Here is a 56,393-nt window from a genome sequence, read left to right on the forward strand (position 1 = left end):
CCCGGCCTCGCCGCGATCGCGGAGAGGTTCGGCGGCGGCGTCCTGGCTGCCGACGGCAGCCTGGACCGTCCGGCCCTCGGGGCCCTGGTGTTCTCGGACCCGGGGGCTCGCCGTGACCTCGAGGCGATCACCCACCCCGCCGTCCGGGAGCTCTCTCGCCGGCGCATGGCCGAGGCGGTGGCCGACGACCCCGCCCGAGTCGTCGTCTACGACGTCCCCCTGCTCGTCGAGACGCGGGGAGCAGGGGAGTTCGACGTCGTCGTCGTGGTCCACGCCCCTGCCGAGGACCGCGTCGCCCGGCTCGTGCAGCTCCGCGGGATGCCCGAGCAGGAGGCGCGGCGCCGGGTGGCGGCGCAGGCGGGCGACGACGAGAGGCTCGCCGTCGCCGACCTGGTCGTCGACTCCTCGGGGTCGCTGGAGCAGACCCTGCAGCAGGCCGACGCCGTGCTCGACCGGCTCCGTTCGCTGTCAGCGGCGAAGGCGGGGGCCGCCCCCGGGCCGTCTGTCGGTGGCGACTCGTAGACTCGGAGGCATGGAACCGACCCGAAGTGTCCGCCCGTTCGAGGTCGTCAGCGAGTACGAACCGAGCGGCGACCAGCCCGCGGCCATCGCCGAGCTGGCGGGTCGCATCAACGCCGGTGAGACCGACGTCGTCCTGCTCGGCGCGACCGGCACGGGCAAGTCCGCCACCACCGCGTGGCTCGTCGAGCAGGTGCAGCGTCCGACGCTCGTGCTCGCCCACAACAAGACCCTCGCGGCCCAGCTCGCCAACGAGTTCCGCGAGATGTTCCCGCACAACGCGGTCGAGTACTTCGTCTCGTACTACGACTACTACCAGCCCGAGGCCTACGTCCCGCAGACCGACACCTTCATCGAGAAGGACAGCTCGATCAACGCCGAGGTCGAGCGGCTCCGCCACTCGACCACGAACTCCCTGCTCAGCCGCCGCGACGTCATCGTCGTCAGCACCGTGTCGTGCATCTACGGCCTCGGCACCCCGGAGGGCTACCTCGAGGCCATGATCGCGCTCCAGGTGGGCCAGCGCATCGACCGTGAGACGCTGATCCGCCGCTTCGTCTCGATGCAGTACCAGCGCAACGACATCGACTTCTCGCGGGGCAACTTCCGCGTGCGCGGCGACACCATCGAGATCATCCCGATGTACGAGGAGCTCGCCATCCGCATCGAGATGTTCGGCGACGAGATCGAGGCGCTGTACGCCCTGCACCCGCTCACCGGTGACGTCGTCAAGACCCTCGACGCCGTCTCGGTGTTCCCCGGCTCGCACTACGTCGCGGGCACCGACGTCATGCACCGAGCGATCGGCACCATCAAGGAGGAGCTGGCGGGTCGGCTCGCCGAGCTCGACCAGCAGGGCAAGCTGCTCGAGTCCCAGCGCCTGCGGATGCGGACGACGTTCGACCTCGAGATGATGGAGCAGATCGGCTTCTGCAACGGCATCGAGAACTACTCTGCGCACATCGACGGTCGCGGTCCGGGGGAGGCGCCACACTGCCTCCTCGACTACTTCCCGGACGACCTCCTGGTCGTCATCGACGAGTCGCACGTCACCGTGCCGCAGATCGGTGCCATGTACGAGGGCGACGCCTCGCGCAAGCGCACGCTGGTCGACCACGGCTTCCGCCTGCCCAGCGCGCTCGACAACCGGCCCCTGAAGTTCGAGGAGTTCCTCGACCGGGTCGGCCAGAAGGTCTACCTCTCCGCGACGCCGGGCAAGTACGAGCTCGGCATCACCGACAGCGTCGTCGAGCAGATCATCCGCCCGACCGGCCTCATCGACCCCGAGATCGTCGTCAAGCCGTCCGAGGGCCAGATCGACGACCTCCTGGAGGAGATCCGCACCCGGACGGAGCGCGACGAGCGCGTCCTCGTCACCACGCTGACGAAGAAGATGGCAGAGGAGCTCACCGACTTCCTCACCGAGGCCGGGGTCCGGGTCCGGTACCTCCACTCCGACGTCGACACCCTGCGTCGCGTCGAGCTCCTCACCGAGCTGCGTCAGGGCGTCTACGACGTCCTCGTCGGCATCAACCTGCTCCGTGAGGGGCTCGACCTGCCCGAGGTCTCCCTGGTCGCGATCCTCGACGCCGACAAAGAGGGGTTCCTCCGGTCGTCGACCTCGCTGATCCAGACCATCGGCCGTGCAGCCCGCAACGTCTCCGGCCAGGTGCACATGTACGCCGACGTCATGACCGCCTCCATGAAGCAGGCCCTCGAAGAGACCGATCGACGTCGCGACAAGCAGATCGCTTACAACACCGAGCACGGCATCGACCCGCAGCCGCTCCGCAAGAAGATCGCGGACATCACGGCGGCGCTGGCTCGGGAGGGCGCCGACACGGCGGCCCTCCTCGCCGGGCGCGACGGCAAGAAGCGGTCTCCCACCCCGAACCTCAGGCGCGAGGGCAAGGGCGCGGCGGCGGCCAACGGCATCGAGTCGATCATCGCCGACCTCAACGAGCAGATGCTCCAGGCCGCGGCCGAGCTGAAGTTCGAGCTGGCCGGGCGGCTCCGCGACGAGGTCGCCGACCTCAAGAAGGACCTGCGACAGATGGAGGCGGCGGGCCATGTCCGCTGACCGCCTCCGAGTCGTCGTCACGGGTGCGACCGCGGGGCTGGGCTACTTCGCCGCCGAGCGCCTGGCCGCCCAGGGGCACCGGGTCGTCCTCGCCGCCCGTGACCCGGAACGCGCCGTCCGCGCGGCGGACGCCGTCCGTGAGCGCGTCGCGGGGGCGGACGTCGAGACGGTCGACCTCGACCTCGCCGACCTCTCCTCCGTGCGCTCGGGGGCGGACGCCCTCGCCGCAGGCGGCCCCGTGGACGTCCTGCTCGCCAACGCGGGCGTCGTGGGCCAGCGGCGACGCCAGACGACGGCCGACGGCTTCGAGCTGCAGTTCGGCACGAACCACCTCGGCCACTTCGCCCTCGTCTCGCACCTGATGCCCGCGCTCGACGCAGCTCAGGCCGGCCGCGTCGTCCACCTCGGCAGCATCAGCCACCGGTGGGTGCGACTCGACCTCGACGACCCGATGATGGTGTCGAGCTACTCGAGCTACGTGGCCTACGCGCGGTCGAAGCTCGCCGTCATGTCGTTCGGCTTCGAGCTCGACCGTCGGCTCCGTGCCGCGGGGTCGAGCGTCACGAGCGTCGTGGCGCACCCGGGCTTCGCCTGGGAGAGCCTCAGCGATCCCCGCCCGCCCGTCGTCGAGCCCCGCCGCCCGCCGGCCGTGGTCACCTCCATGATGCACACCTTCTCGCAGGGCAAGGAGGTGGGGGCCGAGCCGCTCGTCCACGCCGCCACGGCCCCCGACGTCGTCGGAGGGGAATACTGGGGTCCGGCCGGCTGGTTCCAGCTGACCGGGGCGCCGGCCAGGGTCCCCGCGAAGCGGCACGCCCGCGACCCCCAGGCGGCCGAGCGGCTCTGGGCCGTCTCCGCCGGCCTCACCAAGACCCACCCCGCCCTGTGACGCAGGGCACGTCCTCCCACGGAGCAGGCCGACCGGCAGTGTCGGTGGTCTCCGTAGAATGGTAAGAGTGTCAATCTCTCCCGTAGATGGTTCCTCCGTGCTCAGCGTGCGCGGCGCCCGAGTCCACAACCTCGACAACGTCGACCTCGAGATCCCGAGAGACAGCCTCGTGGTCTTCACCGGCCTCTCCGGCTCAGGCAAGTCGTCGCTCGCGTTCGACACGATCTTCGCCGAGGGCCAGCGCCGCTACGTCGAGTCCCTCTCGGCGTACGCCCGGCAGTTCCTCGGCCAGGTCGACCGCCCCGACGTCGACTTCATCGAGGGCCTCAGCCCCGCGGTGTCCATCGACCAGAAGTCGACGAACCGCAACCCGAGGTCCACGGTCGGCACGATCACCGAGATCTACGACTACATGCGCCTGCTCTGGGCCCGGATCGGCATCGCGCACTGCGCGGTCTGCGGCGAGAAGATCAGCCGGCAGACCGTCCAGCAGATCGCCGACCAGCTGATGACCCTCGAGACGGGCACGCGCTTCCAGGTCCTGAGCCCCGTCGTCTCGAAGAAGAAGGGCGAGTTCGTCGACCTCTTCGCCGAGCTCGCGGCCGCGGGCTACTCCCGCGCGATCGTCGACGGAGAGCAGGTCCAGCTGTCCGCGCCCCCCGCCCTCAAGAAGCAGGTCAAGCACGACATCTCCGTCGTGGTCGACCGGCTCGTCGCCTCGCCCGAGGGCCTGACGCGCCTCACCGACTCGCTCGAGACGGCCCTCCGCCTCACCGACGGCCTGGTCACGGTCGACTTCGTCGACACCGACGCGGGCGCGGCGGGCAAGTACCGCACCTTCTCGGAGAAGCTCTCCTGCCCGAACGGCCACCCCGTGCAGCTGACCGAGGTGGAGCCGCGCACCTTCTCGTTCAACGCTCCCTTCGGGGCCTGCCCGGAGTGCTCGGGCATCGGCACCCGCATGTCGGTCGACACCGACCTCGTGCTGGGCGACCCCGAGCTGAGCCTGGCCGAGGGCGTCATCCTGCCCTGGACCAACTCGGGCAAGGGCCTCTACAACTACTTCCAGAAGCTCCTCGAGGGCCTGGCGATCGACCTCGACTTCAGCCTGCGCACGCCCTGGAAGGACCTGCCCGAGCGCATCCGCGAGGCCGTGCTCCAGGGCAACGACTTCGAGGTCACCGTGAAGTGGAAGAACCGCTTCGGCCGTGAGATGAAGTACTCGACGGGCTTCGAGGGCGTGATGCCCTACATCGAGCGCAAGTACGCCGAGGCGGAGACGGACAGCCAGCGCCAGCGCTACTCCGAGTACCTCCGCGAGATCCCGTGCACCGTCTGTGGCGGCAAGCGCCTCAAGCCGGAGGTGCTGGCGGTCACCGTGGCCGACCAGAGCATCGCCGACGTCGCCGACCTCAGCCTCGCCGACGCCTTCGCCTTCATGAACGGCCTCACCCTGACTCCGCGCGAGGCACGGATCGCGGCCCAGGTGCTCCGCGAGATCCGCGTGCGGCTCGAGTTCCTCCTCGAGGTCGGCCTCACGTACCTCTCCCTCGCCCGCTCGGCGGGCTCCCTCTCGGGCGGCGAGGCGCAGCGCATCCGGCTCGCGACGCAGATCGGCTCAGGCCTCACCGGCGTGCTCTACGTCCTCGACGAGCCCAGCATCGGCCTCCACCAGCGCGACAACCGGCGGCTCATCGACACGCTCGTCAAGCTGAAGGACCTCGGCAACACGCTCATCGTCGTCGAGCACGACGAAGACACCATCAAGACCGCCGACTGGGTGGTCGACATCGGTCCGGGCGCCGGGGTCAACGGCGGCCACGTGGTTCACTCCGGCAGCTACGAGGACCTCCTCGAGAACCGCGAGTCCTACACCGGCGACTACCTCTCCGGCCGCCGCTCGATCGAGACGCCGACGAGCCGTCGCCCCGTCGACCCCGACCGGGTCATCACGGTCGTGGGCGCCAAGGCGAACAACCTTAAGAACGTGACCGTCGAGTTCCCGCTCGGCGCGTTCGTCGCGGTCACCGGCGTCAGCGGCTCCGGCAAGTCGACGCTCGTCAACGACATCCTCTACAAGGTCATGGCCAACAGGCTCAACGGCGCCCGCCAGATCCCCGGCAAGCACCTCCGGGTCACGGGCCTCGAGGCCCTCGACAAGGTCGTGCACGTCGACCAGGCGCCCATCGGTCGCACCCCCCGGTCGAACCCGGCCACCTACACGGGCGTCTTCGACCGCATCCGCAACCTCTTCGCCGAGACGGTCGAGGCCAAGACGCGGGGCTACCTGCCGGGCCGCTTCAGCTTCAACGTCAAGGGCGGCCGCTGCGAGAACTGCGCCGGCGACGGCACGATCAAGATCGAGATGAACTTCCTGCCCGACGTGTACGTCGCGTGCGAGGTCTGCGGCGGTGCCCGCTACAACCGCGACACGCTCGCCGTCCACTACAAGGGCAAGAACATCTCCGAGGTGCTCGACATGCCGATCAGCGAGGCGGCGGTCTTCTTCGAGCCCATCTCGGCGATCTCGCGCTACATGAAGACCCTCGTCGACGTCGGCCTCGGCTACGTCCGCCTCGGCCAGAGCGCGACGACCCTCAGCGGCGGCGAGGCGCAGCGCGTGAAGCTCGCCACCGAGCTGCAGAAGCGCTCCAACGGCCGCAGCGTCTACGTGCTCGACGAGCCGACGACCGGCCTCCACTTCGAGGACGTCCGCAAGCTGCTCCTCGTGCTCAACGGCCTGGTCGAGAAGGGCAACACCGTCATCACGATCGAGCACAACCTCGACGTGATCAAGTCGGCCGACTGGCTCATCGACATGGGCCCCGAGGGCGGGGCGGGCGGCGGCTCCGTGCTGGCCACCGGCACGCCGGAGCACCTCGCGACGGTGCCGGAGAGCCACACGGGGGTGTTCCTCGCCGAGATCCTCGAGCAGGGCCACGCCGCACCCGGCCCCGCCGCCGCCAAGCGGCGCCAGGGAGCGGCCGCACGTCGCCGGGAGGCCGTCGAGGCCCGATGAGCAACACCGTCTCCTGGCGCCCCCCGGCGGGCGAGATCCCGACCGACCCCGGGGTCTACCGGTGGCGGGACGAGCGCGGCCGCGTCCTGTACGTGGGCAAGGCCAAGAACCTCCGTGCTCGTCTCAGCAACTACTTCGCTCCGCTGCCGACCCTGCACGAGCGCACCCGGCGCATGGTGCTCACCGCGCGGTCGGTGGAGTGGACGGTCGTCGGCAGCGACATCGAGGCGCTGCAGCTCGAGTACACGTGGATCAAGGAGTTCGACCCGCCCTTCAACGTCAAGTTCCGCGACGACAAGACGTACCCGTTCATGGCGGTGACCCTGGGCGACGAGGCGCCGCGGGTCATGGTGACGCGCAACCCCAAGATCAGGGGCGCGAAGTACTTCGGCCCCTACCCCAAGATCTGGGCCGTCCACGACACCATCGACCAGATGATCAAGGTCTTCCCGATCCGCACCTGCTCCGACAGCAGCTACAAGAAGGCGATGCAGACCGGCAAGCCCTGCTTCCCGGGCCAGATCGGGCGCTGCGGCGGGCCGTGCTCGCACCGGGTCTCGATCGAGGAGCACCGCGTCATCGTCGACGAGTTCGTCAAGTTCATGGGCAGCTACGACAAGCGCGTCATCGCCGACAAGCAGAAGGCCATGAAGACCGCGGCCCTCGAGCAGCGCTACGAGGACGCCGCCCGGTACCGCGACCAGGTGCAGGCCCTCGAGGCCGTGCTCGACAAGTCCGCCGTCGTTCTCCGCGACTCCGCCGACCTCGACCTGTACGCCCTGGCAGAGGACGAGCTCGCCGCCGCCGTCCAGCTCTTCACCGTCCGCGGCGGCCGCATCCGGGGCTCGCGGGGCTGGGTCGTCGACAAGGAGATCGACATCTCCTCCGGCGACCTCGTCGAGCAGGTCCTCCAAGGCAGCTACCCGGCCGGGGCCGAGGTGCCCCGCGAGATCGTCGTCAGCGCCGTGCCCGACGACGTCGAGGCCCTCGAGGCCGTGCTCGGCGACGTCCGAGGCCGAGGGCGCGTGCAGGTGCGGTCGGCCCAGCGGGGGGAGAAGGCCGCGCTCATGCAGACGGCCATGCTCAACGCGCAGCAGTCGCTGATGCTGTACAAGACGCGACGGAGCGCCGACTTCGCCACGAGGTCGACCGCCCTGGCGGACATCCAGGAGGCGCTGGGCATGACCGAGGCGCCGCTGCGGATGGAGTGCTACGACGTCTCGCACCTCTCGGGCACCAACATCGTCGCGTCGATGGTGGTCTTCGAGGACGGCCTCCCGCGGAAGGACCAGTACCGCCGCTTCAGCATCCCGCAGTCCACCGACGACACCGAGTCGATCTACCAGACGCTCAGCCGCCGGCTGGCCCGCCTCGACGACGAGCTCGCCCCGGTGGAGGAGGTCGGCGAGCAGCGCAAGCGCTTCGCCTACCGTCCGAACCTCCTCATCGTCGACGGTGGCCAGCCCCAGGTGGCCGCCGCTCGCCGTGCCCTGGACGACGCCGGCGTGACCGACATCGCCCTCTGCGGCATCGCGAAGCGGCTCGAGGAGATCTGGCTGCCCGACGACGACTTCCCCGTCATCCTGCCCCGCAACTCCGACGCCCTGTTCCTCATCCAGCGCATCCGAGACGAGGCGCACCGGTTCGCCATCACGTTCCAGCGCCAGCGCCGGAAGCGCGATGTTGCGACGCAGCTCGCGGAGATCCCCGGCCTCGGGCCCGCCCGCGTGGCGGGGCTGCTCAAGCACTTCGGCTCCGTCAAGCGACTCAAGCAGGCCGACGTGGACGAGATCTCGTCCATCCGGGGGATCGGTCCGACCCTCGCGGCGGCCGTCGTCGCGCGGCTCGGGTCGACGAGCGACGCCGAGGTCGCCGAGGCCGACGAGGCACGCCCCGAGCCGGACCAGGCCACCTCGGCCGTCTAGGATCACACCCACCCCGTGCCGACACGATCGAAGGTCACCTCCCCATGAGCGACGCGTCAGAACAGCAAGAGGTCCTCATCGTCTCCGGCATGTCCGGGGCCGGTCGCTCGACCGTCGGCAACGCCCTGGAGGACCTGGGCTGGTACGTCGTCGACAACCTGCCCGCCCAGATGCTCCGACCGCTGCTCGACCTCGCCGAGCGTGCGGGGGACTCCCTCCCGAAGATCGCCGCCGTCGTCGACGTCCGGGGCGGGCGCCTCTTCTCCGAGGCCCAGGAGGCGGTGCGCACGCTCCGCGAGAGCATGCCCAGCAAGGTGCGGGTCCTCTTCCTCGACGCGACCGACGCCGTGCTCGTGCGTCGGTTCGAGCAGGTCCGCCGGCCGCACCCGCTCCAGGGCGACGGCACGCTGCTGGACGGGATCCTCGCCGAGCGGGCCCGGATGGAGGAGCTGCGGGAGACGAGCGACGTGATCATCGACACGTCCGAGCTCAACATCCACCAGCTCGCGACGGCCGTGACGGAGCGCTTCGCCGAGTCCGAGCGACCCGGCGTGCAGGTGACCGTCCTCAGCTTCGGCTTCAAGTACGGCCTGCCCGCGGACGCCGACAGCGTGGGCGACGCGCGATTCCTCCCCAACCCGTTCTGGGTGCCCGAGCTCCGCTCGCAGAACGGTCTCGACGAGCCGGTCACGAGCTACGTGATGGCGCAGGACGGCGCCCGCGAGTTCGTCGACTCCTTCGCGGCGGCCCTCCGCCCGGTGCTCGCCGGCTATCAGCGCGAGAACAAGAGACACGCTACGATCGCCATTGGCTGCACGGGCGGCAAGCACCGATCGGTCACCCTCGTGGGCGAACTGGCTGCGATCCTGCGTGACCTCCCCGGCGTCGCCGTCAGCGTGAAGCACCGCGACCTCGGTCGTGAGTGAGCCGGCGTCCGCACCGACGGGCACCGGCCGTCCGTCCGACCTGACGGCGTCGCCACCAGCCCGACACCCCTCGACGACCGAGCCCCGGAGGCACGCCCCCGTGGCCTCGTCGACCATCGACAGAGACAAGGACCCGCACCTGTGGCACAGACCGCCGACGTCAAAGAAGAGCTCGCCAAGGTCGAGGTGACCCGCACGACCGTGCGCGCCGCCGAGGTGGCGACGATCCTGCGGTTCGCCGGCGGGCTGCACGTCATCTCGGGGCGCATCGCGGTGGAGGCCGAGCTCGACAGCCCTGCCATCGCCCGTCGGGTCCGCAAGGACCTCGCCGAGCTCTACGGCGCCCGGAGCGACGTCTCGATGATCGGGGCCTCCGGTGCCCGGCGCACGGCGCACTACCTCGTGCGCGTCCACGAGGCGGGCGAGACGCTCGCCCGGCAGACCGGCCTGATGGACCAGCGTCGTCGTCCCGTCCGCGGGCTGCCGAACCGGCTGACGACGGGGTCGCGCGACGACCTGGCCGCGATCTGGCGCGGAGCCTTCCTCGCCCAGGGGTCGTTGACCGACCCCGGGCGCTCCGCCTCGCTCGAGGTGGTCTGCCCCGGCAACGAGGCCGCGATGGCCCTCGTCGGCGCGGCGGGTCGGCTCGGCGTGCCCGCGAAGGCCCGCGAGGTCCGGGGGGTGCACCGCGTCCTCGTCCGTGACGGCGAGGCGATCAGCGCCATGCTCGCCGTCATGGGAGCCCACAAGAGCGTGGGGGAGTGGGAGGAGATGCGCCAGCGCCGCGAGGTGCGTGCCACCGCCAACCGCCTGGTCAACTTCGACGACGCCAACCTGCGGCGCTCCGCCGAGGCCGCCGTGGCCGCCTGCGCCCGTGTTGAGCGCGCCATGCAGCTCCTCGGCGACGACATCCCCGAGCACCTCGCCTACGCGGGCCGCCTGCGCCTCGCCCACCGCGACGCCAGCCTCGACGAGCTCGGCCACCACGCCGACCCGCCGATGACGAAGGACGCCGTCGCCGGCCGCATCCGTCGCCTCCTGGCCATGGCCGACAAGAAGGCCTCCGACCTCGGGGTCGCCGGCACGGAGGCCAGCCTGCCCTCCGACCTCGACCTCCGCTAGGGGCACGGCCGGGGCACGTCTCATCACGACGCACACGCACCCCCGGCTGGTACTGTGACAAACGGTCCGGCTCCCCGACCGCACTGGTCTGAGAGCCCTCCGAGGGCCTGGTCGCCCGCCCCCTCCACGCGTCCCCGTGACGCCTGATCAACAGGAGTTCCCTTGACCGTCAAGATCGGCATCAACGGCTTCGGTCGCATCGGCCGCAACTACTTCCGCGCAGCGCTCGCCAAGGGCGCCGACATCGAGATCGTCGCCGTCAACGACCTCACCGACAACGCGGCCCTCGCGCACCTCCTCAAGTTCGACTCGATCACGGGCCGCCTCGACGCCACGGTCGAGCTCGACGGCGACTCGATCGTCGTCGACGGCAAGCCGATCAAGGTCCTCGCCGAGCGCGACCCCGCGAACCTCCCCTGGGGCGAGCTGGGCGTCGACATCGTCATCGAGTCGACCGGTTTCTTCACCAAGGCAGAAGACGCGCGCAAGCACATCACCGCCGGTGCCAAGAAGGTCCTGATCTCCGCGCCCGCCACGGGCGACGACGCGACCATCGTGCTGGGCGTCAACGAGGGCATCTACGACCCCGCCTCGCACCACATCATCTCGAACGCCTCCTGCACCACGAACAGCCTGGCGCCGCTGATGAAGGTGTTCCTCGACAACTTCGGCGTCGAGCGCGGCCTGATGACGACTGTGCACGCGTACACCGCCGACCAGAACCTCCAGGACGGCCCCCACAAGGACCCGCGTCGCGCCCGCGCCGCGGCCGTCAACATCGTCCCCACCTCGACGGGTGCGGCCAAGGCCATCGGCCTGGTCATCCCCGAGCTCGCCGGCAAGCTCGACGGCTACGCGCTGCGGGTCCCGGTGCCGACCGGCTCGATCACCGACGTCACCCTCGAGACCTCGACCCCCGTCACGGTCGAGCAGATCAACGCCGCCTACAAGGCCGCTGCCGAGGGCGAGCTGAAGGGCATCCTGGCCTACTCGGAGGACCCGCTGGTCTCCAGCGACATCACCACCGACCCGCACTCGTCGATCTACGACTCGGGCCTGACGAAGGTCATCGGCAACATGGTGAAGATCACGTCGTGGTACGACAACGAGTGGGGCTACTCGAACCGCCTCGTCGACCTCACCGAGTACGTGGCCGACCGCCTCTAGCCGGTCAGCGAACACCCCCAGCACGAACCCCCCGGAGGCGGTCAGGCACGAGCCTGACCGCCTCCGTCGCAGAGAAGAGAACGAGAATGACCCTCCGTACCCTCGATCAGCTCGGAGACCTGGGCGGGAGGCGCGTCATCGTCCGGTGCGACCTCAACGTCCCCCTCGCGGACGGCGAGATCACCGACGACGGCCGCGTCCGCGCGTCGCTGCAGACCCTGAACCAGCTCCTCGACCAGGGAGCACGAGTCGTCGTCATCTCCCACCTGGGCCGACCCGACGGTCAGCCGGTCGAGAAGTACAGCCTCCGGCCCGTGGCCCAGCGGCTCAGCGAGCTGCTCGGCAAGAGCGTCGGCTTCGTCGCCCAGACGGTCGGCGACGACGCCACCGCCGCGGTCGACCAGCTCGAGGACGGTCAGGTGACCGTCCTCGAGAACCTCCGCTTCAGCGCCGCCGAGACGTCGAAGGACGCGGGGGAGCGCCGCGCGTTCGCGGAGCAGCTCGCTCAGCTGGGCGACGTCTTCGTCTCCGACGGCTTCGGCGTCGTGCACCGCGAGCAGGCCAGCGTCTACGAGCTCCCGCAGCTGCTGCCGAGCGCCGCGGGCACGCTCATCTCCGCCGAGCTCGAGGTCCTGGAGCGCCTGACCGAGAAGCCCGAACGCCCCTACGCCGTCGTCCTCGGAGGCTCGAAGGTCAGCGACAAGCTCGGCGTGATCGAGCACCTCCTGCCCCGCGTCGACTCGCTCCTCATCGGTGGAGGCATGCTCTTCACCTTCCTGGCCGCCCAGGGGCACCCGGTCGGCAAGAGCCTCCTGGAGGCCGACCAGCTCGACCGCGTCCGCGGCTACGTCGCCGAGGCGCAGGAGCGCGGGGTCCGCCTCGTGCTGCCCACCGACGTCGTCGTCGCCTCGGCCTTCGCCGCCGACGCCGAGCACACCACGGTCGCCGTGGACGGCATCGAGTCGTCCGAGCTCGGCCCGGAGGCCCTCGGGCTCGACATCGGGCCCGACACCGCGGCGGCCTTCGCGGAGATCATCTCCTCGTCGTCGACGGTCTTCTGGAACGGCCCCATGGGCGTCTTCGAGTTCGACGCCTTCGCCACGGGCACCCGCGTCGTCGCGCAGGCGCTGACGGAGGTGGACGGGCTGGCCGTCGTCGGCGGAGGCGACTCCGCCTCCGCGGTGCGCTCCCTCGGCTTCACGGACGACCAGTTCGGACACATCTCCACCGGTGGTGGAGCCAGCCTCGAGTTCCTCGAGGGCAAGAAGCTCCCCGGACTGGAGGTCCTCGGATGGTGACCACGCGCACGCCCCTCATCGCCGGCAACTGGAAGATGAACCTCGATCACCTGCAGGCGATCGCCTTCGTCCAGAAGCTCGCCTGGAGCCTCAAGGACGCCAAGCACGACTTCTCCTCGGTCGAGGCGGTCGTCTTCCCGCCCGCGACAGACCTCCGCAGCGTGCAGACGCTGCTCGACGCCGACAAGCTCGAGCTGGGCCTCGGCGCCCAGGACCTCTCGAGCCACGACTCCGGCGCCTACACCGGCGAGATCTCCGGGGCGTTCCTGCGGGCCCTCGACGTGCAGTACGTGCTCGTGGGGCACTCGGAGCGTCGCACCCTCCACGCCGAGGGCGACGACGTCGTCGCGAGCAAGGTCGCGGCGGCCCACCGCCACGGCCTCGTGCCGATGATCTGCGTCGGCGAGACCGCGGCCGACCTGGAGGAGCACGGTCCGAGCGCGGTCCCCGTGGCCCAGCTCCGCGCCTCTCTGGCGGAGGTCCCCGCCGACGCCGAGATCGTCGTCGCCTACGAGCCGGTCTGGGCCATCGGCTCCGGTCAGGCTGCGACGCCCGAGCAGGCGCAGCAGGTCTGCGCCGCCCTGCGCCAGGCGCTCGTCGAGATCGCCGGCCCCGACCGGGCCGCCTCGACGCGCGTCCTCTACGGCGGCTCCGTGAAGTCGACCAACATCGCGTCGTTCCTGCGGGAGCCCGACGTCGACGGCGCCCTGGTCGGCGGAGCCAGCCTCGACGTCTCGGAGTTCACGAGCATCGTCCGCTTCCGCTCGCACGTCGGCGTCTGACGGGACGTCGGGTTCGGCAGCCCGCCCGCGCGGGCGAGCCGCCGGACCCGACGCTCCGGTTATACTCGTCTACGGTCTCACCGCATCGAAAGGCGTTCCGTGGAAATTCTCCAGGTCATCCTGCAGGTGTTGCTCGGCATCACGAGCCTCCTGCTGACCCTGCTCATCCTGCTGCACCGCGGTCGCGGCGGCGGTCTCTCCGACATGTTCGGCGGCGGTGTCACGAGCAACCTCGGGGCGTCCGGCGTCGCCGAGCGCAACCTGAACAGGATCACCGTGTTCCTCGGCCTGGTGTGGATCACCTGCATCGTCGTCCTCGGCCTCATCACCAAGTTCTCGGCGGTGAGCTGATGGCCTCCGGCGGCAGCGCGATCCGTGGCTCCCGCGTCGGTGCGGGCCCCATGGGCGAACAGGACCGCGGCTTCCACGCCGAGCGAGTCACCATCTCCTACTGGGACGCCCTCGGCAACGAGGTCGTCCGTCACTTCGCGGCCAACGTGCCCGACGACGAGATCCCCGAGACCGTCGACTCGCCGTCCACGGGCCTCCCCGCCGGTCGCGACAAGGAGAACCCGCCGACCGTCGCCAAGCTCGAGCCCTACAAGACGCACCTCGCCTACGTGAAGGAGCGTCGCACCGAGGAGGAAGCCGCTCAGCTCCTCGAGGAGGCGCTGCAGCAGCTGCGCGTCCGCCGCGGCAAGGCCTGACCCACCAGCGATACCACGACGAAGCCCCCTGTCCGGTCGGACAGGGGGCTTCGTCGTGGTCCGCGCCTCCCCGGCGGCGGGCGCCACGCCCCGACGAGGAGCGGACGCGACGACGCCCCGCCCCCCGCGAGGAGGGACGGGGCGTCGGCCGTGTTCCGTGTCAGTACGTGGAGGCGATGAGGTTCTCGGGCACCTCGGCGGCGGCGTCGCGGTCGACGAAGAAGACCGTGCGCTTCCGGCCCTTGACCCCGGCGACGGGCACCTGGTCTGCGCCGGCGCCGGCGAGGGCGAGCCCCAGCGACGAGGCCTTCTCGGCCCCGGCGAGGATCATCCAGACGCGCTGCGACTCGTTGATGACCGGCAGGCTCAGCGTGAGCCGCACGGGCGGGGGCTTGGGGGAATCCTCGACGACCAGGACCGTGGGCTCCGTCATCCGCACCTGGGGTGCGTCGGGGAAGAGCGACGCGACGTGGCCGTCGGGGCCGACGCCGAGCAGGGTGATGTCGAAGCGCGGAGCGAGGTCGTCAGCCTGAGCGTGCTCGTGCAGCTCTCGGCGGTACAGCTCCGCGGCGGCCTCGACGTCGGCTGCGTCGCCGACGGCGGCGAACCGGTGCACGTTCTCGGGCAGCAGCCCGATGTGGTCGAGCAGGTCGATGCCGGCCTGGTGGTCGTTGCGGTCGGGGTGCCCCGCCTCGACCCACCGCTCGTCGGCCCACCAGATCGAGACCTTCGACCAGTCGACGCTGTCGCGGGCCGGCGACGCGTTGATGGCGGCGAGCACGAGGGTGCTCACCGAACCTCCGCTGACCACGACCGAGGCGTAGTTCTGCTCTTCGATCACGTCGATGATCTTGGTGATGAACCGCGCGGCCACCGAGGCGCCCAGCGATTCCTTGTCAGGGTGAACCAGCACCCGGCGTTCGTTCGTCACAGTGTCAGTCTGCCCTAGTTGCTCTCGACGGGGACGTCCAGCAGACGGACCCCGTTCCTCACGACGTTCCCGAAGAGGTCGTCGGCGTCGAGTCTACGGAGTTCCTCGGCGAGGCAGTCACGGAGCGACCGGCGTGGCAGCGAGAGGTCGTGCGTCGGCTGGCCGGGCTGTGTCAGCGTCGCCACGTCGACGACGGAGCGCTCCAGCTCGATGACGCCGGAGTCGCGGACGAGACGCACGCCGTGGATGCCGCTCGAGCCGGTGGCGCCGATCGTCTCGTCGCCCTCGACGGTCACCTGGAGCTGCAGGCGCAGCCACGCCGCGAGCAGCACGGTCGAGGGGGAGTCGGGCGCGCCGCTCACCTGGACTCCGATGACGGGCTCGTAGGGCGGCTGGTCCAGCACGGCGGCGAGCTGAGCGCGCCACAGCGTGAGCCGCGTCCAGGCGAAGTCCGTGTCGCCGGGGGCGTAGGAGCCGCCGAGGTCGATGATCGACCGTCGAGGGTCGGGCTGGCTGGCCGCGTCGGTGATGCGCCGCTGCGCGATGCGCCCCAGCGCCGACTCCGACACGACGTCCGGGTGCTCACGGGGCCACCACACCACGACGGGCGCGTCGGGCAGGAGGAGGCCCGTCACGAGGCCCTCCTCGTCGCTCGCGGTGTCGCCGTAGGCGCGCAGGAGGATGACCTCGCTGGCCCCGGCGTCGCCGCCCACGCGGATCTGCGCGTCGAGGCGCGCGTCGTCGGTGGTCTCCTCGCGGGACGTGGAGATGACGATGACGCGCATCGGGTGCTCGCGGGAGGCCTCGTTGGCCGCCTCGATGGCCTCTTCCTCCTCGCCGAGGTGGGTCGAGATGATGAGGGTCAGCACACGGCCGAGAGCGACCGCACCGCCCTCCTCGCGGATCTTGACCAGCTTCTTCTGGACGCGGCTGATGGTGCTGTCGGGCAGGTCGACGATCACGGACGCCTCCAGGTTCGGCCGTCACGGGCCATCAGGTCATCGGCGGACTGGGGGCCCCAGGTGCCGGGGCGGTACTGCTCGGGCTGGCCCTGGGTCGCCCAGAACTCCTCGATCGGGTCGAGGATGCGCCAGGAGAGCTCGACCTCCTCGTGACGGGGGAAGAGCGGGGGATCGCCGAGCAGCACGTCGAGGATGAGTCGCTCGTACGCTTCGGGGCTCGCCTCGGTGAACGCGTGGCCGTAGCCGAAGTCCATCGTGACGTCGCGCACCTGGGTCCCGATGCCGGGCACCTTCGAGCCGAAGCGGAGGGTCACTCCCTCGTCGGGCTGGACGCGGATGACGAGGGCGTTCTGGCCGAGCGAGGTCTGCGTCCCGAAGATGTTCTCGGGGACCTGCTTGAAGACGACGGCGATCTCGGTGACGCGACGGCCGAGGCGCTTCCCGGCCCGGAGGTAGAACGGCACGCCCGCCCACCGCCGGGTCGCGATCTCGAGCTTGACCGCCGCGAAGGTCTCGGTGACGCTCTCGGGGTTCATGCCCTCCTCGTCGAGGAAGCCGAGGACCTTCTCACCGCCCTGCCATCCGCCGGAGTACTGGCCCCGCGCTGTGCCGGCCGCGATGTCCTCCGGGATGCGGACGGCCGAGAGGACCTTCTCCTTCTCGGCACGGAGGTGCGAGGCCTCGAACGTGACGGGCTCCTCCATCGCGGTGAGCGCGAGGAGCTGCAGGAGGTGGTTCTGGATGACGTCGCGCGCGGCGCCGATGCCGTCGTAGTAGCCGGCCCGACCGCCGACGCCGATGTCCTCGGCCATGGTGATCTGCACGTGGTCGACGTAGTTCGAGTTCCAGAGGGGCTCGTACATCTGGTTGGCGAAGCGCAGGGTCAGGAGGTTCTGCACCGTCTCCTTGCCCAGGTAGTGGTCGATCCTGAAGACCGAGTCGGGGTCGAAGACGCTCTCGACGACGGCGTTCAGCTCGCGGGCGGTCCTGAGGTCGCTGCCGAAGGGCTTCTCGATGACGACACGGCGCCAGGCACCGTCCTTCTCCTCCGCCAGGCCGGAGTTGCGCAGCTGCTCCGTGACCATCGGGAAGGCCTTGGGCGGGATCGACAGGTAGAACGCGTGGTTGCCCATCGTGCCCCGCTCACGGTCGAGCTCCTCGATGGTGTCCTTGAGCCGCGTGAAGGCCTCGGCGTCGTCGAAGACGCCCTGGACGAAGCGGAACCCCTCCTTGAGCTGACGCCAGACGTCCTCGTCGAAGGGGGTGCGCGCGTACTGCTTCACAGCCTCGTAGACGACCTGCTCGAAGTCCTGGCCCTCCCATTCGCGACGGGCGAAGCCGACCAGCGCGAAGCCCGGGGGCAGGAGGCCCCGGTTGGCGAGGTCGTAGACGGCGGGCATCAGCTTCTTGCGGGAGAGGTCTCCCGTGACCCCGAAGATGATGAGTCCGCTGGGGCCCGCGATGCGAGCCAGACGGCGGTCGGAGGGCAACCTCAGCGGGTTGGACTCCGGCGTGATCTCCACCGGTGACATCTGTCTCTCGTTCCTTGGTGATCGTGGTGTGCGTGCCGCTGACGGTGGGCGGGCGCCGCGGCGCCCGCCCACCGTCAGCGGAGGGCGCCCCGCAGCGCGGGGAGCAGGGCCGACGGGTCGTCGACCGTGAGGGTGAGCACCGGCCGTCCGTGGGCGGCCAACACCTCCGCGTCCCCCGCCGCCTGCGCGTGGAGGAGCTCGCCGAAGGTGAAGGGCGCGCCGGGCACGGCGAGGTCGTCCTCGGTGCCCTGGACGATCTGGAGGAAGACCCCCGTCGCCGGACCGCCCTTGTGGTACTGGCCCGTCGAGTGGAGGAAGCGGGGCCCCCAGCCGAAGGTCGTCGGCCGCTCGGCGCGCTCGGCGGTCCACTCGCGGAGCGCGAGCAGGTCAGCGTGCGCGTGGCGGTCGACGTAGGCCTGGATCGCGACGTAGCCGTCCGCCGGCAGCTCCGCGAGCAGGGCGGCGACGGCGGACTCGAGCGAGCCACCGACGACGAGCCCCGACGAGGCACGCACGGCGACCCCGCCCGAGACGAACGCGGGGGGCACGGTCTCGGGCCGAGCGGTGAGCAGCTCCCGGGTGGCCTCCTTCGCCGACTCGACGTCGGGCTGGTCGAAGGGGTCGATGCCCAGGAGACGACCCGCGACGGCGACGGCGTACTGCCAGAGCAGGAAGTGGCCGCCCAGCGACGCGGAGACTTCGACCTCGCCCTCGGCCACGTCGAAGGTCTCCAGCTCGTCCGCCACGAGGCGGATGATCTGGACGTCGGCGAGGTCGCCCCGGACCTCGCGACCACCAGGGCCGACGACGACGGGGAGGAGGCCGCGACCGCGCTTGCCCGTCGACTCGGCGAGGAGCTGCTCGGCCCAGTCGGCGAGCCCGACGATGTGCGTCCCGTCGGCGACAAGCGCGATCTTGTCGCGGAGGGGAGAGGTGCCGGCGAGCACCGCGCCGAGTACGAGGCCCGGGTTGGTCTCGTCGTCCTGCGCCAGCTCGACCGAGACCGCACCGGCCTCGGACAGCAGCGACCGGACGTCGGCGCCGGCGAGACCGGCCGGGACGAGGCCGAAGGCCGTGAGGGCGGAGAAGCGACCGCCCACCGTGGGGTCGGCCAGGAACACGCGGTGCCCGGCCTCGCGGGCCCGGGCCTCCAGGGGAGACCCCGGGTCGGTGACGACGACGATGCGTTCCGTCGCGTCGAGGCCTGCCGCGTCGAACGCGGCGGTCCAGGCACGGAGGTGCGCGTCGGTCTCCACCGTCGAGCCGGACTTCGACGACACCACGAGGACGGTGCGGTCGAGACGATCGCCCAGGGCCCGTCGTACCTGCCCCGGTTCCGTGGCGTCGACCACCGTGAGCTCGACGCCCGCGGTCCGGGCGATCACCTCGGGAGCGAGGGAGGAGCCACCCATGCCCGAGAGGACGACATGGTCGAGACCACGAGCGCGGAGCTCCTCACGGAGCGACTCGATCTCGGCCAGGAGCGGCGTCGAGACGGCGACGGCCTCGGTCCAGCCGAGGCGCCGCGCCGCCTCGGGCTCCGCCTCGGGCCCCCACAGGGTGGGGACCTGAGCCGTGATGCCCGAGGCGACGAGGTCGCCGACCAGCTGCGGGACGACCCGCTCGACCGCGGCCGCGGCGTCGCCGCGGACAGCGATCGAGATGGTCACTCGGCGGAGCCGGCCGTCGGGACGGCTGCCTCGAGGGCAGCGCTGACGGTGTCGAGCAGCTCGTTCCAGGAGACGATGAACTTCTCGACGCCCTCCTTCTCGAGCAGCTCGGTGACCTCGTCGTACGAGACGCCCTGGGCCGCGATCGCGTCCATGACCTCGTTCGCCGAGGCGTACGACGACGAGATCGTGTCGCCACGGATCTCGCCGTGGTCGAACGTCGCCTCGAGCGTCTTCTCCGGCATGGTGTTGACGACGTCCTGCGCGACGAGCTCGACGACGTAGGTGGTGTCGAGGACGGCCGGGTCCTTGACGCCGGTCGACGCCCAGAGCGGACGCTGCTTGTTGGCGCCGGCGGCGAGCAGGCCCGCGGCACGCTCGGTCGCGAAGGCCTGGGTGTACACCTCGTAGGCCAGCTGGGCGTTCGCGACGCCCGCCTTGCCCTTGAGGGCCGTGGCCTCGTCGGTGCCGACGGCGTCGAGGCGCTTGTCGATCTCGGTGTCGACACGCGACACGAAGAAGGACGCCACCGAGTGGATCTCGCTGATGTCGATGCCGGCGGCCTTGGCCTGCTCGAGACCGGTGAGGTAGGCGTTGATGACGGCGCGGTAGCGCTCGAGGCTGAAGATCAGCGTGACGTTGACGCTGATGCCCTGCGCGATGACGGCGGTGATGGCCTCGAGGCCCTCGACGGTCGCCGGGATCTTGATGAGCGCGTTGGGGCGACCGACCTTGGCGGCGAGCTTGATCGCCTGGTCGACGGTGCCCTTCGCGTCGTGGGCCAGGCCCGGCTCGACCTCGATCGACACGCGGCCGTCGAAGCCGTTCGTCGTGTCGTAGATCTCGCGGAAGATGTCGCTCGCGCGGGTGACGTCGTCCGTCGTGATCTCGAAGACGGCGTCGGTCACGCTGACGCCGGTCTTGGCGAGGAGGGCGACCTGGTCGTCGTAGGCCTCGCCCTTGGCGAGGGCCGAGGCGAAGATCGTCGGGTTGGTCGTGACGCCCACGACGTTGCGCTCGGCGATGAGCTTCTGCAGCCCGCCCGAGTTGATGCGCTCACGCGAGAGGTCGTCGAGCCAGATGCTGACGCCGGCGGCGGAGAGCTGTGCGGTGTTCGAATCGGTCATGTCGTTCTTCTCTTTTCTGCCGGCGCTCAGAGAGCGGCCAGCGAGTCCTTGGCGGCGGCGACGGCGGCTTCGGTGGTGATGCCGAACTCGCGGTAGAGCGTCTTGTAGTCGGCCGAGGCACCGAAGTGCTCGATCGACACGCTGCGACCGGCGTCGCCGACGATGCCGCGCCACGGCATGGCCACACCGGCCTCGATCGAGACGCGGGCCTTGACGGCCGCGGGGAGCACGGCCTCCTTGTACGCGGCGTCCTGCTCGTCGAACCACTCGAGGCTCGGAGCCGAGACGACGCGGGCGTTCACGCCCTCGCCACGGAGGACCTCACGGGCCTCGACGGCGATCTGGACCTCGGAGCCGGTCGCGATGAGGATCACGTCGGGCGTGCCGCCCGGGGCCTCGGCGAGCACGTAGGCGCCCTTGGCGACGTTGGCGGCGGAGGCGAAGGTCTCGCCCTCCGCGTCGCCGGTGCCGCGCTCGAAGACCGGCAGGTTCTGACGGCTCAGCGCCAGGCCGGCGGGGCCACTGTGGCGGTCGAGGATGGTCTTCCAGGCCCACGCGGTCTCGTTGGCGTCGGCGGGGCGGACCACGTCGAAGTCGGGGATCGCGCGGAGGGCGGCGAGCTGCTCGATCGGCTGGTGGGTCGGGCCGTCCTCGCCGAGGGCCACGGAGTCGTGGGTCCAGACGTAGGTGACGGGCGACTTCATCAGCGCGGCGAGACGCACGGCGGGGCGCATGTAGTCGCTGAAGATGAGGAAGGTGCCGCCGAACACGCGCGTGTTGCCGTGCAGGGCGATGCCGTTCATGATCGAGCCCATGGCGTGCTCGCGGATGCCGAAGTGCAGGACGCGGCCGTAGGGGTTGCCCTGCCACTCGTGGGTGGACCACTCGGTGGGGACGAACGAGCCGCCGCCCGCGATGGTCGTCAGGTTCGACTCGGCGAGGTCGGCCGAGCCGCCCCAGAACTCGGGGACGACGCCGGCGATGGCGTTGATCACCTTGCCGGAGGCGGCACGCGTCGACACCTCCTTGTCGGCGGGGAAGACCGGGAGGGCCTCGTCGAGCCCCTCGGGCAGCTCGCCCGTGAGGACGCGGTCGAGGAGGACCTTCTTCTCGGGGTTGGCCGTGGCCCACGCGTCGAAGGAGGTGCGCCACTCGGCGTGCTGCGCCTGGCCACGCTCGACGGCGCCGCGGGTGTGCTCGAGCACGGCGGGGTCGACGTCGAAGGTCTTCTCCGGGTCGAAGCCCAGGACCTCCTTCAGGCCCGCGAGCTCCTCGGCGCCGAGCGCCGAGCCGTGGATCTTGCCGGAGTTCTGCTTCTTGGGCGAGGGCCAGCCGATGATGGTCTTGAGGACGATCAGCGAAGGCTTGCTCGTCTCGGCCTTGGCGGCCTCGATCGCCTCGAAGAGGGCGGCGACGTCCTCGACGTACTCGCCGGTCTTCTTCCAGTCGACGACCTGGACCTGCCAGTCGTAGGCCTCGTAGCGCTTCTGGACGTCCTCCGTGAAGGCGATGTTCGTGTCGTCCTCGATGGAGATCTGGTTGCTGTCGTAGATCACGACGAGGTTGCCGAGCTGCTGGTGGCCGGCGAGCGAGGAGGCCTCGCTGGTGACGCCCTCCTGCAGGTCGCCGTCACCGGCGATGACGTAGACGAAGTGGTCGAACGGCGAGGTGCCGACGGCGGCCTCGGGGTCGAAGAGGCCGCGCTCGAAGCGGGCGGCGTACGCCATGCCCACGGCGGAGGCGAGGCCCTGGCCCAGGGGACCGGTCGTGATCTCGACGCCGTCGGTGTGGCCGTACTCGGGGTGGCCGGGGGTCTTGCTGCCCCAGGTGCGGAGCGCCTTGAGGTCGTCGAGCTCGAGGCCGTAGCCGCCCAGGTAGAACTGCACGTACTGGGTCAGCGAGCTGTGGCCCACCGAGAGCACGAAGCGGTCGCGACCGATCCACTCGCTGTCGCTCGGGTCACGACGCATGACCTTCTGGAAGAGGAGGTACGCGGCGGGCGCGAGGCTCATCGCCGTGCCGGGGTGGCCGTTGCCGACCTTCTCCACGGCGTCGGCCGCGAGCACGCGGACGGTGTCGACGGCCTTGTTGTCGATGGATTCCCATTGCAGATCTGCCACTGGAAGTTGACCCTTCTTGTTGCGAACTGCGCGGGGTCGATGCGGACCCGCGCGGACATGCGCCTGCCGAGACGTCGTCGGCTGCGGCCGCACGTTCACAACGATGTGGAGATCAGGACAGGGAGGTGTTCGTTCCGGTGTCGGGAATCCAGCGCGGAGCAGACGTGCAACTGGCAAGCACCTGCCAGTATAGGGACGTACCGAGGTCGCGTGCCCGCAGGTGACGCCCGGTGCCGTGTCAACGCGGACGTTCATCGCCTAGACTCTCCTGGCACCCCGTTCGTCTCGTTAGAGGACTCATGACCGCAGCCATCGACACCCGCCCCGACACCGCACCCCGGGGCTTCCGTCGCAAGGCTCGAGCGTATGTGGCCCTCACCAAGCCCCGCGTGATGGAGCTCCTGCTCGTCACGACGGCCCCGACGATGTTCCTGGCCCAGGGCGGCGTCCCGAATCTCTGGCTCGTGCTCGCCACCCTCGTCGGCGGGGCGCTCAGCGCCGGCTCGGCCTCCGCGTTCAACTGCTACATCGACCGCGACATCGACCGCATCATGAAGCGGACCCAGGGCCGCCCCCTCGTCACCGGCGAGGTGACCGACCGCGAGGCGCTCGTCTTCTCGTACGTGGTGGGCGTCGCCTCCATCGTCTGGCTGGCCCTCACCGTCAACCTGCTGTCGGCGGCCCTCTCGCTCGGCGCCATCCTCTTCTACGTCGTCGTGTACACCCTCTGGCTCAAGCGCCGGACCCCGCAGAACATCGTCTGGGGCGGCATCGCGGGCTGCATGCCCGTCCTGATCGGCTGGGCGGCCGTGACGAACGACCTGAGCTGGCCTCCCGTCATCCTCTTCATGGTGATCTTCCTCTGGACGCCGCCGCACTACTGGCCGCTGTCGATGAAGTACCGCGACGACTACGCCGCCGCCGACGTCCCGATGCTCGCCGTCGTGCGGGGTCGTTCGCTGGTCGGGCTGCAGGTCATCCTCTACGCCTGGGCCACGGTCGCCTGCTCGCTGCTCCTCGTCCCCGTGGCCGGCATGGGCGTGCTCTACACCGTGGTCGCCGCCGCGAGCGGTGCCTGGTTCATCTGGGAGTCCCACCGCCTCTACAGCCGTGCCATCCAGCAGGTCGCCGAGGTCCGTCCCATGCGCGTCTTCCACAGCTCCATCACCTACCTGACGCTGCTCTTCCTGGCCGTGGGCGTCGACCCGCTCCTGCCCTTCTAGGCCCGTGCCCGCCCCCGGCTGGTCCACGCGTCCGGCGCGCCCCGGCGACGTCGACGCCCTGGCCGACCTCAAGCTCCACGCCCTCCGCGACGACCTCGAGCGGGCGGGCGTCTGGCGCCCGTCGTACAACCGCGCCCGGTTCGTCCGCGAGTTCGTCCCGTCCGAGACCACCGTCGTCGTCGACGCCGAGGGCCGTGTCGTCGGCTGCCTCGCCGTCCACCCCGAGGGCGGGACGACCTGGCTGCGCCACTTCTACCTCCGTGAGGAGGCGCGCGGCCGGGGCCTCGGCACCCGTCTCGTCACCGAGGCCGTCGCCGCCGTCACCACGCCCACGGTCACCCTCGACGTGCTGACGGGGAGCCGCGTCGAGTCGCTCTACCGCCGCCTGGGATTCGTCCCGGTCTCGGACGACGGGGTCGACACGATCATGCGGCTGGACCTGCGCCGCTGACGACGACGGCGCCCCACCCCGAGACCAGGGCAGGGCGCCGAGGAGGCGGTGCGAGCGTCAGACGCGGAGCTCGGCCTCACGGACGGGCGCCTCGACCTCGTCGGGCTGCTGGTCGTTCGTCAGGGAGAGCAGCACGGCCGTCATCGCGGCGACGAGGAGCGCGGCCAGCACCATGTGGCTGCCGACGAGCACGGGCGGCAGCCCCGTGCGGGCCTGGAGCAGCCCGACGGCGATCTGCACGACCTCCACGGCGAGCAGCAGGAGCGGGAAGCGCCGGGGGAGGCCCGCGCGGAGGGTCCAGGCGACGAGCGCGACGGTGAGCAGCAGGGTCGCGTAGGCGGGCCAGCTGTGCACGTGCTCCATGACCTCGGGAGCGAGGCCGTTGCGGGGGGTCGCGGCGTCGCCGGCGTGCGGCCCGGCGCCGGTCGTGAGGATGCCGACGACGACAGTGACGGCCACGACGACGGCCGCCGCCCGCGCCAGGAGGGCGTAGCCCCGGGGAGTCGCGGCGCGGGTGCCGCGAGGACCGTGCAGCACCCGGTACACCAGCACCGTCGTCAGGGCGACCAGCACGACGGACACCACGAAGTGCGCCCCCACGATGTACGGGTTCAGGCCCGTCAGGACGGTGATGCCGCCGAGGACCGCCTGGAGCGGGATGCTGAGTCCCTGGACGAGGGTGATGCGGAAGAGCTCAGGGCGCACCCTGCGGATGCGCAGCACGGCGAGGAAGGCGAGGATGACGACGAGCGTGAGCACGAAGGTCAGCAGCCGGTTGCCGAACTCGATGACGCCGTGGATGCCCATCTCGGGCGTCGACACGAAGGAGTCGTCGGTGCAGCGCGGCCACGTCGGGCAGCCCAGGCCGGACCCGGTGAGCCGCACCGCGCCTCCGGTGCCGATCAGCAGGACCTGGCAGACGAGCGACGCCCAGGCGATGAAGCGCACCCGCGAGTCGACCGTCGTGGGCAGCCACGCCCAGGCTCTCGACAGCACGCCCGGGGTGGTCTGGTCTGCCTTGCTCACAGTCTCCTGCCTTTCGTCGATTTCAGGACTCCGCCCTGTAGAATCGACGGGTTCAGGAACACAACCCGGCACGGCGTCGACGGAGACGCCGCGAGACAGCTGAGGCGGACGAGCACCACGGGGTCGAGAGGCACCGGGTGCGGGTCACAGTCTAGGCAACGCACCCTGGCACTCCGCTCGCGGAGGGCCCGCCGACCACCCGCGACGATCATCGCCCCGGGGGGCCGTCGACGGGGCGGCGATCGTCACGCGGACCGGGGTGTTCGACTCGCACCGCGAGGAACGGCCCGTCGTCGCCCGCGGCGAGCACCATGGGAATGGTGGCTCCGCGCACCGCGTTCGGTCCGTCAGAGAAAGAGGTACACATGTCAGACGTGCTGATCGACCGCCCCGAGCTGGACGGCCTGGGACAATACGAGTTCGGCTGGTCCGACTCCGACGCTGCCGGCGCCTCCGCGCGCCGCGGCGTCTCGCCCGAGGTCGTCACCGACATCTCGAACCTCAAGAGCGAGCCCGAGTGGATGCTCAAGAACCGCCTCAAGGGCCTCACGCTCTTCGAGCGCAAGCCGATGCCGACCTGGGGCGCAGACCTCTCGGGCATCGACTTCGACAACATCAAGTACTTCGTCCGGTCGACCGAGAAGCAGGCCACCACCTGGGACGAGCTGCCCGACGACATCAAGAACACCTACGAGAAGCTCGGCATCCCCGAGGCCGAGCGCAACCGCCTCGTCGCCGGCGTCGCCGCCCAGTACGAGTCCGAGGTCGTCTACCACCAGATCCGCGAGGACCTGGAGCAGCAGGGCGTCATCTTCATGGACACCGACACGGCGCTGCGCGAGCACCCCGAGTTCTTCCAGGAGTACTTCGGCTCGGTGATCCCCGCGGGCGACAACAAGTTCGCGGCGCTCAACACGGCGGTCTGGTCGGGCGGCTCGTTCGTCTACGTCCCCAAGAACGTCCACGTCGAGATCCCCCTGCAGGCCTACTTCCGCATCAACACGGAGAACATGGGCCAGTTCGAGCGGACGCTGATCATCGCCGACGAGGGCAGCTACGTGCACTACATCGAGGGCTGCACCGCCCCGATCTACAAGAGCGACTCGCTGCACTCGGCCGTCGTCGAGATCATCGTGAAGAAGAACGCCCGCGTGCGCTACACGACGATCCAGAACTGGTCGAACAACGTCTACAACCTCGTCACGAAGCGCGCCATCGCGCACGAGGGCGCGACCATGGAGTGGATCGACGGCAACATCGGCTCCAAGGTCACGATGAAGTACCCGTCGATCTACCTCGCGGGCGAGCACGCCAAGGGCGAGACCCTCAGCGTCGCCTTCGCCGGCCCCGGCCAGCACCAGGACGCCGGCGCGAAGATGATCCACATGGCGCCGTACACGACGTCGTCCATCGTCTCGAAGTCCATCGCCCGCGGCGGCGGTCGTGCGGGGTACCGCGGTGAGGTCCGGGTCGACGACTCGGCTCACCACAGCGCCAACACGGTGCGCTGCGACGCGTTGCTGGTCGACACCATGTCGCGCTCCGACACGTACCCGGCCATCGACATCCGCGTCGACGACGTGCAGCTCGGCCACGAGGCCACGGTCTCGCGCGTGAGCGAGGAGCAGCTGTTCTACCTGATGTCGCGCGGCATGGCGGAGGACGAGGCCATGGCCATGATCGTCCGCGGGTTCATCGAGCCCATCGCGCGGGAGCTCCCGATGGAGTACGCCCTCGAACTCAACAAGCTCATCGAGATGAGCATGGAAGGATCCGTCGGCTAGATGTCCGCCGTAGCACCCACCACAACGAGCACGACCCCCGAGGGCGTGCAGCACGGCGCGAAGGCGCACAGCGACGGAGGCTGGGGCGTCGTCCCGGTCCAGACCCGTTCCGAGCGCTTCCGCAGCACCGACCCGGCCGCGTTCCCCGCGGTCACCGGCCGCGAGGTCGACTGGAAGCTCAGCCCGGTCGAGCGTCTGCGCCCCCTCATCGACGGCCCCCTGGACGGGTCTCCCTACGCGTACCTCGCGCGGGAGACCGCCGGGGCGACGGTCGACTGGGTCGACCGGAGCGACTCCCGCGTCGGCCGGGCCGGCCAGCCCGAGGACAAGGCCTCGGCCTCGGCCTGGGCCGCGACCGAGAAGGTGCTGCTCGTGACCCTGAGCGGCGACGAGCCCTCGACCGTGACGATCGGGCGCTCCGGCCTCGACACGGCACCGCGTGCCGGCCACACCCTCATCCACGCGACGGCGAACTCGACGTCGCTCGTCGTGCTCCGCAACACGGGCGCCGCCCAGCTCGTCGAGAACGTCGAGATCGTCGTCGACGACGGGGCGCACCTCACCGTGGTGACGCTGCAGGAGTGGGACGACGAGGCGGTCCACCTCGCCAGCCACTTCGCGACCATCGGGCGCGACGCGCAGCTGAAGCACTTCGTGGTCTCGCTCGGCGGGTCGGTCGTGCGGGTCAACCCCTCGGCGCACCTGGCCGGGCAGGGCTCGGACGCCGAGCTCTACGGCGTCTACTTCGCCGACGCCGGTCAGCACCTCGAGCAGCAGGTCTTCGTCCACCACGACGCGCCGAACAGCCGGAGCCGCGTCAACTACAAGGGCGCGCTCCAGGGCGAGGGAGCCCGCACCGTCTGGATCGGCGACGTCCTCATCGCGCGGACGGCGCCCGGCACCGACAGCTACGAGCAGAACCGCAACCTCGTCCTCAGCGAGGGCACTCGGGCCGACTCCATCCCGAACCTCGAGATCGAGACGGGCGACATCGCCGGGGCGGGCCACGCCAGCGCCACCGGCCGCTTCGACGACGAGCACCTCTTCTACCTCCAGTCGCGGGGCATCGACGAAGCCGAGGCCCGTCGCCTCGTCGTGCTCGGCTTCCTCAGCGAGGTCGTCCAGAAGATCGGCGAGCCCGAGCTGCAGCAGCGCCTCATCGACGCCCTCGAGGTCGAGCTGACCTCCGGCCCGTCCGTCGTGGAGCCCACCGCATGAGCACGCGCGTCTGCTCCTCCGACGAGATCACGCCCGCGCAGGCGCTCCGCGTCGTCGTCGACGGCGTGGCCGTCGCCGTCGTGAAGGACAGCGCCGGGGTCATCCACGCCATCGGCGACACCTGCACGCACGGCGACATCTCGCTCTCCGAGGGCTTCGTCGAGGACGACACCCTGGAGTGCTGGGCGCACGGCTCCAAGTTCGAGCTCACCTCGGGCAAGCCGTTGACCCTCCCCGCCTACGAACCCGTCCCGGTCTTCGCCGTCTCCGTCGTCGACGGCGACGTCTTCGTCGACACCACCGCGTCGCCCGCCGGCGTCGCACAGTAAGGAATGAACGCATGAGCACTCTCGAGATCCGCGACCTCAAGGTCAGCATCGACACCGACGCCGGCCCCAAGCCGATCCTCAAGGGCGTCGACCTGACCATCAAGGAGGGCGAGATCCACGCCGTCATGGGCCCCAACGGCTCCGGCAAGTCGACCCTCGCCTACACGATCGCCGGCCACCCGCGCTACAACGTCGACGGCGGCTCCATCCGCCTCGACGGCGTCGAGGTGCTCGACATGAGCGTCGACGAGCGCGCCAAGGCGGGGCTCTTCCTGGCGATGCAGTACCCGGTCGAGATCCCCGGGGTCACCGTCTCGAACTTCCTCCGCACGGCGAAGACCGCCCTCGACGGCGAGGCCCCGGCCATCCGTGGCTGGATCAAGGACCTGCGCGAGTCGATGTCGGCGCTCAAGATGGACTCGGCCTTCGCCGAGCGCAACGTCAACGAGGGCTTCTCCGGCGGCGAGAAGAAGCGGCACGAGATCATGCAGCTCGAGCTCCTCAAGCCGAAGTTCGCCGTCCTCGACGAGACCGACTCCGGTCTCGACGTCGACGCGCTCAAGATCGTCTCGGAGGGCGTCAACCGGGCGAAGGCCAACACGGGCCTGGGCCTCCTGCTGATCACGCACTACACGCGGATCCTCCGGTACATCAAGCCCGACTTCGTCCACGTGTTCGTCGACGGCCACGTCGCCGACGAGGGCGGACCGGAGCTCGCCGACCGCCTCGAGAACGAGGGCTACGACCGCTACGTCTCCGCTGCGGCGGCTGCGGCGGCCGTCGACGCCCCGGTGGGCAGCTGACCGTGGCGGTCGCTCTGGCCCCGGAGAAGTTCGACCAGGTCGCGGAGGCGCTGAAGGAGGTCGTCGACCCCGAGCTCGGGGTCAACATCGTCGACCTCGGCCTCATCTACGACCTCGCGATGGACGAGGAGCACGAGAACGCCCTCATCATCAGCATGACCCTGACCTCGGCCGGCTGCCCGCTGACCGACGTCATCGAGGCCGACACCGCGAACGCGCTGGACGGCGTCGTGGACGCCTTCCGGATCAACTGGGTCTGGATGCCGCCGTGGGGTCCCGACCGGATCACGGACGACGGGCGCGACATGATGCGCGCCATCGGCTTCTCGATCTGATCCACCCCGGCCGACGCCGGACACGACGACGGGCCCCGGTCTCCTGACCGGGGCCCGTCGTCGTGCGTCGGGGCAGCTGCGCTCAGCGCTCCAGGCGACGGAGCCCGCGCCACGCCAGGGGCAGCACCGAGGCGGCGATCAGCCACTTCGCCACGCCGCCCACGATGAAGGGGACGACGCCGACGGTCAGGACGGTCGCGAGGGTGACCTCGACCCCGAGGCTGCTGAGGACGACCGCGAGGTACGGCAGGCCGACCACGAAGGGCACGAGGCTGGCGAGGAAGAACGCGACGACCGACAGCAGCCACTTCTTGTCCCAGTCGCGCTGGGAGAGCCAGCCCACGAGCGCCGCCGCCGGGATGAACCCGACGATGAAGCCGAAGCTGGGCTTGAGGACGCTGAGGGGGCCGCCGGTGAACTCGGCGAAGATCGGGAGGCCGATGACGCCCAGCACGAGGTAGGTCAGCATCGACAGGGCCCCACGACGCGCCCCGAGGGTCGCACCGACGAGCATCACCGCGAGCGTCTGGCCCGTGACGGGGACGGGCCAGAGGGGAACCTGCACCTGGGCGAGGGCACTGGTGAAGGCCGCTCCGCCGAGGACGAGGGCGACGTCGGTGGCCCAGCTCCTCGTGACCAGGCGGTCGGCGAGGACCGGCCGTGAGATCGGTGCAGCAGTGTTCGTCATGCAGTCTCCTAGAATGGGTAGGTTGATCGGCCGAGCGGCTGGTCGGCAGCGCAGTGCTGCGACCCCCTCCACGCGATGTCTCATCCTAGAGGCGGCCCCTGCTCGGGCTGCGTTGTGGACATCCTCCCAATCGATTGGAATACTGCTGTGCTCTCCGTGCACGACCTCGAGATCCGCGTCGGCGCTCGCCTGCTGATGGCCGACGTGAACTTCCGCGTCGACAAGGGCGACAAGATCGGTCTCGTCGGGCGCAACGGCGCCGGCAAGACCACCATGACCAAGACGCTGGCGGGGGAGACCCAGCCGACCGACGGCAAGATCGAGCGCGGCGGCGAGATCGGCTACCTGCCGCAGGACCCCCGGAGCGGCAACCCGGAGGACCTCGCCCGCACGCGCATCCTCGACGCCCGCGGCCTCGGCCAGCTCCTGCTCGGCATCCAGGAGGCGACCCTCCTCATGGGCGACCCCGACGCCGACGTCGCCGCCCGCGCCATGAAGCGGTACGGCGACCTCGACGACCAGTTCAACGCGCTCGGCGGCTACGCGGCCGAGGCCGAGGCGGCGTCGATCGCCAGCAACCTCAGCCTGCCCGACAGGATCCTCGACCAGCCGCTCTCGACCCTCTCCGGCGGCCAGCGCCGACGCATCGAGCTCGCGCGCATCCTCTTCTCGGCCGCCGACACGATGATCCTCGACGAGCCCACGAACCACCTCGACGCCGACAGCGTGGTCTGGCTGCGCGAGTACCTCAAGACGTACCAGGGCGGCGTCATCGTCATCAGCCACGACATCGAGCTCGTCGAGGAGGTCGTCAACCGCGTCTTCTACCTCGACGCCAACCGCCAGGCGATCGACATCTACAACATGGGCTGGCGGAACTACCAGCGCCAGCGCGCCGCCGACGAGGAGCGCCGCAAGAAGGAGCGCTCGAACGCCGAGAAGCAGGCCTCGGCGCTGCAGAAGCAGGCCGCGCGCTTCGGCGCGAAGGCGTCGAAGGCCGCGGCGGCCCACCAGATGGTCGCCCGTGCCGAGAAGCTGCTCTCGGGCCTCGAGGAGGTCCGTGCCGTCGACCGCGTCGCCAAGCTGCGCTTCCCGACGCCGGTGGCCTGCGGCAAGACGCCCCTGATGGCCTCGAACCTCTCGAAGAGCTACGGCTCGCTCGAGATCTTCACAGCCGTCGACCTCGCCATCGACCGCGGCTCGAAGGTCGTGATCCTCGGGCTGAACGGTGCCGGCAAGACCACGCTGCTGCGCATCCTCGCGGGCGTCGACGAGCCCGACACGGGGCAGCTCGAGCCGGGCCACGGCCTGCGCGTCGGCTACTACGCCCAGGAGCACGAGACGATCGACGTCGCGCGCAGCGTGCTCGAGAACATGGTCTCGTCGTCGCCGAACATCACCGAGATGGAGGCGCGGCGCGTGCTGGGCTCGTTCCTCTTCACGGGCGACGACTCGGCCAAGCCGGCCGGCGTCCTCTCCGGTGGCGAGAAGACCCGCCTCGCCCTGGCGATGATCGTCGTCTCCGGCGCCAACGTGCTGCTGCTCGACGAGCCCACGAACAACCTCGACCCCGCCAGCCGCCTGGAGATCCTCGACGCCCTCGCCAACTACGAGGGGGCCGTCGTCCTGGTCAGCCACGACGAGGGAGCGGTGGAGGCGCTGAACCCGGAACGCGTGCTGATCATGCCCGAGGGCACCGAGGACCACTGGACCAAGGACTACAGCGACCTCATCAACCTCGCCTGACCGACGGGGCGGCACGCCGCCCGCGCCGGGTCAGTGGCCGGCGGCGTCGAGCAGCTCGTCCTCCGCGTCGTTGTCGGCGAGCGGCCGGGCAGCGCGCCGGCGGGCACGCTCGGCCTCCCGGACGCGGGCCTCGTCGCCGTCGGCGCCCTCCTCGTCGAGGGCCCGGTTGCGGCGCTCCTGCCGGAAGACGTAGAAGAGGAAGGCGAAGGCGCCGACCGCGAACATGATCCACTGCACGAAGTAGGAGAGGTTCAGGCCCGTGTCGATCTCGGGCGCGCTCGCCTTCACGGGAGCCTCGGCCGGCGCCGGCGTCTCGCTCTGCAGCAGGCCGTACGAGGCGCTGTAGATCGTGCCGCTCACCCGGGCCTGCACCTCGCTGAGCTGCACGGTGGCGATCTGGTTCGTGCCGGGGACTCCGGTGCGCGACCCCAGGGCGGGCTCGCCCGGCTTGAGGCGGGCGGTCACCGTGACCTCGCCCTCCGGGGGAGCGGGGACCTCGTCGGGGGCGTCCTGGTCGTTGCCCGTGGGAACCCAGCCGCGGTCGACGACGAAGACGTCGCCACCGGTGACCCGGAACGGCACGAGCACCTCGAAGCCGGGCTGCCCGTTGAGGGGTCGGTTGCGGACGAGCAGGGTCTCGTCGGCGGCGTACGTGCCGGTCATGCTCACCGGCTGCCACTCCAGCGCGGGGTCGTAGGAGTCGAGGGCGGGCACGGCCTCGTCGAGCGGCACCGGAGCCGCGTCGTAGCGCTGCTCGAGCTGGTGGACGACGGCCATCTTCTCCTCGTGGCGGCTCCACTGCCAGTGGGCGAGGAAGCCGCAGACGACGGCGAAGACGACGACCACGCCGAGGTAGCCCAGCCACTTGCGGGCGCCGGTGGTGCGCGCGTCGCTCACCGCGCCTCCTGGGGGACCCGGTCGACCGTGACGCCCGCGGCCGTCACGACGACGGGGAAGTCGCGCGCCCGGAGGAACTCGGCGAGGAAGTCGACGTGCTCGGCGCAGGCCGACCAGACCTTCACCCGGTCGAGCCCGTGGATCTTCGGGTTCCGCCAGTTGACCGCGGAGACGGCGGAGGCGGTGCACCCGGCGCGCGAGCACTGGACGTCACCGGGGCCGTCGAGACCGAGGCCGAGCATCAGCGGAGGACGCCGTCGGCACCCGCCACGGGTGCGTCGTCGTCGGGCTCGTCGTCGACGACGACCGGCCGGACGGGCTCCGGGGCGGGGGCCTCGGCCTCCGGCTGCCACGCCGGGTCGGGACCGCGGTAGAGCTCGAGGCCGCCGGGGCGCTCGACCTCCTGCCCGGACTCGTGGCCCACGTTGGCCAGGACGACGGCGACGTAGGGGATGACCACGGCGCCGAGGACGGGGAGCAGCGTCCACCAGGAGAGCGGGATGACGAAGCACAGGGCGATGCAGACGATGCGGATCCCGGTGGCCAGCAGGTAGCGGCGCATGCGGGAGTGGCGATCGTCGGTCGGCGACGGGGGGAGGGAGGTGATCGGCTGGGAAGTCTTCATGCACTCACGGGCTCAGAGCGCCACGGGCGGCGCGTGAGCCGATCTTAAGCCCGACAGCCGACAGTAGGCTGGTCGGCGGCCGCGAACGGCCACGACCTCCGGTCGCCCCCCACGCTGCGCCCGACGCACGACCCCGAGGAGACACCATGACCACGCCCCGCACCGTCCTCGTCACCGGCGGAAACCGCGGTATCGGCCGCGCCATCGCCGAGGAGCTCGTCGCCCAGGGCCACCGCGTCGCGGTGACCGCGCGCAGCGGCCAGGGCCCCGAGGGCACGATGACGGTCGTCGCCGACGTGACCGACTCCGCCTCGGTCGACGCCGCCTTCACCGCCGTCGAGGCCGAGCTCGGCCCGGTGGAGGTCGTCGTGGCCAACGCCGGCATCACGAAGGACGGACTCCTCATGCGGATGACCGAGGAGGACTTCACCTCGGTGGTCGACACCAACCTCGGCGGCGCCTTCCGCGTCGTCAAGCGCGCCTCGAAGGGCATGCTCAAGGCCCGCTTCGGCCGGATCGTGCTCGTCTCGAGCGTCGTGGGCCTCTACGGCGGCCCCGGCCAGGTCAACTACGCGTCGTCGAAGGCCGCGCTGGTCGGCTTCGCGCGGTCGCTGACCCGCGAGGTCGGTGCCCGGGGCATCACGGCGAACGTCGTGGCCCCCGGCTTCATCGAGACGGACATGACGGCGGTGCTGCCCGACGAGCAGCAGGCCGAGTACCGCAAGACCATCCCCGCGCAGCGCTTCGGCACCGCCGGCGAGGTCGCGAAGACCATCGCCTGGCTGTCGAGCGACGACGCCGCCTACATCTCCGGCGCCGTCATCCCGGTCGACGGCGGCCTGGGCATGGGGCACTGACCCCGACCCCCGGAGGACGGGGCGTCGCGGCGGGGCCGGTCAGCCGCGGAGCCCCATCAGGGGCAGGAGCTCCGCGAGGTCGCACCGGGCGACGACGAGGTCGGCCTGCTCGCGGACGCGGGGCTTGGCGTTGAAGGCCACGGAGAGCGCGGCGGCCCGCATCATCAGCAGGTCGTTCGCCCCGTCGCCGACCGCCACCGTGTGCTCGAGGTCGACCCGCGACTCCTCGGCCCACTCGCGGAGCGCGGCGGCCTTGCCCTCGGCGTCGACCACGGGGCCGCTGACGCGACCGGTCAGCACGCCGTCGACGACCTCGAGGCGGTTGGCCCGCCAGTGGTCGAGCCCGAGGCGCTCGGCGACCGGGTCGAGGACCTCGTGGAAGCCGCCCGAGACCACACCGATCACGCTGCCGTGGGCGTGCAGGCCCGCGATCAGCTCCTCGGCGCCCTCGGTGACGCGGACCTGGGCGACGGCGTCGGCGAAGACGCCCTCCGACAGGCCGGCGAGGGTGGCGACGCGAGCCGTGAGGCTCTCGGCGAAGTCGAGCTCGCCCGCCATCGCCCGCTCGGTGATCCGGGAGACCTCGGCGTGCGACCCCGCGGCGTCGGCCAGGAGCTCGATCACCTCGTTCTCGATGAGCGTGGAGTCGACGTCGAGGACGGTGAGGAAGCGCGGCACGCCCCCACCATAGTGAGGGCGGGCCGCCCGCCGCGGACGCTGAGGTCACACGGCGTAGCGGCCCGCCCTCCCGGAACGGCCCCGGCCCCTACTGGTCGACGCGGACGCCCTTGCCCACGACGGTGATGCCGGAGGGCGTCACGGTGAAGCCCCGGGCCCGGTCGGCCTCGGCGTCGACGCCGACGGAGGCGCCGGCCGAGATGACGACGTCCTTGTCGAGGATCGCGCGCTCGACGACCGCGCCCGGCCCGATGTGGGCTCGCTCGAAGACGATCGAGTCGACGACGCGTGAGCCCGAGTCGAGCGTGCACCAGGGCCCGAGGACGCTGCGCTCGACGTGCGCGCCCGACAGCAGCGACCCGAGGGAGACGACGGAGTCGATGGTCGTGCCGAGGTTGCCGTGCGCGTCTCGGACGAACTTCGCGGGCGGCGAGTTGAGCTGCTGGCTGAAGATCGGCCAGTCGGTGTTGTACAGGTTGAAGATCGGCAGCGCCGAGATCAGGTCGCGGTGCGCGTCGTAGAACGAGTCGATCGTCCCGACGTCGCGCCAGTAGTAGCGGTCGCGCTCGGTGGCCCCGGGGACCTCGTTGCGGTTGAGGTCGTAGACGGCCGCGTCGCCCCGCGAGACGAAGTCGGGCACGATGTCGCCGCCCATGTCGTGGTTCGAGTCGGGCTTCTCGCCGTCGCGGAGCACGGCGTCGATGAGGACGTCGGCGTCGAAGACGTAGTTGCCCATGGACGCGAGGATCTCGCCGGGGGAGTCGGGCAGCCCCGTCGCGTCGGTCGGCTTCTCGAGGAACCGGCCGATGCGGGTCGGGTCGTCGCCGTCGACCTCGATGACGCCGAACTGGTCGGCGAGCGAGATCGGCTGGCGGATCGCCGCGACCGTGACGCCGGCGCCCGAGGCGACGTGCGCCTCGATCATCTGCGAGAAGTCCATCCGGTAGACGTGGTCGGCGCCGACCACGACGACGATGTCGGGCTTCTCGTCACGGAGGAGGTTGAGGCTCTGCAGGATGGCGTCGGCGCTGCCGGCGAACCAGCGCTTGCCGAGCCTCTGCTGGGCGGGGACGGACGCGACGTACGCACCGAGCAGCCCCTCGATCGACCAGGTCTGCGAGACGTGGCGGTCGAGGCTGTGCGACTTGTACTGCGTCAGCACGACGATCTGGCGCAGCCCCGAGTTGATCAGGTTGCTGAGCGCGAAGTCGATGAGGCGGTAGTTGCCACCGAACGGGACGGCCGGCTTGGCGCGGTCCGCGGTCAGGGGCATCAGGCGCTTGCCTTCGCCACCAGCGAGCACGATGCCGAAGATCTTCTTTGATGCCATGGGGCCAGGATGGCACGATTCAGCGCCGCGCGACTACGGTGATCAGCGTGCGAGTCGATGTCATCACCAAGGAATACCCGCCCAACGTCTACGGAGGGGCGGGAGTCCACGTCTCGGAGCTTGTGAAGGCGCTCCGGACGTCGATCGACGTGCAGGTGCGCGCGTTCGGCACCGTCGACGCCGAGCCGGGCACGACCGGCTACCCCGACCTGGCCGAGCTGGCCGACGCCAACGGAGCCCTGCGCACCCTCGGCACGGACGTCCGCATCGCGCAGGACGTCGGCGGGGCCGACGTCGTCCACAGCCACACCTGGTACGCGAACGCCGCCGGCCAGCTCGCGCAGATGCTGCACGACGTCCCCCACGTGCTGACGGCCCACAGCCTCGAGCCGCTCCGGCCCTGGAAGGCCGAGCAGCTCGGCGGCGGTTACCGCGTGTCGAGCTGGATCGAGCGCCAGGCGTACGAGACGGCCGACGCCGTCATCGCCGTCAGCGAGGGCATGCGCCGCGACATCCTCCGGTCGTACCCGGGCATCGACGAGCAGAAGGTCAGCGTCGTCTACAACGGCATCGACCTCGACGGCTGGCAGCGCGTCGACGACGCCGAGGTCGTCCGGGGTCTGGGCATCGACCCCGACCGCCCCGCGGTGGTCTTCGTGGGCCGGATCACCCGCCAGAAGGGCCTGCCCTACCTGCTTCGCGCCGCGAAGCTGCTGCCGCCGGAGGTGCAGCTCGTGCTCTGCGCGGGGGCGCCCGACACCCCGGAGATCATGGCGGAGGTCACGGCCCTCGTCCGCGAGCTCCAGGAGGAGCGCAGCGGCGTCGTCTGGATCGAGCGCGTCCTGCCCCGCCACGAGCTGAGCGCCGTGCTCTCGGCCGCCACGACCTTCGTCTGCCCCTCGGTCTACGAGCCGCTGGGCATCGTGAACCTCGAGGCCATGGCCTGCGGCGTGCCGGTCGTCGGCTCCGACACCGGCGGCATCCCGGAGGTCGTCGCGGACGGCCTCACCGGCCGCATCGTGCCGTTGGAGCAGGTGCAGGACGGCACCGGCACCCCCCTCGACCCCGACCGCTTCGTCCGCGACCTCGCCGGGGTGCTGACGGAGGTCGTCGGCGACCCCGGGCTCGCCCGGCTGATGGGCCGCGCGGGCCGGATGCGCGCCGAGGCCGAGTTCAGCTGGGGCCGGATCGCCGAGCGCACGCTCGGCGTGTACGAGGGGCTGCGTCGCTAGGCTGATGAGCATGTCGACCGTGTTGCAGCTCACCGATGTGTCCGTGGTCCGTGGAGGCTCTCCCGTCGTCGACGGCGTGAGCTGGTCGGTGCAGTCCGACGAGCGCTGGGTCGTCCTGGGGCCGAACGGCGCCGGCAAGACGAGCCTCCTCCAGGTCGCCGCCGCGCAGAGCCACCCCTCGTCGGGCACCGCCGAGGTGCTCGGCTCCGACCTCGGGTCGGTCGACCTCTTCGACCTCCGCCCCCGCATCGGCTTCGCCTCGACGACGGTCGCGCGCCGCATCCCGGCGAAGGAGAAGGTCGTCGACGTCGTGCTGACCGCGGCCTACTCGGTCACCGGGCGCTGGAACGAGGAGTACGAGACCGTCGACGTCCGGCGCGCGCACCGCGTGCTGGAGGAGTGGAACCTCGACCACCTCGCCGACCGCACGTTCGGCGAGCTCAGCGACGGCGAGCAGAAGCGGGTCCAGATCGCCCGCTCGGTGATGACCGATCCCGAGCTGCTCCTGCTCGACGAGCCCGCGGCCAGCCTCGACCTCGGCGCCCGCGAGGAGCTCCTCGGCATGCTCTCGGGCTACGCGTCCTCCGACGACTCGCCCGCCATCGTCATGGTCACCCACCACGTCGAGGAGATCCCGCGCGGCTTCACGCACGCGCTCCTCCTCGACCGCGGCCACGTCGTCGCCGCCGGGCCCCTCGACGAGGTCGTCACAGCCGAGACCCTCGGTGCCGTCTTCGGCCTCGACCTGACGGTCACGTCGGCGGACGGCCGGTACGCGGCACGCGCTGCGGGCTGACCCCTGCCTCCTGCGATCCGGGCCGCCCGTCTGGTATCGTTGACAGCTGGTCCGGGGCGTTCGTCGCGCCGGGTCCCCCCGACTCACACCACCACTCATCCGCTAGACCTAGGACTCTCATGAAGACCGACATCCACCCCGAGTACAAGCAGATCGTCTTCCGCGACCTCGCATCGGGCGCCACGTTCCTCACGCGCTCCACGACGACGAGCGACAAGACCATCGAGCTCGACGGTGAGACCTACCCGGTCATCGACGTCGAGATCTCGTCCGAGTCGCACCCGTTCTACACGGGCAAGCAGCGCATCCTCGACTCGGCCGGTCGCGTCGAGAAGTTCAACTCGCGCTACAAGAACTTCGGCAAGTAAGCAGCAGCTCTCAGCCGACAGAGGCGGTCCACTCCGGTGGGCCGCCTCTTCTGCGTCCACCGACGGGGCGGGCCGTCGGCAGCCCCGGGGGAGTCGCGGGTCGACTGCCCGGGGGAGTCGCGGGTCGGCTGCCCGTGGGAGGCCGGCTCAGACGCCGGGCAGCGACCGGTGCGGCCACTCGCCCGACGCGGTGAAGGACGGGTCCTTCGTGCGGCGCATGTACTCCTGGAAGCTCGCGGCCTGGGTGCCGCACCAGCCGACCTGGAGGTCGTGGAGCTCGGTCGACGGGACGTCGAGACGGTCGGGGAACTTCTGGGCCATGGCCTGCGCCACCCGGCCCGCCGCGACGGCGTCCGCCCCCGCGTCGTGGGCGTCGTCGAGCACGACGCCGTAGACGCCCGCGGCGGCCTCGAGCGTGCGCTTGCCCTTGCGGTAGGTGTCGACGGCCTTGTCGATGACGAGGGGGTCGACGACGCAGCCGATCTCGCCGACGTCGCCGAGCGGCTCGAGGCCGTGGCGCCGGGCCTCTCGGTCGAGCAGGGTGAGGTCGTACGGGGCGTTGTAGACGACCAGGGGCACGCCGCGCGCGAACACCGCCCGGAGAGCGGCGATGATCTCGGCCACGACCTCGACCGCCGGCCGCCCCTCGAGCCGGGCACGCTCGGTCGAGATGCCGTGCACCGCGCTCGCCTGCTCCGGGATCTCGATGCCGGGGTCGGCGAGCCACTCGCCGTGGGCGATGCTCGCCCCCGTGGCGTCGATGAGCCCCACGTGCGCCGTGACGATGCGCGCCGTCTCGACGTCGATGCCGGTCGTCTCGAGGTCGAAGACGCCGAGCGCCTTCCACCACGACGACGGGACGGGCCCCGGCTCGACGAGCCCGGCCGTCGCGGTCGCGGTCGGCTCAGGGGCGGACGGCGCGCCCGCGGAGACGGACGAGGCCTGTTCGGTGCTGCTCACGCCCCGAGCCTACGAGGCGCCACCGACAGCCGGGCGCGTCACGACGGGCACGTCGCCGATGTGCAGCCAGAAGAACGCCTGGGTGCCGAGCGTCAGCGTCACGCGGCCCTCCTCGTCGAACGACGGGAACTGCGCTCCGCCGAACAGGTCGGTCAGCGTGCGCCCCGCGAACTCGGGTGCCGTGACCGTGACGGAGACGGGGTTGTGCGCGAACGAGAACACGCAGAGCACGTCCTCCGGCAGGTCGCCGACCTGCGAGCCGCTGCCCTCGTAGCTGCGCACGAAGGAGAGCACCGACTCGTGGTCGGACTCGACGACCTGCATGGTGCCGAGGCCGAAGGTCGGGTGGGCCTTCCGCACGTGGATGACGTTACGCACCCAGTGCAGCAGCGAGCGCGACTGCGCCAGCTGCGACTCGACGTTCACGAGGTTGTAGTTGTAGACGAGCGACTGGACGACGGGCAGGAACAGCTTGCCCGGGTCGGCCGTGGAGAAGCCGGCGTTGCGGTCGGGCGTCCACTGCATCGGGGTGCGCGACGAGTCGCGGTCCGGCAGCCAGATGTTGTCGCCCATGCCGATCTCGTCGCCGTAGTAGAGGAACGGGCTGCCGGGCAGGGCGAAGAGCAGGGCGTGCACGAGCTCGAGCTCCGCACGGCTGTTGTCGAGCAGGGGCGCGAGGCGACGGCGGATGCCGATGTTGGAGCGCATCCGGGGGTCGTAGGCGTACCAGCCGTACATGGCCTGGCGGTACTCCTCGCTGACCATCTCGAGGGTGAGCTCGTCGTGGTTGCGGAGGAAGACGGCCCAGGCGGCGCCCGGCGGCACCTCGGTCGTCTCGGAGAGGATGCGGGTGAGCTCCTGGGCGTGCTGCGCGCGCAGCGAGTAGAAGATGCGCGGCATGACGGGGAAGTCGAAGGCCATGTGGCACTCGGGCTCCTCCTCCGTGCCGAAGAACGCGGCGGTCTCGGCGGGCCACTGGTTGGCCTCGGCGATGAGCACGCGCCCCGGGAACTCGTCGTCGACCATCCGGCGCAGCCGCTTGATGAAGTCGTGGGTGGCCGGCTCGCCCTCGCCGTTGCCCTCCTCCGTCTCGAAGAGGTAGGGGATGGCGTCGAGGCGCAGGCCGTCGACGCCCAGCGAGAGCCAGTGGCGGACGACGTCGAAGACGGCCTCCTGCACGGCGGGGTTCTCGAAGTTCAGGTCGGGCTGGTGCGAGAAGAAGCGGTGGAAGAAGAACTGGCGCCGCACCGGGTCGAACGTCCAGTTGGACTCCTCGGTGTCGACGAAGATGACGCGGATGTTCTTGTACTCCTCGTCGGTGTCGCGCCAGACGTAGAAGTCGCCGTACGGGCCGTCCGGGTCCTCGCGCGACTGCTGGAACCACTCGTGGGCGTCCGAGGTGTGGTTGAGCACCATGTCGATGACGATGCGCATGTTGCGCTCGTGGGCCTTCGTCACCAGGTCGCGGAACTCGTCGAGCGTGCCGAACTCGGGGAGGATCGCCTTGTAGTCCTGGATGTCGTAGCCGCCGTCACGCAGCGGCGACTGGAAGAACGGCGGCAGCCAGAGCGCGTCCACCCCCAGCCACTGCAGGTAGTCGAGGCGCGAGAGCAGCCCCTGGAGGTCGCCGGCGCCGTCGCCGTTGCTGTCGACGAACGACCGCACCATCACCTCGTAGAACACCGCACGGCGGTGCCACTGGGGGTCGAGGGTCAGTCCGGGCTGCTGGATCGGGGCAGTGAAGCTCACCCGGCCAACTCTAGGACGCACGGGGCCCCGGCGCGCACCCTCTCCCGCGCGTCGGCACCCGCGCCTCCGTAGACTCGGCGGGTGATCGTCCGAGAGCCCCGCGTCGTCTCGCCCTACCGGGCCCTGCTCGCCTCCGTCCCCGTCCGTGAGGACGTCGTCCGCGTGGCCGGCAGCGAGACGCACGTCTGGACGTACGACCCCCCGGGGGGCGAGGAGGCGCGGGTCACCGTCGTCGCCGTCCACGGCTTCCGCGGAGACCACCACGGCCTCGAGCCGGTCGTGGCGCACCTCACCGGCGTGCGGGTCGTCATGCCCGACCTGCCCGGCTTCGGCGAGTCGACGCCGCTCGACGGCGAGCACAGCGTGGCCGCCTACGCGGCGTGGCTCCGCGAGCTCGTGGCGGCGCTGGGGCTGGGGCCGGACGTCGTCGTGCTGGGGCACTCGTTCGGCTCGATCGTGGCGTCGGCCGCGGTGGCCGGCGGGCTCCGCGCCTCCCGCCTCGTCCTGGTCAACCCGATCGCCGCGCCCGCCCTCTCCGGGCCCCGTGGGGTCCTGACGCAGCTGGCCGTCGCGTACTACAAGGCCGGCGCGGCACTGCCCGAGGCGGCGGGCCAGTCGGTGCTGCGGAACGCCGGGGTCGTCCGCATCACGAGCCTGGCGATGGTCAAGACCCACGACCGGGAGCTGCGCCGCTGGATCCACGACCAGCACGACTCGTACTTCTCGCGCTTCGCCGACCGCCGCGTCGTGCTCGACGCCTTCCGCGCCTCCGTCTCGAGCGACGTGAGCACGTACGCCGCCGACGTCGGCGTGCCGACCCTGCTCGTCGCCGCCGACCGCGACGACATCACGGCGCTGCCGGCGCAGCACGTGCTGCAGGGCCTCTTCCCCGACGCGCGGCTTGTCGTGGTCGAGGGCGTGGGGCACCTGATCCACTACGAGAAGCCCCGCGAGGCGGCCGCCGCCATCGAGGAGTTCCTCGCGTGAGGCTCGTCGTCGACTGCCGGTACGTGCGCGTGGGGCGCCACGACGGCATCAGCCGCTTCACCGCGGGCGTCGTCGGCGCCCTGGCGGAGCGGCACCCGCTGACCATGCTCGTCAGCGACCCGCGGCAGCTCGAGTCGCTGCCCGACCAGCCGCACCTCCTGGTCAGCGACCCGACCAGCGTGCGGGAGCCCGCCGTGGCCCGGCAGGTCAACCGGCTGCGGCCCGACGTGGTCTGGTCGCCGATGCAGACGATGGGCTCGTGGGGCCGTCGCTACCGACTCGTGCTGACGCTGCACGACCTCATCTACTACACGAACCGGACGCCGCCGCCGGAGTTCGCGCCGCCGATCCGCCTGCTCTGGCGGCTGTACCACCTGGCCTGGTGGCCGCAGCGGCTGCTGCTCGACCGGGCCGACGCGGTCGTGACCGTGAGCGAGACGACGAAGGCCGAGATCGCCCGCCACCGGCTGACGCGCCGCCCCGTCACGGTCGTGACGAACGCCGCCGACCCGGTCGACGTCGCCCCGGAGCGGAGCCGCCCCGCCGGCCGCGAGCTCGTCTACATGGGGTCGTTCATGCCCTACAAGGACGTCGCGACGCTGGTGCGCGCCCTGCCGCTGCTCGACGGCGCACGCCTCCACCTGATGAGCCGGGTCTCCGACCGCGAGCGAGCCGCGCTCGTCGCGCTCGCCCCGGCCGGCTCGCTCGTCTTCCACGACGGGGCCAGCGACGAGGAGTACCGGGAGGTGCTGCTCTCGGCCACGGCGGTCGTCACGGCGTCCCGCGCCGAGGGCTTCGGCATCCCCCTCGTCGAGGGCATGGCCCTCGGCACGCCCGCGGTGGTGAGCGACATCCCGATATTCCGCGAGATCGGCGGCGACGCGGCGCTCTTCTTCGACGTGGGGTCGCCCGCCTCGGCGGCGGCGGCCGTGCGGCGCCTGGAGGGCGAGTGGGAGGCGCGGTCGGCGGCGTCGCGCCGCCAGGCCGACCGGTTCAGCTGGCGCCGGTCGGCCGACGTGCTCCTCGACCTGCTCGAGCGCGTGGCCGGGTCGTCGACCCGCTGACCTCCGTCGCACGACGGATGTCGCCTCGCTGTGCGGGCTCGTAGCATCGCTGCATGACCGCGACGCCGACCGACCTCGGAGCCCGCACCGAGGAGCTCTTCCGCCTCCTCGCCGACGACGACGTGGCCGCGGTGCGGTCGCGCATGACGCCCGGCACCGCCCGCGCCCTGACCCCCGAGCGGCTCGACGGCGTGTGGAAGCAGGTCGTGGCCACGACCGGCCCCCTGCGCGCCCTGCGCGACACGACGGCCACGACGCGCGACGGCCGGAACGCCCTCGTCCGCCTCCTGGCGTCGCGCTCGACCGGCACGGTCGTGCAGACGACCCTCGTGCACGAGGCGGGGGAGTGGACGGGGCGGGCGGCGTTCGACGGGCAGGGCCGCGTCACGGGGCTGCTGATCGTCGAGCCGGGCAGCACCCATCTTCCGTTCTGAGGGCGACGCCACGGGCGTCGGTCGGGCCTCGTCGCTCAGGCCTCGTCGGCCGGCCCCTCGAGGGCGTTCTGGTACTCGAAGGCGTAGCGCCCCGCGCGCTCGGACTCCTCCTCGACCGGGTCGTCGAAGGTCCGCAGCTGGAGGCCGCCCTCGACGAGCTCGAAGGAGTGGATCGACCCGTTGCGGATCGGCACGCCCAGGTCCGCGGGCTCGTCGCTCGAGACGTGGTTGACGACCGCCCTGATGACGGCGCCGTGCGTCGCGACGACCACCGCGCCTCCCTCGCTCCGACCCGCGGCCTCGACGAGGGCGGGGAGCACGCGGGCGAGCAGCTCGCGACGGCTCTCCCGCCCGGGCACGCGGGTGCCGGCCGGGAACCTCTCCTCGACCTCGGAGCCGGTGAGGCCCTCGGCCTCGCCGTAGCGTCGCTCGGCGAGGTCCGCGACGTGCTCGGGGGCGGCCAGCCCGAGACGCGCGGCGATGATGGCCCCGGTCTCGGCGGCGCGGCTCAGCGGGCTGGCGACGACGGCGGAGACGGTGCGGCGTGCGAGCAGGTCGCCCGCCTCGGCGGCCTGACGGCGGCCGAGGTCGTTGAGGGGGATGTCGGTGGCGCCCTGGATGCGCCGGGCGCGGTTCCAGTCCGTCTCGCCGTGGCGGACGAGGTAGAGCAGCGTCATGGTGGCCTCCGGGTCGGCGCCCGCGTCAGGAGAGGCGGCGCGCCAGGGCCGTCAGCGTCTCCGACGTGCCCGCGTCGATCTTAACCGTGGCCCGGGGGTCGCCCTTCGTGACCCCGCGGTTCACCACGACGACCGGCATCTTGCGGCGGGTCGCCTGGTCGAGCAGGCGGATGCCCGAGTTGACGACCAGCGACGACCCGGCGATGAGCAGCGCGTCGGCGCCGACGACGAGCGAGCGCGCCTCGGCGAACCGCTCCACGGGCACGAACTCGCCGAAGAACACGACGTCGGGCTTGAGCATGCCCCCGCACACGGTGCACTCCGGCACGACGAAGGCGTCGATGTCGGCGACCTCGACGTCGCCGTCGGGCGCCAGGCGGACGCTCTCCGGCTCGTCGAGCCAGGGGTTCGCCGCGGAGAGGCGGGCGGCGACCACGTCACGGGCGAACGACTGGCCGCAGGTGAGGCAGACGACCCGGTCGACGGTGCCGTGCAGGTCGACCACGCGACGGGAGCCCGCCCGCTCGTGCAGGGCGTCGACGTTCTGCGTCACGACGCCGTTCGTGACGCCGGCCGCCTCGAGCTGCGCCAGGGCGCGGTGGCCCTCGTTGGGCGTCGCCGCGCGGAACGACCGCCAGCCGAGGTGGCTGCCGGCCCAGTAGCGCTTGCGGTAGCGCTCGCCCGACAGGAACTGCTGGAAGGTCATCGGGTTGCGCACCGGGGCGCCCTCGCCCCGGTAGTCGGGGATGCCGGAGTCGGTGCTCACGCCGGCGCCGGTCAGCACGGCGACCGTGCGCCCGCCGAGGAGGGCGACCGCCTCGTCGAGGGCGGCCGCGTCGAGTGACGGGGGCGTGGCGTTCGACACGGGCGGTGCTCCTTCGGGTGCGTGACGTTAGCCTAGACGTCGTCTCTGCCCCTCCCGTCCTCGTCGGTCGACCGACCGGGCGCCGCCCCCTGGAGCGCCGTGCGCATCACCCGCATCACCGACCTCGACCACGACGCCCTCGCCGACTACGCGAGGCTCACCGACGTCGCGCTCCGCCGCGTCACCGAGCCCGAGGGCGGCCTCTACATCGCCGAGTCGTCGAAGGTGATCGAGCGGGCGCTGCGGGCCGGGCACGTGCCGCGCTCGGTGCTGATGACCGAGCGCTGGCTCGCCGACATCGAGCCGCTCGTCGCCGACCACGACGGCGAGATCTTCGTGGGCGACGCGGCGCTGCTCGAGACCCTGACCGGCTACCACCTGCACCGGGGCGCGCTGGCGGCCATGCACCGGCCCGTGCTCCCGTCGGTCGAGTCGGTGATCGAGGGCGCTCGTCGGGTCGTGGTGCTCGAGGACATCGTCGACCACACGAACGTGGGCGCGATCTTCCGGGCCGTGGCGGGGCTCGGGGCCGACGCCGTCCTCGTGACGCCGCGGTGCGCCGACCCGCTCTACCGCCGGAGCGTCCGCGTGAGCATGGGGACGGTGCTGCAGGTGCCGTGGACGCGCCTGCCCGACTGGCCCGAGGGCGCGGACCTGCTCCGCGCCTCCGGCTTCGAGGTGGCGGCCCTGGCCCTCTCCGACGACGCCGTCGCGCTCGACGAGTACGCCGCGGCGCCCCCGGAGCGGGTGGCGCTCGTGCTCGGCACGGAGGGCGACGGGCTCAGCCCGGCCGCGCTGCGCGCCTCCGACCGCGTGGTCACCATCCCCATGCTGCACGGGGTCGACAGCCTGAACGTCGCCGCCGCCAGCGCGGTGGCGCTCTGGGCCCTGCGCGTGCCGGCCCCCGCCTCCGCCGCCGGGGCGGACGCCGCGTGAGCCGCGGCGCCCGACCGGCCCGACGTCGCCGACACGGCGTCCGGGCCGTGGTCGCGGGCGCCCTCGTGGTCGTGCTGGCCGCGCTCGTCTACGTGCCCGTCGTCCTGCTCGCCCCCCTCGCCCCGGCGACGGCCGCGGCGGCGGAGTGGACGGCGCCGGCCCAGCCGGGGGCCCAGCTGACGTTCCCGAGCTACGGCGCGACCGCCGTGCAGGCCGTCGGGTGGGACGAGAGCCTGACGACGAGCGGATCGACCACGCCCCTGCCGATCGCGAGCATCAGCAAGGTCGTCACCGCCCTCGTCGTGCTCGACGCCCGGCCGCTCGACGGGGGCGACGGTCCGTCGCTGACCCTCGACGCCGACGACGTCGCCCTGTACGAGGCCTACCGGTCGCAGGACGGCAAGGTGGCGCCGATGACCCTCGGCCAGCAGCTGACCGAGAAGCAGATGCTGCAGGTGTCGCTGATCGAGTCGGCCAACAACTACGCCGACGCCCTGGCCCGGTGGGCGTTCGGCGACACGGCCGGCTTCGTCGCCGCCGCGAAGGCCTGGCTCGCCGAGAACGGCCTCACCTCGACCACGCTCGTCGAGCCGACCGGCATGTCGCCGTCGAACACGAGCACGGCGACCGACCTCGTGCGGCTCGGCGAGATCGCCCTGGCCGAGCCCGAGGTCGCCGCGATCGTGGCGACCCCGACGACGACCGTGCCGGGCGTCGGCGTCATCGAGAACTCGAACGAGCTGCTCGGGCTCGACGGCGTCGTCGGCATCAAGACGGGCACCCTCGACGAGGCCGGCGCCTGCCTGCTCTTCGCCGCCGACTACACGATCGCGGGGGAGCCCGTCACGGTCGTCGGGGTCATGCTCGGCGGCGTCGACCACGACTCCCTCGACGCCGACGTGCAGCGGCTGCTCACGAGCGTCTCCGGCGCGTTCCAGACCGTCACGGCCACGACGGCCGGCGACGTCTGGGCGTCGTACGAGCTGCCCTGGGGGGCGGGCACCGAGGCCGTCGCCGCGACGGACGCGAGCCGTCTCGTCTGGGGCGACGTGACGGTGACGGCCTCGATCGAGACCGAGTCGGTGACGACGGGGGCGGCCGGCGACGACGTGGGCCGGGTGCGGTTCCAGATCGGCGACGAGGAGGTCGACGTGCCGCTGGTGCTCGACCGGGCCCTCGCCGAGCCGGACGCGTGGTGGCGGCTGACCCACCCCGACGAGGTGCTGGCGGCGGGCTAGGGCTCGTCGCGGTACAGCACCGACGCGGCCTCGGGCCGCTTGGGCTGCACGCCGTCGCCGGACGACTGGTGGCGGAGGCGCCGGACGACCCACGGCACGAGGTACTCCCGGGCCCACCGGCGGTCCTCCGTCCGAGCCTGCCGCCACGGCCGAGGCGGCAGCGGCTCGGTGCGCCAGGGCTCGAGGTCGTTCTCCACGGCGAGGGCCTGCAGCACGGCGCGGGCGATGGTGTGGTGGCCGAGCGGGCTGAAGTGCAGACGGTCCGGCGCCCACATGCGGGGGTCGCCGAGCTGACGGAGCGCCCACATGTCCGCCACGACCGCGTCGTGCCGGAGGGCGATGGCGTGCACGTGCTCGTTGTAGATGGCGACCTTGCCCCGCAGGCGGCCGAGCACGGGCGTGAGGCCGATGTCGGGGCCGGTGAAGACGACGACCGTGGCTCCCTGCGACCCCAGCGTCTCGACGAGGCCCTCGAAGCCGGCGGCGACGGCATCCGGGTCGGTGCCGGGGCGGATGATGTCGTTGCCTCCCGCCGACACCGAGATCAGGTCGGGCCGGAGCGCGAGGGCGGCCTCGGCCTGCTCGTCGATGATCTGCTGCAGCAGGCGCCCGCGCACCGCCAGGTTCGCGTAGGCGAAGTCCTCCGTCGACGCCCCGAGCACCTCGGCGACGCGGTCGGCCCAGCCCCGGTGGCCGCCCGGAGAGCGTTCCTCCGGGTCGCCGATGCCCTCCGTGAACGAGTCGCCGATCGCCACGTAGCGCGACCACGGGTGCTGCTGAGTCATGGCCTCCACGTTACCGCCCGCCCTCCGGCGGGCCGAGGGACTGACGCCCGGGGCCGCGCGTGGCTAGCCTCGACCCCGTGACCCCGACCACCCCGCCGACCTCGACCGCCTCCAGCCCCACGGAGGAGAGCCCCGCGGAGACGAGCCCCCCGCAGACGAGCCCCGAGGAGATGCTGCCGGACGACCTCCTCGAGCGCTTCCGGGCCCGCGCTGCCGGCCACGACCGGGAGGGCACCTTCCCGCACGACGACCTCGCCGAGCTGCGGGAGCGCGGGTACCTCCGCGCGTTCGTGCCCCCGGAGCAGGGAGGCGCGGGCTGGGGGCTCGAACGCGTCGCCGCCGCGCAGTCCCGCCTCGCCGCCGCCGCCCCGGCCACCGCGCTGGCCGTCGGCATGCACCTGGTCTGGACGGGCTGCGCCGCGGTGCTCGCGGCCCGCGGCGACCGGTCGCTCGACCTCGTGCTCGACGACGCGGCCCGGGGCGAGGTCTTCGCGTTCGGCGTCAGCGAGCCGGGCAACGACGCCGTGCTCTTCGACTCGCTCACCCGGGCCGAGCCGACGGGCGACGGCGGCTGGCGCTTCACGGGCGTGAAGTCGTCCACCTCGCTCTCCCCGGTCTGGACGCGCCTCGGCGTCTTCGGGCGCGACGACACGGACCCCGAGGCCCCCGTGCTCGTGCACGGCTTCGTCCACCGCGACCAGCCCGGCCACTCGTCGCTCGAGGACTGGGACACGATCGGCATGCGGGCGACGCAGAGCCACAGCACCCGCCTCGAGGGCGTCGAGGTGCCCGCCGAGCGCGTGGTGCGCGTGCTGCCCGTCGGGCCGAGCGGCGACCCGCTGGTCTTCGCGATCTTCGCCGTCTTCGAGACCCTCGTCGCCGCCGTGTACCGCGGCGTCGCCCGCCGGGCCGTCGAGCTCGCGGTCGAGAGCGCGACCGCCGGGCGCTCGCACCGGGCCGGCGGCGCTCCGCGCTCCCACGACCCGCTGGTCCGCTGGCGCGTCGCCGACGCGGCCGTGCTGCTCCAGGGCATCGAGCCCCAGGTCGACGCGGTGGCCCGCGACGTCGACGGGCTCGTCGACCACGGGGCCGCCTGGTCGGCGATCGTCGTCGGCCTCAAGACCCGTGTCACCGAGACCGCCCGGGCCGTCGTGGACCAGGCGGTCGCGGTCGCGGGCGGGGCGTCGTTCCGTTCGTCGAGCGAGCTGGGGCGGCTGCAGCGCGACGTGCTGGCCGGGCGGTTCCACCCGTCGAGCACGGACTCCGCCCACGCGACGGTCGCGAACTGGCTCCTCGGCCCCGACCACTGACCACGCGGGCGACCGGGCGGACCGGTCGTGGACGACGGCCGGACAGCCGGGGAGGCGCCCGCCGCCCGACGCTGTCGGTGGTGCGTGTCAGGATGCTCGGGTGAGCAAACAGGACGGCAGCGGGCGGCTGGTCACCACCGTCCCCACCGACGACGTGTCGGCCCCGATCCTGCACGTCGACATGGACGCCTTCTTCGCCTCCGTCGAGCTGCTCGACCGGCCCGAGCTCCGGGGCCTGCCGGTCGTGATCGGCCAGAGGTCCGACCGCTCGGTCGTCACGGCCGCCACCTACGAGGCCCGCAAGTTCGGGGTGAACTCGGCGATGCCGATGGCGATCGCCCTGCGCCGGTGCCCCCAGGCCGTCGTGCTCGAGCCGCACTTCGAGAAGTACCGGTACTGGTCGCGTCGGGTGATGTCGATGTTCGACGACGTCACGCCGCGGGTCGAACGACTCGGCATCGACGAGGCCTTCCTCGACGTCTCCGGCGCCGTCCGGCTCATGGGGTCTCCGTTCGCCATCGGCACCGAGCTCCGCCGGCGCGTGCACGCCGAGACGGGCCTGCGCTGCAGCGTCGGGGCGGCCTCCACGAAGTTCGTCGCGAAGCTCGCCTCCAGCGTGGCCAAGCCCGACGGCATCCTCGTGGTGCCGCACGACCAGACCGTCGCCTTCCTGCACCCGAGACCGATCAGTGCCCTGTGGGGCGTCGGCGGCAAGACCGAGGAGGTCCTGGGCAACCTGGGGCTGCGCACCGTCGGCGACGTCGCCACCGCGTCGCTCGACACCCTCGTCCGGGCCGTCGGGCCCGCGGCCGGCGCCAAGCTGCAGGACCTCGCGTGGGGCCGCGACCCGCGTGTGGTCACCACCGGCACGGAGGAGAAGAGCGTCGGGCACGAGGTGACGTTCTCGACCGACGTGGTCGACCCCGAGGTCATCCGCCGCGAGCTGCTGAGGCTCAGCGACCGCGTCGGATCCCGGCTGCGCGACGCCGGTCTGAGCGGCCGCACCGTCGTGCTCAAGCTCCGCACGTCCGACTTCACCACGATCACCCGGTCGCGCACGCTGGCCGACCCGACCGACCTCGGTCGCCGCATCTACGACGAGGTGCGCTCGGTCTACGAGGCCACGGGCAAGCAGCACGAGCGCATCCGGCTGGTCGGCGTCCGCGTCGAGCAGCTCGGCGCCGGGGGAGGGGGCGGCTCGCTCGCCCTGTGGGACGACGACGCGGGCTGGCGCGAGGCCGAGTCGACGATGGACGCCCTGCGGGCCAAGTTCGGCTCGACCATGCTCACCCCGGCCTCCCTCCTCGGCGCGCGTCGACGTGACGGGCTCTCGGGCCCCGACACGGGCGCCGACGCGCGGGCGCCGCGGCGCGGCGCCTCGTCCGGCGAGGGCCGCGACGCGCCCGGGCCCGCGGGCCGCGGGCCCCGTCGACCGGCCCCGCGGCCCGACCACCCCGGCCACGGCGAGTAAGATCGGGTCGAGTGAGCACAGCTAGCGCAACCGACCCGGCCGGGGGTGACGACACCGGCCAGCACGACGAGCTCGACCTGGGCGAGGTCGGCGCGACGGCCGGCAACTCGGCCGCCGAGCACCTCTCGCCGGCGTTCCCCGAGCGGGCTGCCTGGGGCACGGCCAGCAAGCTGCGGGCCTGGCAGGCCGAGGCCCTCGAGCAGTACTTCGCGACCTCGCCCCGGGACTTCCTCGCGGCGGCCACCCCCGGCGCCGGCAAGACGACCTTCGCCCTGCGGCTCGCCACCGAGCTGCTCTCGCGCGGCGAGATCGACCGCGTCGTCGTCGTCGCGCCGACCGAGCACCTCAAGCGGCAGTGGGCCGACGCGGCCGACCGGGTGAACCTGCGCCTCGACCCGATGTTCAAGAACGCCGACGTCACGTTCGGGCGGCACTACCACGGCGTCGCCGTCACCTACGCGCAGGTCGGCATGAACCCGCAGGTGCACGCGGCGATGACGGCGGCGGGCCGCACGCTCGTCATCCTCGACGAGGTGCACCACGGCGGCGACGCGCTCAGCTGGGGCGACGGGATCCGCGAGGCCTACGGCCAGGCGACCCGCCGGCTGTCGTTGACGGGGACGCCCTTCCGCTCCGACACCGCGCCCATCCCGTTCGTCACGTACGCCCCCGACGAGCACGGCATCCGCACGTCGAAGTCCGACTACGCCTACGGCTACGGCCGTGCCCTGGCCGACGGGGTGGTGCGGCCCGTGCTCTTCATGGCCTACGCGGGCCAGATGCGCTGGCGCACCCGGATGGGCGACGAGATGAGCGCCTCCCTCGGCGAGGCCGTCACGAAGGACATCACGGCCCAGGCGTGGCGCACCGCCCTCTCGCCCCAGGGCGACTGGATCCCCGCCGTGCTGTCCGCCGCCGACAAGCGCCTCACCGAGGTCCGCCGAGGCGTCCCCGACGCGGGCGGCCTCGTCATCGCGACCGACCACACCGCCGCCCGGCAGTACGCCGCGGTGCTGCAGAAGCTGACCGGTGAGCGGCCCACCGTGGTGCTCTCCGACGAGAAGGCCGCCTCCGACCGCATCCAGGCGTTCTCGGACGGCGACGCGCGCTGGATGGTCGCGGTGCGCATGGTGTCCGAGGGCGTCGACGTCCCGCGGCTCGCGGTCGGGGTCTACGCGACCAGCGCCTCCACCCCCCTCTTCTTCGCCCAGGTCGTCGGCCGGTTCGTCCGGGCCCGGCGACGGGGCGAGACCGCGTCGATCTTCCTGCCGAGCGTGCCCAGCCTGATGGCCCTCGCGGGGCAGCTCGAGCTCGAGCGCGACCACGCGCTCGACCGGCCGGAGACCGCGGACGACGGCATCTTCGCGCCCGAGGACGACATGATGGCGGCCGCGAACCGCGAGGAGAAGGCCTCGAGCCTGCTCGAGCAGCAGCCGTTCGAGGCGCTCGACTCGCAGGCCTCGTTCGACCGCGTGCTCTACGACGGCGGCGAGTTCGGCACCGGCGGCGAGATCGGCAGCCTGGAGGAGCTCGACTTCATCGGCATCCCCGGGCTGCTCGAGCCCGACGAGGTGCGAGCACTGCTGCGGCAGCGCCAGGCGAAGCAGGCCAAGCGCTCGGCCAAGAACGGCATGCCCACGACGGCGCCGGTCGAGGAGGCGCGGCCGATGTACCAGACCATCAAGGAGCAGCGGCAGGAGCTCAGCCGCCTCGTCTCGATCTGGTCGCGGCACTCCGCCGAGCCGCACGGCCTCATCCACGCCGACCTCCGCCGGATCAGCGGCGGGCCGGCGGTCGCGCAGGCCAGCACGGAGCAGATCCAGAAGCGCATCGACGTGCTGCGCGGGCGGATCGGCAACCGCAAGTAGGGCCGCCCGACCCGCACCCGGCCGCCCTCGCCGGGGCGCGCCTAGCGTGGGGCGGGTGCAGACGTTCCTCCCCTGGCCCGATCCCGTCGAGACCGCCAGGAGCCTCGACCAGGCCCGGCTGGGCAAGCAGCGGGTCGAGGCGCTGCAGGTGCTGCGGGCCGTCACCCTGCCCGGCTACGGCTGGCAGAGCCACCCGGCCATCGCCATGTGGCGCGGCCACCTGCCCGCCCTGACCTCGTACTCCCTCGCGATCACCGACGAGTGGCTCGCCCAGGGCCACGCCGACACCGTTCGGCCTCAGATCGCGGAGTTCGCCCCCGAGGTCGACGGCGTCCCGTTCGCGTCGCTCGAGCTGCCCCCGTGGCTCGGTGACGAGTCGGTGCACCGCAGCCACCGCTCGAAGCTCGTGCAGAAGCAGCCCGACTGGTACCGCGCGCGGTTCCCCGACGTGCCCGACGACCTCGACTACGTGTGGCCCCCGGCCGACCCGGCGGCGCCGCTCCCGTCGGACGAGCCGGCGCTGACGGCCGAGCGCCGAGCCTGGGTCGTCAGGCCGCTCACCGCCCGGCAGCACGACGACTGGGTCGACGCCGGCGTCGTGACCCTCGCCGAGTCGTCGCCTCGCGGCAAGGTCGGTGCCGTGTGGCAGGCCCAGGTCGAGCGCTTCACGACCCTCCCCGACGGGTCCGAGCTGCTCGTGCCGGATCGCGCACAGCGGTCGTTCCGCCGTGGTCGCGTGGTGGGGGAGGTCGTCTCGGCCCTCGACGACGACCGGGCGCCCGTGCTCCTGCGCCGGGTCGCCTTCGACGACTCCTCGCTCAGCCGGTCCGAGCTGCCCCGACCCGCCCTCGCGCAGGACCCGCGGTCGCTCTTCCCGATCGCGCTCGCCTGACCGGCCGCGTCGGTAGCATCAGAGGATGCTCGACCGCGCCGACGACGACCGACTGCTCGTCCGTGCCTCGCCGGAGGCGCCTCCCGAAGCCGTCGTCGAGAGGTTCGGCGGTGGCTGGCGCCTGACCCGGTGGTCGGTCGACCGGGGCGGCGACGAGTCGCTGGGGGTCTACACGGCCGCCGAGCTCGCCGAGGCGGCGTGGTGGCGGCACCTGGACCGCGACCGCGGTCAGCGGACCGCCACGCGCTCCGAGGCCGCCCGGCGGCTCGGCGACGCCTGACCGGCGGGCGCGACGGCGAGGGCCGCCCTCGCCGACGCCGGGGCGGGCACTCCCGCCGGGGCCGTGTCGGACGCTCCGACGTCGATCAGCACGTCGACCCCGTCGTCGGTGCAGGTCGCGACCGCACGGACGCCGCAGGGGCGATCGTCGAGGCTCCGGAGCAGGGCGTCCCGCCACGCGGTGTCGGAGGCCCTGACCGCGCGGCTCCCGGTCCGCTCGACGACGAAGACCACGCGCGACGCCCCGAACTCGCGCGCCACGGCCTGGACGGCGTCCGCCCACCGGCCCACGGCCTCGGCGGCGGGCCGGAGCGGGATGCCCTCCAGGGGCACGACGACCGGGAGCGGGACGTCGGCGGCGTCGAGGAAGAGGGTCCAGAGCTGACGCCGGATGGCCACCGGGAAGAAGTGCGTGAGCAGACGGTGCAGGTCGGGCGTCGTTCGGAGGGGCCGGTGGAGGTCGAGGGCGGGGCTGGCGGTGTCGGTCATGGGCACAGCCTCGCGGGGGAGCAGGCCGACACTGCCGTTCTCCCCAGCCCGGCCCCTCCGGCCCGGACGGGAGCCCCCTGGGGAGGGACGGCGCGGTCCCTCCCCGGCGCCGCGGTCGGCCTCAGGGCCGCGTGACGAAGCCCTTCTCGACCATCCAGTCGAAGGCCACGTCGGCGGGCTCCTCGCCCTCCACGTCCACGCGGCGGTTGAGGGTCCGGAGCTCCTCGTCCGTGAGCGACGGCGAGATGGCGTCGAACACGTCGGCGAGCTCCGGGGTCTCCTCCAGCGCCTCCGCCGAGAAGACGGGCGCGACGTTGTACGCGGGGAAGAAGCCCTGGTCGTCGTCGAGCACCGTGAGGTCGAGCGAGTCGATGCGGCCGTCGGTGGTGAACACCTCGCCGAAGTTGCAGCGACCACGGTCCGTGGCCTCGTAGACGGTGCCCGTGTCGAGGATGCTGACGTTGCTCGTCGGCACGCCGTCGGCCGCGCCCAGCTCCAGGCCGTAGCGCTCGAGCATCGGCGCGAAGCCGTCGGCCCGCGAGTTGAACTCGGCCTCGACGCAGAAGGTCCGCTGCTCGACGGGCAGGGCCGCGATGTCGCTCAGCGAGTCGACGTCGCCCAGCTCGGGCACCGCTTCCGAGCGGACGGCCATCGCGTACGTGTTGTTCAGCGGAGCCGGCGGGAGCCACACGAGGCCGTTCGCCACGTCCGCGTCGCGCACGGCGACGTACTGCTCCTCCTGGTCGGGGATCCCCGCCGCCTCGCCGAGGTAGGTGAGCCACGCCGTGCCGGTGTACTCGTAGGTCATGTCGGCGTCGCCGTCGAGCATCAGCTGGCGCACGGCCACGCTGCCGGGCACGTTCGTCATGTCGGTGACGTCGAACCCCGCCGCCTTCGCGGCGAGGACGGCGATCTTGCCGAGGATGAGCTGCTCGGTGAAGTTCTTCGTCGTGATCGTGAGAGACGCGTCGTCCGGCAGCCCCTCGATCTCCTCGATCGACCCCGGCGCGACAGCTGGGACGAACGCGGTGGCCGGCTGCAGGCCGCACCCCGCGAGCAGGGCGGTCGACGAGGCGGCGACGAGGGCGGCCAGGGAGGCGCGGCGCAGGCGGCGGGAGGAGCGCGCGGTGGTCGACATCAGAGTCCCTTCGGACGGGCGACGTGCTCGACGACGCGGCCGAGCCAGTCGATCAGGAGCGCCAGGAGCGCGATGAGCAGGGCGCCCGA

55 protein-coding genes (2 of these 55 cut by a window edge) are annotated in these 56,393 nt (G+C 71.7%); 34 read left to right on the plus strand and 21 right to left on the minus strand.

Annotation, left to right across the window (positions count from 1 at the left end):
• From coaE to IFT72_RS05110, 12 genes are all read left to right on the plus strand, one after another.
• Window positions 1-522: the 3' portion of a dephospho-CoA kinase gene (gene coaE / locus IFT72_RS05055; protein WP_185232665.1), read on the plus strand. The gene continues 129 nt to the left of window position 1, outside the view; 522 of the gene's 651 nt are visible here — the last part of the coding sequence; its start codon lies off the left edge, out of view; its stop codon occupies window positions 520-522.
• 10 nt (window positions 523-532) lie between these two features.
• A complete protein-coding gene (gene uvrB, locus IFT72_RS05060; RefSeq protein WP_056054801.1) occupies window positions 533-2,599 on the plus strand; it encodes an excinuclease ABC subunit UvrB in 2,067 nt (688 codons plus the stop codon).
• Window positions 2,589-3,488 (plus strand): SDR family NAD(P)-dependent oxidoreductase, encoded by a 900-nt coding sequence (locus tag IFT72_RS05065; protein ID WP_185232667.1) that lies wholly within the window; start codon window positions 2,589-2,591, stop codon window positions 3,486-3,488. Before uvrB ends, IFT72_RS05065 begins: the two co-directional genes overlap by 11 nt.
• 58 nt (window positions 3,489-3,546) lie before the next feature.
• Window positions 3,547-6,507 (plus strand): excinuclease ABC subunit UvrA, encoded by a 2,961-nt coding sequence (gene uvrA / locus IFT72_RS05070; protein ID WP_192045701.1) that lies wholly within the window; start codon window positions 3,547-3,549, stop codon window positions 6,505-6,507.
• Entirely contained in the window at window positions 6,504-8,432 is a 1,929-nt protein-coding gene (gene uvrC / locus IFT72_RS05075) for an excinuclease ABC subunit UvrC (RefSeq protein WP_192045702.1), read from the plus strand. Before uvrA ends, uvrC begins: the two co-directional genes overlap by 4 nt.
• Before the next feature lie 44 nt (window positions 8,433-8,476).
• Window positions 8,477-9,358 carry an RNase adapter RapZ gene (gene rapZ / locus IFT72_RS05080; RefSeq protein ID WP_056054810.1) on the plus strand — a complete coding sequence of 294 codons (882 nt, stop codon included), beginning with the start codon at window positions 8,477-8,479 and terminating at the stop codon, window positions 9,356-9,358.
• A 141-nt stretch (window positions 9,359-9,499) separates the two neighbouring features.
• Window positions 9,500-10,480, plus strand: a complete 981-nt coding sequence (whiA, locus tag IFT72_RS05085) for a DNA-binding protein WhiA (protein ID WP_056054813.1) — start codon at window positions 9,500-9,502, stop codon at window positions 10,478-10,480.
• A gap of 162 nt (window positions 10,481-10,642) precedes the next feature.
• Window positions 10,643-11,647 (plus strand): type I glyceraldehyde-3-phosphate dehydrogenase, encoded by a 1,005-nt coding sequence (gap, locus tag IFT72_RS05090; RefSeq protein ID WP_056054816.1) that lies wholly within the window; start codon window positions 10,643-10,645, stop codon window positions 11,645-11,647.
• 86 nt (window positions 11,648-11,733) lie between these two features.
• Complete coding sequence (gene pgk, locus IFT72_RS05095) at window positions 11,734-12,945, plus strand: phosphoglycerate kinase (RefSeq protein ID WP_056054818.1); 1,212 nt, start codon at window positions 11,734-11,736, stop codon at window positions 12,943-12,945.
• Window positions 12,939-13,727: a triose-phosphate isomerase gene (gene tpiA / locus IFT72_RS05100; RefSeq protein ID WP_056054820.1), complete on the plus strand. Its 789-nt coding sequence runs from the start codon at window positions 12,939-12,941 to the stop codon at window positions 13,725-13,727. Before pgk ends, tpiA begins: the two co-directional genes overlap by 7 nt.
• Before the next feature lie 99 nt (window positions 13,728-13,826).
• Window positions 13,827-14,078 (plus strand): preprotein translocase subunit SecG, encoded by a 252-nt coding sequence (gene secG / locus IFT72_RS05105; RefSeq protein WP_056054823.1) that lies wholly within the window; start codon window positions 13,827-13,829, stop codon window positions 14,076-14,078.
• Entirely contained in the window at window positions 14,078-14,434 is a 357-nt protein-coding gene (locus IFT72_RS05110; protein WP_056054826.1) for an RNA polymerase-binding protein RbpA, read from the plus strand. The genes secG and IFT72_RS05110 overlap by 1 nt, the downstream gene beginning before the upstream one ends.
• 160 nt (window positions 14,435-14,594) lie before the next feature.
• Here IFT72_RS05110 and pgl read toward each other — a convergent pair whose 3' ends face one another.
• From pgl to tkt, 6 genes are all read right to left on the minus strand, one after another.
• Entirely contained in the window at window positions 14,595-15,365 is a 771-nt protein-coding gene (gene pgl, locus IFT72_RS05115; protein ID WP_056054829.1) for a 6-phosphogluconolactonase, read from the minus strand.
• Between the two features lie 14 nt (window positions 15,366-15,379).
• Window positions 15,380-16,327, minus strand: coding sequence for a glucose-6-phosphate dehydrogenase assembly protein OpcA (locus tag IFT72_RS05120; protein WP_056054831.1), 948 nt, complete (start codon window positions 16,325-16,327; stop codon window positions 15,380-15,382).
• Window positions 16,324-17,859, minus strand: coding sequence for a glucose-6-phosphate dehydrogenase (gene zwf / locus IFT72_RS05125; protein ID WP_056054834.1), 1,536 nt, complete (start codon window positions 17,857-17,859; stop codon window positions 16,324-16,326). Before zwf ends, IFT72_RS05120 begins: the two co-directional genes overlap by 4 nt.
• Window positions 17,860-17,933: 74 nt before the next feature.
• Window positions 17,934-19,529 carry a glucose-6-phosphate isomerase gene (locus IFT72_RS05130; protein ID WP_192045703.1) on the minus strand — a complete coding sequence of 532 codons (1,596 nt, stop codon included), beginning with the start codon at window positions 19,527-19,529 and terminating at the stop codon, window positions 17,934-17,936.
• On the minus strand, window positions 19,526-20,656 hold the full coding sequence (gene tal / locus IFT72_RS05135) for a transaldolase (protein ID WP_167259197.1): 1,131 nt from the start codon (window positions 20,654-20,656) through the stop codon (window positions 19,526-19,528). The genes IFT72_RS05130 and tal overlap by 4 nt, the downstream gene beginning before the upstream one ends.
• A 26-nt stretch (window positions 20,657-20,682) precedes the next feature.
• The gene (tkt, locus tag IFT72_RS05140; protein WP_056054840.1) at window positions 20,683-22,776 is read right to left on the minus strand and encodes a transketolase; all 2,094 of its coding nucleotides are present in this window, start codon (window positions 22,774-22,776) and stop codon (window positions 20,683-20,685) included.
• A 299-nt stretch (window positions 22,777-23,075) separates the two neighbouring features.
• Here tkt and IFT72_RS05145 point away from each other — a divergent pair, with 299 nt between their 5' ends.
• Together IFT72_RS05145 and IFT72_RS05150 are read left to right on the plus strand one after the other, a co-directional pair.
• Window positions 23,076-23,999 (plus strand): heme o synthase, encoded by a 924-nt coding sequence (locus IFT72_RS05145; RefSeq protein WP_056054843.1) that lies wholly within the window; start codon window positions 23,076-23,078, stop codon window positions 23,997-23,999.
• A gap of 4 nt (window positions 24,000-24,003) precedes the next feature.
• On the plus strand, window positions 24,004-24,450 hold the full coding sequence (locus IFT72_RS05150) for a GNAT family N-acetyltransferase (protein WP_192045704.1): 447 nt from the start codon (window positions 24,004-24,006) through the stop codon (window positions 24,448-24,450).
• A 57-nt stretch (window positions 24,451-24,507) separates the two neighbouring features.
• On the opposite strand, the gene IFT72_RS05155 is transcribed toward IFT72_RS05150, so the two are convergent.
• On the minus strand, window positions 24,508-25,476 hold the full coding sequence (locus tag IFT72_RS05155; protein WP_371741171.1) for a heme A synthase: 969 nt from the start codon (window positions 25,474-25,476) through the stop codon (window positions 24,508-24,510).
• Between the two features lie 365 nt (window positions 25,477-25,841).
• Here IFT72_RS05155 and sufB point away from each other — a divergent pair, with 365 nt between their 5' ends.
• Genes sufB through IFT72_RS05180 form a run of 5 tightly spaced genes read left to right on the plus strand, consistent with a single transcriptional unit; the run spans window position 25,842 to window position 29,945 of the window.
• A complete protein-coding gene (gene sufB, locus IFT72_RS05160) occupies window positions 25,842-27,260 on the plus strand; it encodes a Fe-S cluster assembly protein SufB (RefSeq protein ID WP_056054850.1) in 1,419 nt (472 codons plus the stop codon).
• Window positions 27,261-28,478: a Fe-S cluster assembly protein SufD gene (sufD, locus tag IFT72_RS05165; RefSeq protein ID WP_185232681.1), complete on the plus strand. Its 1,218-nt coding sequence runs from the start codon at window positions 27,261-27,263 to the stop codon at window positions 28,476-28,478. It begins immediately after the preceding gene.
• A complete protein-coding gene (locus IFT72_RS05170) occupies window positions 28,475-28,807 on the plus strand; it encodes a non-heme iron oxygenase ferredoxin subunit (RefSeq protein WP_056054855.1) in 333 nt (110 codons plus the stop codon). Before sufD ends, IFT72_RS05170 begins: the two co-directional genes overlap by 4 nt.
• A gap of 11 nt (window positions 28,808-28,818) precedes the next feature.
• Window positions 28,819-29,610, plus strand: coding sequence for a Fe-S cluster assembly ATPase SufC (gene sufC, locus IFT72_RS05175; RefSeq protein WP_167259201.1), 792 nt, complete (start codon window positions 28,819-28,821; stop codon window positions 29,608-29,610).
• A 2-nt stretch (window positions 29,611-29,612) separates the two neighbouring features.
• Window positions 29,613-29,945: a metal-sulfur cluster assembly factor gene (locus IFT72_RS05180; protein ID WP_056054862.1), complete on the plus strand. Its 333-nt coding sequence runs from the start codon at window positions 29,613-29,615 to the stop codon at window positions 29,943-29,945.
• Between the two features lie 82 nt (window positions 29,946-30,027).
• Here the strand turns inward: IFT72_RS05180 and IFT72_RS05185 are convergent, their stop codons facing one another.
• Window positions 30,028-30,633 (minus strand): biotin transporter BioY, encoded by a 606-nt coding sequence (locus IFT72_RS05185; RefSeq protein WP_192045705.1) that lies wholly within the window; start codon window positions 30,631-30,633, stop codon window positions 30,028-30,030.
• Window positions 30,634-30,780: 147 nt separating this feature from the next.
• On the opposite strand from IFT72_RS05185, the gene abc-f reads away from it, so the two are divergent.
• Window positions 30,781-32,379, plus strand: a complete 1,599-nt coding sequence (abc-f, locus tag IFT72_RS05190) for a ribosomal protection-like ABC-F family protein (RefSeq protein WP_056054864.1) — start codon at window positions 30,781-30,783, stop codon at window positions 32,377-32,379.
• 30 nt (window positions 32,380-32,409) lie between these two features.
• Here the strand turns inward: abc-f and IFT72_RS05195 are convergent, their stop codons facing one another.
• From IFT72_RS05195 to IFT72_RS05205, 3 genes are read right to left on the minus strand one after another with little or no spacing between them, the layout of a single operon-like run.
• Window positions 32,410-33,276, minus strand: coding sequence for an SURF1 family protein (locus IFT72_RS05195; RefSeq protein ID WP_192045706.1), 867 nt, complete (start codon window positions 33,274-33,276; stop codon window positions 32,410-32,412).
• On the minus strand, window positions 33,273-33,518 hold the full coding sequence (locus IFT72_RS05200) for a hypothetical protein (RefSeq protein WP_192045707.1): 246 nt from the start codon (window positions 33,516-33,518) through the stop codon (window positions 33,273-33,275). Before IFT72_RS05200 ends, IFT72_RS05195 begins: the two co-directional genes overlap by 4 nt.
• Complete coding sequence (locus IFT72_RS05205) at window positions 33,518-33,901, minus strand: DUF3099 domain-containing protein (RefSeq protein WP_192045708.1); 384 nt, start codon at window positions 33,899-33,901, stop codon at window positions 33,518-33,520. The genes IFT72_RS05200 and IFT72_RS05205 overlap by 1 nt, the downstream gene beginning before the upstream one ends.
• Before the next feature lie 146 nt (window positions 33,902-34,047).
• On the opposite strand from IFT72_RS05205, the gene fabG reads away from it, so the two are divergent.
• Complete coding sequence (gene fabG, locus IFT72_RS05210; protein WP_056054876.1) at window positions 34,048-34,758, plus strand: 3-oxoacyl-ACP reductase FabG; 711 nt, start codon at window positions 34,048-34,050, stop codon at window positions 34,756-34,758.
• 39 nt (window positions 34,759-34,797) lie between these two features.
• Here fabG and serB read toward each other — a convergent pair whose 3' ends face one another.
• Window positions 34,798-35,436: a phosphoserine phosphatase SerB gene (serB, locus tag IFT72_RS05215; RefSeq protein WP_056054879.1), complete on the minus strand. Its 639-nt coding sequence runs from the start codon at window positions 35,434-35,436 to the stop codon at window positions 34,798-34,800.
• Between the two features lie 88 nt (window positions 35,437-35,524).
• Window positions 35,525-36,766 (minus strand): glucose-1-phosphate adenylyltransferase, encoded by a 1,242-nt coding sequence (locus IFT72_RS05220; RefSeq protein WP_056054881.1) that lies wholly within the window; start codon window positions 36,764-36,766, stop codon window positions 35,525-35,527.
• 47 nt (window positions 36,767-36,813) lie between these two features.
• Between IFT72_RS05220 and glgA the strand changes: the two genes are divergently transcribed.
• The 3 genes from glgA (at window position 36,814) to IFT72_RS05235 (ending at window position 39,162) form a co-directional block, all read left to right on the plus strand.
• The gene (gene glgA / locus IFT72_RS05225; protein WP_192045709.1) at window positions 36,814-37,998 is read left to right on the plus strand and encodes a glycogen synthase; all 1,185 of its coding nucleotides are present in this window, start codon (window positions 36,814-36,816) and stop codon (window positions 37,996-37,998) included.
• A 10-nt stretch (window positions 37,999-38,008) separates the two neighbouring features.
• Complete coding sequence (locus IFT72_RS05230; RefSeq protein WP_192045710.1) at window positions 38,009-38,794, plus strand: ABC transporter ATP-binding protein; 786 nt, start codon at window positions 38,009-38,011, stop codon at window positions 38,792-38,794.
• A 119-nt stretch (window positions 38,795-38,913) separates the two neighbouring features.
• Window positions 38,914-39,162 carry a type B 50S ribosomal protein L31 gene (locus IFT72_RS05235; RefSeq protein WP_043594989.1) on the plus strand — a complete coding sequence of 83 codons (249 nt, stop codon included), beginning with the start codon at window positions 38,914-38,916 and terminating at the stop codon, window positions 39,160-39,162.
• 147 nt (window positions 39,163-39,309) lie between these two features.
• On the opposite strand, the gene IFT72_RS05240 is transcribed toward IFT72_RS05235, so the two are convergent.
• On the minus strand, window positions 39,310-40,122 hold the full coding sequence (locus tag IFT72_RS05240) for a 3'-5' exonuclease (protein WP_185232697.1): 813 nt from the start codon (window positions 40,120-40,122) through the stop codon (window positions 39,310-39,312).
• A 9-nt stretch (window positions 40,123-40,131) separates the two neighbouring features.
• A complete protein-coding gene (gene treS / locus IFT72_RS05245) occupies window positions 40,132-41,871 on the minus strand; it encodes a maltose alpha-D-glucosyltransferase (RefSeq protein ID WP_056054884.1) in 1,740 nt (579 codons plus the stop codon).
• Between the two features lie 81 nt (window positions 41,872-41,952).
• On the opposite strand from treS, the gene IFT72_RS05250 reads away from it, so the two are divergent.
• Genes IFT72_RS05250 through IFT72_RS05260 form a run of 3 tightly spaced genes read left to right on the plus strand, consistent with a single transcriptional unit; the run spans window position 41,953 to window position 44,356 of the window.
• Window positions 41,953-42,858, plus strand: a complete 906-nt coding sequence (locus IFT72_RS05250) for an alpha/beta fold hydrolase (protein WP_371741172.1) — start codon at window positions 41,953-41,955, stop codon at window positions 42,856-42,858.
• The gene (locus IFT72_RS05255; protein ID WP_192045711.1) at window positions 42,855-43,922 is read left to right on the plus strand and encodes a glycosyltransferase; all 1,068 of its coding nucleotides are present in this window, start codon (window positions 42,855-42,857) and stop codon (window positions 43,920-43,922) included. Before IFT72_RS05250 ends, IFT72_RS05255 begins: the two co-directional genes overlap by 4 nt.
• Before the next feature lie 53 nt (window positions 43,923-43,975).
• Window positions 43,976-44,356 carry a hypothetical protein gene (locus IFT72_RS05260; RefSeq protein ID WP_192045712.1) on the plus strand — a complete coding sequence of 127 codons (381 nt, stop codon included), beginning with the start codon at window positions 43,976-43,978 and terminating at the stop codon, window positions 44,354-44,356.
• A 35-nt stretch (window positions 44,357-44,391) separates the two neighbouring features.
• Here the strand turns inward: IFT72_RS05260 and IFT72_RS05265 are convergent, their stop codons facing one another.
• Together IFT72_RS05265 and IFT72_RS05270 are read right to left on the minus strand one after the other, a co-directional pair.
• Window positions 44,392-45,033: a histidine phosphatase family protein gene (locus tag IFT72_RS05265; RefSeq protein WP_185232702.1), complete on the minus strand. Its 642-nt coding sequence runs from the start codon at window positions 45,031-45,033 to the stop codon at window positions 44,392-44,394.
• Window positions 45,034-45,058: 25 nt separating this feature from the next.
• On the minus strand, window positions 45,059-45,898 hold the full coding sequence (locus IFT72_RS05270; RefSeq protein ID WP_192045713.1) for a Sir2 family NAD-dependent protein deacetylase: 840 nt from the start codon (window positions 45,896-45,898) through the stop codon (window positions 45,059-45,061).
• Between the two features lie 99 nt (window positions 45,899-45,997).
• Between IFT72_RS05270 and IFT72_RS05275 the strand changes: the two genes are divergently transcribed.
• The gene (locus IFT72_RS05275) at window positions 45,998-46,834 is read left to right on the plus strand and encodes an RNA methyltransferase (protein WP_056054898.1); all 837 of its coding nucleotides are present in this window, start codon (window positions 45,998-46,000) and stop codon (window positions 46,832-46,834) included.
• A complete protein-coding gene (locus tag IFT72_RS05280) occupies window positions 46,831-48,072 on the plus strand; it encodes a D-alanyl-D-alanine carboxypeptidase (RefSeq protein WP_192045714.1) in 1,242 nt (413 codons plus the stop codon). The genes IFT72_RS05275 and IFT72_RS05280 overlap by 4 nt, the downstream gene beginning before the upstream one ends.
• Here the strand turns inward: IFT72_RS05280 and IFT72_RS05285 are convergent.
• A complete protein-coding gene (locus IFT72_RS05285; RefSeq protein ID WP_056054904.1) occupies window positions 48,069-48,857 on the minus strand; it encodes an SGNH/GDSL hydrolase family protein in 789 nt (262 codons plus the stop codon). The two genes, IFT72_RS05280 and IFT72_RS05285, sit on opposite strands and share 4 nt — an antisense overlap.
• A 170-nt stretch (window positions 48,858-49,027) precedes the next feature.
• Between IFT72_RS05285 and IFT72_RS05290 the strand changes: the two genes are divergently transcribed.
• The 5 genes from IFT72_RS05290 (at window position 49,028) to IFT72_RS05310 (ending at window position 54,678) form a co-directional block, all read left to right on the plus strand.
• Window positions 49,028-50,167 (plus strand): acyl-CoA dehydrogenase family protein, encoded by a 1,140-nt coding sequence (locus IFT72_RS05290; RefSeq protein WP_192045909.1) that lies wholly within the window; start codon window positions 49,028-49,030, stop codon window positions 50,165-50,167.
• Between the two features lie 100 nt (window positions 50,168-50,267).
• A complete protein-coding gene (gene dinB / locus IFT72_RS05295; RefSeq protein WP_192045715.1) occupies window positions 50,268-51,638 on the plus strand; it encodes a DNA polymerase IV in 1,371 nt (456 codons plus the stop codon).
• A gap of 77 nt (window positions 51,639-51,715) precedes the next feature.
• The gene (locus tag IFT72_RS05300) at window positions 51,716-53,506 is read left to right on the plus strand and encodes a DEAD/DEAH box helicase (RefSeq protein WP_056055923.1); all 1,791 of its coding nucleotides are present in this window, start codon (window positions 51,716-51,718) and stop codon (window positions 53,504-53,506) included.
• 55 nt (window positions 53,507-53,561) lie between these two features.
• Entirely contained in the window at window positions 53,562-54,398 is an 837-nt protein-coding gene (locus IFT72_RS05305) for an MSMEG_6728 family protein (RefSeq protein ID WP_371741173.1), read from the plus strand.
• A gap of 25 nt (window positions 54,399-54,423) precedes the next feature.
• Window positions 54,424-54,678: a hypothetical protein gene (locus tag IFT72_RS05310; RefSeq protein ID WP_056054910.1), complete on the plus strand. Its 255-nt coding sequence runs from the start codon at window positions 54,424-54,426 to the stop codon at window positions 54,676-54,678.
• On the opposite strand, the gene IFT72_RS05315 is transcribed toward IFT72_RS05310, so the two are convergent.
• The 3 genes from IFT72_RS05315 to IFT72_RS05325 all read right to left on the minus strand — a co-directional run.
• The gene (locus tag IFT72_RS05315; protein WP_192045717.1) at window positions 54,627-55,166 is read right to left on the minus strand and encodes a hypothetical protein; all 540 of its coding nucleotides are present in this window, start codon (window positions 55,164-55,166) and stop codon (window positions 54,627-54,629) included. The two genes, IFT72_RS05310 and IFT72_RS05315, sit on opposite strands and share 52 nt — an antisense overlap.
• A gap of 121 nt (window positions 55,167-55,287) precedes the next feature.
• A complete protein-coding gene (locus IFT72_RS05320; protein WP_192045718.1) occupies window positions 55,288-56,304 on the minus strand; it encodes a glycine betaine ABC transporter substrate-binding protein in 1,017 nt (338 codons plus the stop codon).
• On the minus strand, window positions 56,304-56,393 hold the end of the coding sequence (locus IFT72_RS05325; protein ID WP_197981270.1) for an ABC transporter permease. Its footprint extends 624 nt past the window's final position; the window shows 90 of its 714 coding nt (coding positions 625-714); its start codon lies beyond the right edge, outside the window; its stop codon occupies window positions 56,304-56,306. The genes IFT72_RS05320 and IFT72_RS05325 overlap by 1 nt, the downstream gene beginning before the upstream one ends.

This window comes from Frigoribacterium sp. CFBP 8754 (genome assembly GCF_014841815.1).
Lineage (GTDB): Bacteria > Actinomycetota > Actinomycetes > Actinomycetales > Microbacteriaceae > Frigoribacterium > Frigoribacterium endophyticum.

What these genes read in the sequence shown, in the direction of transcription:
- tpiA (WP_056054820.1), top strand. Translation starts at nt 12,939, where the DNA reads ATGGTGACCACGCGCACGCCCCTCATCGCCGGCAACTGGAAGATGAAC.
- IFT72_RS05220 (WP_056054881.1), bottom strand. Translation starts at nt 36,766, where the DNA reads ATGGCATCAAAGAAGATCTTCGGCATCGTGCTCGCTGGTGGCGAAGGC.
- pgk (WP_056054818.1), top strand. Translation starts at nt 11,734, where the DNA reads ATGACCCTCCGTACCCTCGATCAGCTCGGAGACCTGGGCGGGAGGCGC.
- IFT72_RS05145 (WP_056054843.1), top strand. Translation starts at nt 23,076, where the DNA reads ATGACCGCAGCCATCGACACCCGCCCCGACACCGCACCCCGGGGCTTC.
- IFT72_RS05110 (WP_056054826.1), top strand. Translation starts at nt 14,078, where the DNA reads ATGGCCTCCGGCGGCAGCGCGATCCGTGGCTCCCGCGTCGGTGCGGGC.
- IFT72_RS05320 (WP_192045718.1), bottom strand. Translation starts at nt 56,304, where the DNA reads ATGTCGACCACCGCGCGCTCCTCCCGCCGCCTGCGCCGCGCCTCCCTG.
- uvrA (WP_192045701.1), top strand. Translation starts at nt 3,547, where the DNA reads ATGGTAAGAGTGTCAATCTCTCCCGTAGATGGTTCCTCCGTGCTCAGC.
- IFT72_RS05265 (WP_185232702.1), bottom strand. Translation starts at nt 45,033, where the DNA reads ATGACGCTGCTCTACCTCGTCCGCCACGGCGAGACGGACTGGAACCGC.
- uvrC (WP_192045702.1), top strand. Translation starts at nt 6,504, where the DNA reads ATGAGCAACACCGTCTCCTGGCGCCCCCCGGCGGGCGAGATCCCGACC.
- IFT72_RS05310 (WP_056054910.1), top strand. Translation starts at nt 54,424, where the DNA reads ATGCTCGACCGCGCCGACGACGACCGACTGCTCGTCCGTGCCTCGCCG.
- IFT72_RS05200 (WP_192045707.1), bottom strand. Translation starts at nt 33,518, where the DNA reads ATGCTCGGCCTCGGTCTCGACGGCCCCGGTGACGTCCAGTGCTCGCGC.
- fabG (WP_056054876.1), top strand. Translation starts at nt 34,048, where the DNA reads ATGACCACGCCCCGCACCGTCCTCGTCACCGGCGGAAACCGCGGTATC.
- IFT72_RS05235 (WP_043594989.1), top strand. Translation starts at nt 38,914, where the DNA reads ATGAAGACCGACATCCACCCCGAGTACAAGCAGATCGTCTTCCGCGAC.
- IFT72_RS05065 (WP_185232667.1), top strand. Translation starts at nt 2,589, where the DNA reads ATGTCCGCTGACCGCCTCCGAGTCGTCGTCACGGGTGCGACCGCGGGG.
- IFT72_RS05315 (WP_192045717.1), bottom strand. Translation starts at nt 55,166, where the DNA reads ATGACCGACACCGCCAGCCCCGCCCTCGACCTCCACCGGCCCCTCCGA.
- IFT72_RS05205 (WP_192045708.1), bottom strand. Translation starts at nt 33,901, where the DNA reads ATGAAGACTTCCCAGCCGATCACCTCCCTCCCCCCGTCGCCGACCGAC.
- sufC (WP_167259201.1), top strand. Translation starts at nt 28,819, where the DNA reads ATGAGCACTCTCGAGATCCGCGACCTCAAGGTCAGCATCGACACCGAC.
- sufB (WP_056054850.1), top strand. Translation starts at nt 25,842, where the DNA reads ATGTCAGACGTGCTGATCGACCGCCCCGAGCTGGACGGCCTGGGACAA.
- IFT72_RS05185 (WP_192045705.1), bottom strand. Translation starts at nt 30,633, where the DNA reads ATGACGAACACTGCTGCACCGATCTCACGGCCGGTCCTCGCCGACCGC.
- IFT72_RS05260 (WP_192045712.1), top strand. Translation starts at nt 43,976, where the DNA reads ATGACCGCGACGCCGACCGACCTCGGAGCCCGCACCGAGGAGCTCTTC.
- IFT72_RS05170 (WP_056054855.1), top strand. Translation starts at nt 28,475, where the DNA reads ATGAGCACGCGCGTCTGCTCCTCCGACGAGATCACGCCCGCGCAGGCG.
- IFT72_RS05290 (WP_192045909.1), top strand. Translation starts at nt 49,028, where the DNA reads ATGCTGCCGGACGACCTCCTCGAGCGCTTCCGGGCCCGCGCTGCCGGC.
- uvrB (WP_056054801.1), top strand. Translation starts at nt 533, where the DNA reads ATGGAACCGACCCGAAGTGTCCGCCCGTTCGAGGTCGTCAGCGAGTAC.
- IFT72_RS05285 (WP_056054904.1), bottom strand. Translation starts at nt 48,857, where the DNA reads ATGACTCAGCAGCACCCGTGGTCGCGCTACGTGGCGATCGGCGACTCG.
- zwf (WP_056054834.1), bottom strand. Translation starts at nt 17,859, where the DNA reads ATGTCACCGGTGGAGATCACGCCGGAGTCCAACCCGCTGAGGTTGCCC.
- sufD (WP_185232681.1), top strand. Translation starts at nt 27,261, where the DNA reads ATGTCCGCCGTAGCACCCACCACAACGAGCACGACCCCCGAGGGCGTG.
- tal (WP_167259197.1), bottom strand. Translation starts at nt 20,656, where the DNA reads ATGACCGATTCGAACACCGCACAGCTCTCCGCCGCCGGCGTCAGCATC.
- IFT72_RS05230 (WP_192045710.1), top strand. Translation starts at nt 38,009, where the DNA reads ATGTCGACCGTGTTGCAGCTCACCGATGTGTCCGTGGTCCGTGGAGGC.
- rapZ (WP_056054810.1), top strand. Translation starts at nt 8,477, where the DNA reads ATGAGCGACGCGTCAGAACAGCAAGAGGTCCTCATCGTCTCCGGCATG.